Raw genomic sequence first — 57,671 nt, forward strand, 5'->3', positions numbered from 1 at the left:
GCTGGCTACATACCGAACTTTCCGTTCCAAGAAACCGGATTCTATCTCTTCCGCCACAACGTCAGCAATGTCTATTGGAGAAACCCATGGAATTAAGGAATTTCCATAATTTGTTATAATAGCACCAGCATTTTTAATTATCTCAACATACCCATACAAATTATAATAAAAAGAAGTTGGACGAATATGGATGACTGTAATTGTTTGAGGCAATTTATCCAGGATTTCTTCTACGCCATGTGCACCGAGTAAAATACCCGAACCCTTTTCTAGTTCGCCGCCAATGGTGCTGAGATTAATTACTCGCTCAACGCCGGATTCCTGAATCGCATAAGCGAAATTGTCGCCTATCTCACGATAGTATGCCATCAGGTCAAGAGACTGATCGAAATAGTTGGCGGGAGGAACCATGGTATATACCACGTCTGAGCCAGTGAAACTTGCTTTTAGGAACGCTGCATCCTGCAATGACCCGATTGCAGCTTCTGCTCCCAATGTTTGAATGTCTTTTCGTTTTTCTTCATTACTGCTGATTACAGTTACCGAATGCCCCTTCTGTAACAATTTTTCCGCGAGCGGCTTGCCAATATGTCCCAATGAACCTGTTAATGTGATTTTCATTTCTTTGCGTTTTTATGATAAGGCAAAGGTGCATGGTATTGTAGTTTGTTAAGTAGCCGAATCTACTGTCGTTGTATCCAAAACAGATAGGTGTATTGATTCCGAGACTGAATCTTCATTTATACTTGATATAAATTATCTCAGTTGTCTTTTTGAGAAAGCGAGCGGGATTTACAGATTTACATATAACTAAAATGCTATTTAGTATAGTTTTGGCTGAGTTCATGATAAGTTAATAATGCCTTAATGACAGCAACATATTGAAAGGCCTTTTTTGCACTTTAATTTAATAATCAACTCATGCAAAAAAGATTTTTACTTACTACAATCCTGATTTTATGTTGTACGTTTTGTTGTTTTTACGCCGTTAAAGCGCAAACGACACAGGCGTCAATTTCCGGTACAATTTCCGACAATCAGAATGCTGAACTTGCGGGTGCAACAGTTCAGGTGAAAAACGAATCGACGGGGTTTTCTACGGCGACTTCTACCAATGCAAAGGGGGAATATGCTTTTAAAGAATTACCATTGGGCGGTCCTTACACCGTTATCGTAAGTTATGTAGGTTTTGGTGAGCAGAAAAGAACTGGTTATGTTCTTCACCAGGGAGATGCGATCAAGGTGAAAATCGATATGATGGAAGCTGGTCAGACGCTGGAAGTGGTGCAGGTTGTGGCATCCGGTATAAAAAATAAGATCGAAAATATCGGAGCTTCTACTGCCATCTCGGCGCGTGATATCACAAGGTTGCCGGTTAACGGACGTAATTTTACTTCGCTAATGGAGCTTTCTCCGTTAAGCAGAGGTGGAAATATTTCTGGACAGCTGGGTTCGTCGACCAATTATACTATCGACGGTATGAACGCGAAAAATCCGACTTCGGCCGGATCCACGACCAGCAGAAGTGGTGCGCCTTATTCAATTTCTATTGAAGCCGTGCGTGAATTTCAGGTTGTGACCAACCAGTATGACGTTACCTACGGTCGTAGTGGTGGTGGTACTGTAAGCGCCGTGACGAAATCCGGTACGAATAAATTCAGCGGTAGCGCTTTCAATTATAGCCGCGCTAACTGGCTTTCAAGTCCTTATGACATTCGTGGAAATAAATTAAATACGACATTCTCAACGAATCAGTTTGGGTTTTCATTGGGCGGACCGATCATCAAGGATAAACTGCACTTTTTTGTAGCCTGGGATCATCAGCAGGATACACGTCCTTTTGTAATTGCCGACGTATTGACGCCAGCTGACGAAAACCGTTTCAATATTACAAGATCTACTTTGGATAAATTTGTTGACATAGCGCGTAACAAATATGGCGTTGCCAACACACCTCAGTATGGAACTTTTGACAAAAAACGTGGCTCTGATGCTGTGTTTGCACGTATTGACTGGCAGATCAACAAGAAAAACCTTCTGACGATCCGCGACAATTTTACAAGCGACAGAAACAAACTGGGTCTTCAGGATAATACGGCAATTAATATTTACGAATCTACCGCGAATGATTACAACGTTGACAACAGCCTTTTGGCTTCTCTACGTTCGTCGATCACTTCCAAGCTTACCAACGAATTAAAAGTTCAGCATTTATATACGCATCAGAAAAGCAGCCCGGGAGATCAGCTTCCTGCTGCCAACATTCCAAGAGCAATTGTGGAAGGCGTTGTGTCGACTTTAAGTGACGGAACTACAAAATCTACCAATATTCAAATGGGAGGTCACCGTTTCGCGCAGGAAGGTTTTACCAACAATGTTTTACAACTTGTCGATAATCTTTATTACAACACGGATAAAGTTGAATATACATTCGGTATCGATTTGATGTATACCAATTCAAAATCAACCTATGGAAGTGAAGTGAACGGACGTTTCCATTATACGGTGGATGCTGCTGCCGGAAAAACTGCATTGGATAAATTCAATGATTTACAGCCTTACCGTTATTATCGCGAAGTGCCTTTGATGGATGACTGGTCGGTGAAGGGAAATATTCTGAATGCCGGGATTTATGGTCAGATGAAAACCAAACTGGCGTTAGGTCTTGATATGGTTGCAGGTCTTCGTCTGGATTATGCACATTATCCAACCTCGCCGCTTAACCAGACACTTTTTGATGAATTGGCGATCCGGACAGATCACCGCTTGAAATCATTTGTAGTGCAGCCACGTCTTCAATTTACATGGGATGTGAATGAAAGACATACGGATATCGTTCGTGTCGGTGGTGGTATTTTTGCGTCTGATATTAACAATTATGTTTTGATAAACAACCTTACATTCGACGGTAAACATTTGGCTACTGTCGATGTGCGTTCTCCAAATATTCCAACGCCGAACTTTAATGAATATCGTTCGAATTTTGGCAGCATTCCGAGTCTTGATGCATTGCAAGTGCCAACAATTAACACCAACGGATCGGACGCACGTGTGCCTGTGATGTACAAAGCCAATGCGTCATACAGCCATTATTTTACGGATAAATTAAGAGTTGGCGTTGCCGGATACATGACTTTAGGACGTAATAATTATTTCTACGTTGACAGAAACATGGCCGATGAGCCATTCTTCCGACTTGCCAACGAAGATAACCGCGGAGTATATGTGCCTTTAAGCTCAATGCCTGCGAATGGTGCTGGGGACTGGTTGCAAGGACGTAAAAGTACAAAATTCGGTCGTGTTCTTGAATTGAACAGCCAGGGGGAAATTAACCAGTTTGCCTTTGTAGCCGATGCGACTTATCAGTATTTTAAAGATGGAGAGATCACGATGAGTTATACTTACAACGATACCAGGGATAATACTTCTTACAACGGTAACGTGGCTAACACCGCTACTTTGTCTTTACCTGTAAAAGATGATCCGCGGGATCTTTCCAATATGACTTACTCGGATAACCATTTTCGCCACAAAATCGTATTTTACGGATCGCTGCCTTCGTTCTATGGCGTTAATGTGGGTATCCGTTATTCAGGAATTGGCGGAACAAGATATACGCTTTTGTCGGGAGCTAACAGTAATGCTGACTTTGTTTCAGGAAGTAATGACCTTGCTTACGTTTTCGACAGAAACGATCCAAGCGTTCCGGAAAATGTGAGAACAGGATTACAGGCTATTATCGACAATCCGGATGCGAGCCAGAGTGTGAAGGATTATATCAATAAATATTCTGGTAAAATGGCGGAAAGAAATGGTGGTATCAACAATTTTTATGGAGTTTGGGATTTGCGTGTTACGAAGAAATTCAGAATTTACAGATCGCAAAGCATCGAACTTTCAGCAGATATTTTCAACGTAGCCAACTTGCTCAAGAAAAGCTGGGGAACGAACGAATCGTTGGGAAGCCAGGCATTGTATGCACTGGGTATTCCAGCTACATCAGGATCAGCAGCAGTGCCAGGTTTTGATAGAGCCAACCAGAAATTTGTATATCGTGTAAATACGGCGGGTGTGGTTACGCCATCCGGAAATCCTTATCAGTTCCAGTTAGGATTGCGTTATGCTTTTTAAGTAAAAACGAAATTAAGTAATCGATAAAAAATTAAGGTTTTGAAGAAGCGGATTATCCGTTTTTTCAAAACCTTAATTTTTTTGTGATAAACCAGTGTAAAATACCATATTTCATTTTTTCTTAACCTCCGAATGTACCGCCACCAGCAGATTTTTTATTTGCTGTAAATCGGTTTCATTTTCCGGTAAAGTGTCTGTCTGGTGTTTATAATATTTCCATATCTCCAAAACATCCTCACTATTCACTTCAAAAGGCTGGTATAAGCTGTTCAGCGATTTTAGTAGCAGCTGGCTGTCATTTTGCACCGTTACCATTTTAAAAACAAAATCCTGATTGCCTTTTAAAATTACTATACAAGGCGTTTCAGGTTTCAGGTTTTTCCAATCCTGAACATATTCTGCAATTACATCACTGCCTTCCGGAATCGGCAACATCGAATCGCCGACAGTCGGGAACATGCGGAAAGTGCCACGTTCCGGTAAGTTTGGCAGCGAAAAGCGGGGAAGGGCTGCAAGATATTGAGGATCGTTATATCCTGCCTGATATCCGGCTTTTGCTTTGATTGGCACGTATTCCGTGTTTTCCCGATTTTCTTTATCAACGGTAATTGCCAGCACACGGATCTGGCTTCCCGTCATGTAAACGTCATTTCCGGATTGAAGTTCTTTAAGTTTAAATTCACCAAGTTTCGTCAGATCCACTTTTAGCAGGGTATCCACGCTTACCTTAAAATATTCTGAAAATTTAATGAGATCCTGCGCAGAAGGATTTTTTGTCTTACCGGATTCGAGCGCCTGTAATTTATTTCTCGACAGATTAAGTACCTCTGAGATGTCCTCCTGGCTGAATTTCCTCCTTTCCCGAAGAAGCCGGATGTTGCTATGAAAAAAAAGAGTTGTAGTTGACATCGTATCTTGTTATAATTGGAAACATTAATTTGTTGCTCACAGTAACAAATATACATTTATTTTACAATGATACAATCTGCGCCTAAAAATGATATGCTGGAAAAGCTGCAAAAGGAGATTCTTTCTTTGCAGGGATTCCGGTTGCCTTCCGGTGGTCAGCGTATTGATTTTGGTTTGGGGAAAATTGAATCAGCATTTCCTAACAAAACATTCCCGGTAGGAGCGGTACATGAATTCTTAAGCGGAAGTCCTGAGGATTCAGCTGCGACCACCGGTTTTATGTCAGGGCTGATAAGTCGTCTGATGGGAGAGTCAGGCGCTTGTTTATGGATAAGCAATAAAAGAACAATTTTTCCGCCGGCGCTAAAAGCATTTGGGATTGCGCCGGACCGTGTAATTTTTATAGACCTTACCACCCAGAAAGATGTATTATGGGCGGTGGAAGAAGCGTTAAAATGTGAAGCCCTGGCAGCCGTGGTTGGAGAATTAAATGAAGTGACTTTTACACAGTCACGCAGGTTGCAACTGGCGGTGGAAAAGAGCAGGGTGACCGGTTTTTTACATCGGCATAACCCTAGAATTGTTAATACACTGGCTTGCGTTTCCCGTTGGAAAATTACGCCATTGAAAAGTGAACTGGAAGACGATATGCCTGGTGTAGGGTTTCCGCGCTGGCATGTTGAACTTCAAAAAGTCCGTAACGGCGAGCCTGGGAATTGGCAAATGGAATGGGCAGCAGGGCAGTTTCGGCATATTGAGACTGTCGCTTCTGAGTTAAAAAGACAATTGCTACAAACGGGTTGATGCAATTCTTTTGGAAATTTTTCACCATCCTGTAAGGCAGATTTCTAACTGAAGTTGAGTAAGTTGTTTCTAATTTCTTAAAAAAATTCTTGCCCCTTAAATTGCAAATTGTTATTATTGGAAACAAATATTTGTTGCTAATAGTAACAATATTCTAAAATTAGCATTTAAACCACTTGAAAACATGTCTCGACGTTATGCTACAATCTGGTTTCGCCACTTAACAACCGACTGGTTTGCCATGCAACAGCCAGCTTTAAAGGAAATCCCTTTTGTTTTAGCCTCTCCCGAACGGGGAAGGATGGTGGTGCGTGCTGCAAATATGCTTGCAGAAAGTAATGGCGTAGAAACCGGTATGGTGGTGGCCGACGCAAGAGCCGTATTTCCTGATCTTCAGGTATTGGACGATGACCCGGAACTATCCGCGAAACTATTGGCCACATTGGCAGAGTGGTCCATTCGTTATACGCCAATCGCCGGGATAGATTCTCCCAACGGAATAATTCTGGATATTTCAGGCTGTGCACATCTTTGGGGCGGAGAAAAAGCATACCTGAAAGATATTGTGATTAAACTTAAAACTTCAGGATATGATGTTCGTGCTGCCATTGCGGACACTATCGGCGCTGCCTGGGCGGTTTCCAGGTATGGACAGATTTCGCCAATCATCGGCCCTGGTGAACAGGCTGATGCGTTGCTGACACTGCCTCCTGCTGCTTTGCGTTTGGAGGCCGGAGTCATTGAGCGACTGCATAAGCTTGGTTTGTATCAGATACGCAATTTCATAGTTATGCCCCGGACAGTGCTTCGAAGGCGTTTTGGTCAGGCACTTTTAGACAGATTGGATCAGGCGCTTGGTCCGTCAAATGAAACCATAACACCGGTTCAGCCCTTGGAACCATATCAGGAAAGGTTGCCATGTCTTGAACCTATTGTTACAGCAGCCGGAATTAAAATTGCTCTGCAACGTCTGCTGGAAAAGTTGTGTCAGCGATTGTCAGGCGAAGAAAAAGGACTTCGTGCAGCAACGTTTAAGGGTTACCGTATGGACGGCAAAGTAGAACAAATTGATATTGTTACAAATGGTCCGTCATGTCATGCAACGCATTTATTTAAACTTTTTGAACTAAAAATAACCAGGATTGAACCGGCTCTGGGAATAGAATTATTTGTTCTGGAAGCCAACCAGGTGGAAGATATTGACCCCGTTCAGGAAACACTTTGGAAGGTATGCCGCGCTGATGATACCAGCTTGCTGGAATTGCTTGACAGACTGGCGGGCAGGGCAGGGATGAGTTCCATTCACAGGTATCTGCCAGATGAACATTACTGGCCGGAACGTTCAGTCAGGCAGGCTGCTTCATTAAAGGAACAATCTGAAACAAATTGGAGGACAGATCGTCTACGGCCGGTTCATTTGCTGGCAAGGCCGGAAATAATTTATGTGAGTGCACCGATACCGGATTATCCGCCAATGTTATTTCGATATAAGGGAAAAGTTCACAAAGTTAGCAAGGCGGACGGCCCCGAGCGGATTGAGCGGGAATGGTGGCTGGACGAGGGGTTACATCGGGATTATTACTGCCTGGAAGATGAATCAGGTGCCCGGTACTGGGTTTTCAGGCTTGGATATTACGACGGAAACAAACCAGAATGGTTCATTCACGGTTTTTTTGCCTGATTAAAAACAAGTGTCATGAGCTATACAGAATTACAGGTCACCACTAATTTCAGCTTCCTGCGCGGCGGCTCGCACCCGGAAGAGCTGGTTGAACAGGCAGCACTTTTAGGATATAAGGAAATTGCGATTACCGATCATAACACGCTGGCTGGAATTGTGAGAGGCCATGCCGCAGCCAAAAAGCTGGGCATCAGAATTATTCCGGCCTGCCGTCTGGATTTGCTTGACGGACCTGGACTTCTTGCTTACCCAACCACAAAGGAAGCATATTCACAGCTCTCAGGATTATTGTCGGAAGGTAATCTGCGGGCGGAAAAAGGGAAGTGTCATTTGTATAAAGCCGATGTCTACCGGTATGCAAAAGGTATAAAATTTATTGCAGTGCCGCCTGCGTCGCTGAATGAAGTTTTTGATTTTGATCCTTCATTTCAATCGTTGTTAAAAGAATACCGGCAGTTTTTAGGGAAGGATCTGTACATCGCTGCTTCGCGGTCATACCAGGGTGATGATACCAAAAAACTTTACCGAATTTCGCAGCTGGCAAAGCGGCTGGATATTCCCATGGTGGCCACCAATGATGTTTATTATCACAATCCCGGGCGGCGGGAATTACAGGATATTGTTACCTGTATCCGGGAAAAATGTACAATCCATAATGCAGGATTTAAGCTGTATCAGAATGGGGAAAGGTATTTGAAACCCATTGAAGAAATGCAGCGGCTTTTCAGAAAATATCCTGATGCTGTCCGCCGTGCCCAGGAAATTGCTGACGCATGCCGGTTTTCGCTGGATTCGCTGACCTATATTTATCCGGAAGAAATTACAGAAGAAGGACGAACGCCAATGGAGGAGCTGAAATATTTGACCTGGAAAGGAGCGGCAGAACATTTCGGAGAAAATTTACCTGAAAAAATCATTTCTTCCATACATCACGAAATGAAATTTATTGAGGAAATGGACTATGCTCCTTATTTCCTTACTGTTTATGACATTGTCCGTTTTGCAAGAGAGCAAAAAATATTGTGTCAGGGAAGAGGCTCTGCTGCTAATTCGACAGTTTGTTTTTGTCTTGGAATTACTTCTGTAAACCCTACCAAATTTGATCTTTTGTTTGAGCGATTTATTTCATCCGCACGAAATGAACCGCCCGATATTGATGTGGATTTTGAACATGAGAGGCGGGAAGAGGTTATCCAATATATCTACAACAAATATGGCAGAGACCGCGCCGCCATTGTCGCAACGGTAACCCAGCAGCATCAGCGCGGCGCGATCAGGGATGTAGGGAAGGCGATGGGGCTTTCGGTGGATGCCATTAATCGGCTTTCAAGTTCAATCTGGGAGTTTACGGATGAATGGTTTGAAGGAAAACGGATTGCGGAGCACGGGTTTAATCCTGAGGACAAACATCTTCTAAAAATATTGGATCTTACGAAGCAGTTCATGGGTTTTCCCAGGCAGCTTGGTCAGCATACCGGCGGGTTTGTAATTACCCGCGGAAAACTTTCAGATCTGTGTCCGATACTGAATGCACGTATGGAAAACCGGACCTGTATTGAATGGAATAAGGATGACATTGATGCGCTGGGCTTTTTAAAGATCGATGTGCTCGCTCTCGGTATGCTGACCTGTATCCGAAAGGCGTTTGATCTGGCTAAAAAACATTACAACATGGATCTGACGCTCGCGAATATCAAACAGGACGATCCTGTGGTTTATGAAATGATCAGCCACGCCGATACAATCGGTGTTTTTCAAATTGAAAGTCGTGCGCAGCAATCCATGCTTCCCAGGTTGAGGCCAAGCTGTTTTTATGATCTGGTGATAGAAGTGGCCATTGTGCGTCCCGGCCCAATCCAGGGAGATATGGTGCATCCATATCTGCGCCGGAGAAATGGGGAAGAAGATGTAGAATATCCTTCGCCAGAGCTTAAAGAAATTTTGCAAAGGACACTTGGAGTTCCGCTTTTCCAAGAACAAGCGATGAAAATTGCGATTGTCGCGGCAGGTTTTACCGCAGCCGAGGCAGATGAACTGCGTCGGAGTATGGCCACTTTTAAAGTGAAAGGAATGGTAACGCGTTTTGAAAAAAAGCTGGTGGATGGTATGACGGAAAGAGGTTATACCGAAGAATTTGCAAGACGTGTATTTAAGCAGCTGGAAGGTTTCGGAAGTTATGGATTTCCTGAAAGTCATGCGGCCAGTTTCGCTTTGCTTGTTTATGTTTCGTGTTGGATAAAATGTTACCTGCCCGATGTTTTCGCTGCGGCTTTATTAAACAGTATGCCCATGGGATTTTACCAGCCCGCTCAGATTGTTATTGATGCCAGAAAAAACAATGTGGAGGTACAGCCGGTTGATATTAATTATTCCAACTGGGATAATCTGCTGGATGAAAATGTTGAGGAGAAAGAATATTATCCGATCAGACTTGGATTTCGACAGATTAAAGGATTGCGGGAGGAAGATATTGTTGCTCTTGTTTCAGGAAGAGATCGACCGTATGCCAGTATACATGCGCTGCGCGATGCAGGAGTTTCCCAATCTGCGCTTGAAAGATTGGCGGATGCCGATGCGTTCCGGTCAATCGGACTGGACAGGCGGCAGGCTTTATGGGAAGTGTCGGCGCTGAATGACCGGCCAACGGGATTGTTTATCGGACAGCCTTCTGAAAGTACTTTTGAAAAGGGTGTACAACTTCCAAAAATGACGGATTCGGAGCATGTCGTTCAGGATTATGCCTCGACTTCCCTGTCTTTGAAAGCACATCCGGTAAGTTTTGTCCGTGAAAAGCTTGCCTTATTAAAAGCATTGACTACAAAAGATCTGGGAATAACAAACGAAGGCAGGATTGTGAAAGTAGCCGGATTGGTGTTGGTAAGGCAGCGGCCAGGTACGGCGGGAGGTGTCTGTTTTATCACCATCGAGGACGAAACCGGTTTTGCGAATCTGGTTATCTTTCAAAGTTTATTTGAAAAATACCGCAAAGAAATTCTTCGTTCGCGCTTGTTGATGGTGGAGGGGAAACTTCAAAAAGAAGGCGAAGTGATCCATGTTATTGTGAAAAGATGTTTCGATATGTCCGGATTGCTTCGGAAGCTGCATAAGACAGAGGAGGACCCGGCCTTGCTCACACTTTCAAGGGCAGATGAGAAAGATGAGTACGTTTCCCAAGCCATCAATAAACGAACGCAGGTAAGGAAAGATGTTCAAGCTGAAATATTTCCTTCAGGAAGAAATTTCAGGTAAAAAGGGCATGAATATTCTATTGATTTTATCAAAATCAGCTATTAATAATTTTGTTTTTTTTGAGCTAAGGATATTATAAATGTACAATATTTAATTTTCTACTGATTGCAGTTGAAGAGGTCGGCATTTATTGAATTTCAGAAATTAAAAGTTTAGACTCTTGGGAGTCTGTATGAGTTGATGGAATTTTAATTTGAGAGGTTTAACTACTTAACCATTGGCTACTTGGCAATTATGGCGGTTAGTTATTTAATTAATGAATTCATATTCCAATATTTTAACGCAAGCATATTTATATAAATTTTAATCAAATAATTAATTAAAAAATAAATGTTTGCAAATATTTTACATTATACACTTTATAATGAGGTGGTTAAATATTTTTTTAAATTAAAAAGTTTACAAAATTTAAAAGTTAATCGAATTAATATGTAAGTTTACAACCCGGAAAATATGAACTTTTATCGCTCTTGAAAGGTTGAAACAGTTAAATATCCTATTCGGAATTAAGCAAAAAGCCGCTTTGTCAGTGTATTGATTTAGCTCTAAATAAAAGTTATTGACTTGATATACACCGGGAAGGCTTACACGATTCTAACATTATAATTTATAGATAGCATTTTTTATGAGTATTTTTGATAAACGTCTACAATACAAACCATTTGAGTATCCTGAAATATTACAATTTACGGAAGCGATTAATAAAGCCTACTGGGTTCATTCAGAAGTAGATTTTACAGCAGACACACAGGACTTTCATTCGCATTTGAATGCAGCAGAAAGAAATGCTGTGAAAAATAGTTTGCTTGCGATCGCTCAGATCGAAGTGGCTGTTAAGTCGTTCTGGGGAAATCTTTTTCACCATTTGCCAAAACCTGAATTTAATGGTCTGGGAAGCACGTTTGCTGAATGTGAATTCCGCCATTCGGAAGCTTACTCGCGTTTGCTGGAAGTGCTTGGATATACCAACCAGTTTGAGTCGCTGGTGGAAATTCCGGTGATCCGTGAGCGTATCGATTATTTGTCGGAAGCTTTGGGGAATTCAAAATCGACTGACAAAAAGGAATACGCGTTCTCGCTGATCCTGTTCTCGATTTTGATCGAAAACGTAAGCTTGTTCAGTCAATTTGCGATTATTTTATCTTTTGCCCGTTTCAAGGGTTTGATGAAAAACGTAAGCAATATCATCGCCTGGACCTCCATTGATGAGCAGATTCACGCAAATGCAGGAATTTATTTGGTAAATAAAATCAAAGAAGAATTTCCTGACATGTTTGATCAGGAAACAGTGGCAGAAATCACCCGTTTGGTGCGCTCGTCAATCGATGTGGAATCCCGCATCATCGACTGGATTTTCAGCGAGGGCGAAATCGACAGTATTAATAAGGAAGATCTGATCAACTTCATGAAGTACCGTGCAGACGACAGTCTTCAGAAAATCGGTCTGCCCCGCCAGTTCAATCTTGCGATTGCGGATGTGAAATTGCTGCAATGGTTTGAAGAAGAAGTTTTTGCGAACAGTCTTGATGACTTTTTTGCAAAACGTCCGGTGGATTATACCAAACACGACAAAAGTATTTCAGCATTTGATCTGTTCTAAAAAAAATAAAAATCGATCGAAGTTTTTTAAATAAAACCAAGAAATCAACAACATATTAATCATAAAAAAGAAATGAAAGTTGCCGAATTAGACCTGCTGGAAGGTGTCACTCCCCAGTACGAAATGGAGAAACTATGGTGGAAAAACACTGAAAGCGAACAGGTTCTAAACCGTGGATATTTGTTGAAAGGCGAAACCGTGGAAGGAGCTATCGAGCGCGTTTGTGCCGCCGCAGCAAAACGCTTATACCGTCCCGAACTGAAAGAAGCTTTTCAGGAAATGGTTGAAAGAGGCTGGATGAGTTTAAGTTCTCCAATCTGGGCAAATATGGGCACAGAGCGTGGATTGCCTATTTCTTGTTTCAATGTACATGTGCCGGACAATATTGAAGGTATCACGCACAAACTTGGCGAAGTGATCATGCAAACCAAGATTGGTGGCGGAACCTCCGCTTATTTCGGTGATTTGCGCGCGCGCGGAAGTGCTGTGACGGACAATGGAAAAAGTAGTGGTGCGGTAAGTTTCATGCGTCTTTTTGACACGGCCATGGACACGATTTCTCAGGGCGGAGTGCGCCGCGGTGCATTCGCAGCTTACATGGATATTGATCATGAGGATATAGAAGAATTTTTACAGATTAAAGATATCGGTCACCCGATCCAGAATCTTTTTTCAGGTGTTTGTGTGCCTGATTACTGGATGCAGGACATGATCGATGGGGACATGGCCAAAAGAGAAATCTGGGCGAAAATTTTACAAAGCCGTCAGCAGAAAGGTCTTCCGTATATATTCTTTTCTGACAACGTAAACCTGAATAAACCGCAGGTCTACAAAGACAAAAATCTGCGTATCAACGCAAGTAATTTGTGTTCGGAAATTATGTTGCCGTCGACAGAAGATGAGTCTTTTATCTGCTGCTTGTCATCAATGAACCTTGAATTGTATGACGAATGGAAAGATACTGATGCCGTGAGATTGGCTATTTTTTTCCTGGATGCTGTTCTTCAGGAATTTATTGAAAAAACAGAAGGAAATCATTTCCTGGCTAGCGCAAACCGTTTTGCGAAACGCCACCGCGCGCTTGGTCTTGGCGTTTTGGGATGGCATTCGTACCTGCAAAAAAATATGATTCCGTTTGAAGGAATGCAGGCAAAACAGCTGACAACGCAGATATTCAAAGCAATTCAGGATAAATCAGAAAAGGCGACGCAAGAACTTGCTCTGATATACGGAGAGCCGGAATTACTAAAAGGATACGGTCGCAGAAACACAACGCTGTTGGCTATTGCGCCGACAACTTCTTCGTCTGCCATTCTTGGTCAAACATCTCCTGGCATCGAACCATTCAGCAGCAATTACTACAAGGCAGGTCTCGCAAAAGGTAATTTTATGCGTAAAAATAAATACCTGAAAGTATTACTGGAAGAGAAAGGTTTGGACAATGAGGAAACCTGGCGGACGATTATGCTGAACCACGGAAGTGTGCAGCATATGCCCGAATTATCTGCTGAGGAAAAAGACGTTTTTAAAACTTTCAAAGAAATTAGTCAGCTGGAAATTATTCAACAGGCTTCGATCCGTCAAAAATATGTGGATCAGTCTCAAAGTTTAAATTTGAATATTCCTTCCAATCTGCCGGTTAAAGAAGTTAATAAGTTACTTATTGAAGCATGGAAGCTAGGTGTGAAAACGCTTTACTACCAGAGAAGCCAAAGCGTTTCGAAAGAATTGGTGACGAGTTTGGTAAGTTGCCAGTCATGCGAATCGTAAGAGATTTTTAGCGGATTAAAACATTGGTAAGTTGATAAACACAGATTGAGCCGGCAAAACGCTGGCTCAATTTTTTTATCCATATCAATAAATTAACATAACTTCATAATGGCAACTAACGATCAAAATTCAACTGAGGAAAATCAAAATCCGTCAACTGGCAGTCAGGAAATAAAAGGCTCGAATACCGTAAAAGATCCGGATGAGTGGACAACAGGTGACGAGCCAATGACAGGCGCGCAGCAATCCTATTTGAAAACGCTTTCAGATGAAGCGGGTGAAGAATTTGATGAAACGCTAACCAAGGCAAATGCTTCAAAACGTATTGAGGAGTTGCAGCAAAAAACCGGTCGCGGACAAGAGAAATAGGCAGACAGTAGAAATTAAATAAAAGCACCAAATTGAAGACTGAGGTTACCTCAACTTCAATTTGGTGCTTTTATTTGTATGTAAATCTTCAAAAAGTCGCCTTCATTAGTATTCTTTTAAAAGGAAAAAATACCGGAGTCTTAGGGAATCTGCTTTTCAAACGCGACTTGTATTCGTTGATAAAATTCTGTTTATTTTGATCATCCAGCTTTTCCAGGTAAGGTATCAGAGCAGTACCTGAAACCCAATCAAACAGCGCATCCGAGTCATTCAGCACAAGCGGATATATTTTTTCAAAAACAGTGATATCCCTTCCTTCATTCTCAAATAATAACTCGGCATAATCGTCAATATTCAGCACCGTATCCGCCCGGTCCCAACTTTTAAAAAGAGGTTCGAAAAGTGGGTCCGAAGCCAGGTCGCTGAGCATCCTGTTTGTCAGGTTATGATTTTGCGCCGGCAATTGGATTGCGAGCTGGCCACCCGATTTAATCGAAGAAATAATTTCTGGCAACAGTGATTTATGATTTTTTACCCATTGGATTGCCGCGTTGGAAAACACCAAATCCCACTTACTTCCGGATTGTAACTGCTCTTCAATGGATCGTTTTTCGAAATGTACCTGTGCGTTTTCAAATTCCCTGGTATCGTTAAGCATTTCTTGCGAAGAGTCTACGCCCAGCACTTTTGAATCAGGCAACATATCAGCCAGTTTCCTGGTCAATTCTCCTGTTCCACATCCCAGATCTATAACTTCGAGATTTGGCTTTATTTCTATCAGAGCAGCCAAATCGAAAAATGGCAAGAAACGGTCTGATTTAAATTTATTATAGGTATTCGGATTCCAGGCCATTATCTAATTCTTACGTAGTAAATTTATTTAGTTTCGCCATTTAAACGACTTTTCATCGATAGCTCGCATCGTGCACAAAACTCCGTTCAAATGATCATACTCATGTTGTAGAAGTTCTGACAGGCCATCCTGCATTTTCCATTGTTGCGGCTGCCAGTTTTCATCCAGATAATTTATTGTCAAATATTTGTGCCGTTTGACTTTCACGAGCAAGTTGGGGAAACTCATGCAATCGTCCCACATTTCGAACATATCCTCACTCAGATCTGTAAATTCCGGATTGATAAAAATGATGGGTCTATCAATATTCATGTAAATCAATCGCTTCATGATGCCGAGTTGAGGAGCTGCAATCGCTCTTCCGAAATTGTACTTTGACCGGATCTCCTGCATTACGTTATGGAGGTCCTCAATCCAGCCTTTTACCTGCGGCAGTTCTGTTTCCAATACCGGGTCGCAGACTTCATAAAGCAGCGGATTGCCAAGTTGTAAAATATCGTTTAAGCCTTTCATAAAGCGGAAAACCTGTTTAAATTAATACTTTTTCGAAGCAGACGCTGTTTTCAATTCCGATATACTGGCCATAATTTGGGGTAATTTGGTAGCCGTTCTTTTTGTAAAATGCTATGGCTTCCGGTTGTCGCTTTCCTGTTTCCAAAACACATTTTTTATAGGACATTTCTGCTGCCCATTTTTCGAGTTCTCTCAAAACAGAAGACGCAATTCCCATTCCCCGGCCTTCGGGAGAAGTATACATTCGTTTAACTTCCATCGCATTTTGATCAAATTCCTTAATTGCTCCACACCCAACAGGTACTCCATCTTCGAAGGCAACAACGGTATGTTTGATTTTGTCAACTTTATTGAATTGGGAGTAAAAAGAATGATCTTCACCGTCGCGGATTGCAAGGTCTGCGTCAAGTTTTTTAACAAGAAAAATAAAATCTTCGTCTGTGGAATCTGTGCGTTTTAGGGTGCTCATTGCGTGATCCAGAAATTTATCTATGCCAGAAAATGAATGTTTCGGCAATTTAAGTAAATTCTGATTTGATCAACGGAAGGGCATTTTATAAAAAACCTTTCTGCCATTTTTGAGCAATAGCCAAGGCAGTTTCCAGCATATACGGTTCCCAATTTTCAACTTTCCATTCGGAATGATGCAGCGCTGATCTTGATAATAACTGTCTGGCGTGATCGAAGTTTTTTGCCGTTTCAAGAATTGAAGACAATTCCAGCTGTTGCTCAAAAAGTGTGAGGTTTTCAAGTGGAGACGGTGCTAAGGATACCGTGTCAATAGGTAGGAAATTATTGAATAGTTTTTCTGGAAAAGCATATTCTTTGTGTTTGACAATGGCGTTCATTTTAAGAAAATCCTGCTGAAAAGCCAACTGGCTTTCTGTTGAATATAGCGCCGTTCCCATCTGTTCGAGCACGACAAATTTAAGGTTTGGGCATTTAGGAATTGTTGCTTTCAGAAGGTCAAAAACTTCTTTTGGAACTGTGTCATCGTGCGTGTCCCGCCTGATTTTTTCACCCCGGGAAGTTTTCCTTTCATCCCAGCTGCCACCTGAAATATGGATCTCACGCACTTTTTCGAGTGGGTACAAAGCTAAAATATCTTGAAAATCTATATCGAAATTATGAATCTGGCAATAGAGATTATGGAGATCAAGAATGATAAAACCATTAACGCTCTCAACCAGCTTTGAAAGAAATTCGCCGTGGTTTTTAACTTCTTCTAGCGAATAAGAAAATGCCAGATTCTCCAAGCCGACAGGGCACTGACAGGCTTCCTGAATCCTCTTCAATCGGTCAATACCAATATCCAGAAAAGTTTTGGTATAAGGGATTCCAATCGGTGCTCCTTTGTGAAAATCAGACCCGGTCATAAATCCAAAATGTTCTGTGATATGATCAAACCTGAACTTCCTGGAAAAAGTGTTAAGTTTTTTCAGCCAGGCATCTTGCCCGGGAAGCCATTTGCCCGAAAATAGTGAGAAATAAACGCCATGACCTACAAGTCTGCCCTCGTTGCCAAATTCTGAAATCAGGTCCGAAAACCACTCCGGAATTTCTTCATACTTGAAAAGTGTGTCAAAAGACCACTCGATCGCTTCAACTTTTTCTTGTTCGAAAAGCGGGAGAGTTGCCGATAAAATATTGGTATCCAGATTGCAGGCAATGGATGAATAGACTTGCGGCATGGCTATCAAATGAAATCAACCCATTCCACAAGCAGGGCATGGATCCAGTTTTTTGGCTTTGGCAGCTTTTTCTTTTTCCGGACTTACGCTATCGTTGGAACAAGCGCTTATCGTAGTAGTGACTACAACCGCTACGGCAACGGCTTGAAGAACTGTTTTTGAGATTTTCATATTGGCTAATGGTTTATGTAAACAGTTTTGGCAAAATAATCACGCAAGAATATGAGGTTGCTCACTCTAAATACAAAGACTCATAATGGCATGATATGGTTGTAACCTATTAGACATTTTCACCAAATAAAAAGCCGGACTAACACAGCCCGGCTTGATATAATCTGCTTAATTTAAAACCTCCCGATTAAACGTTTTCTCAAATTCTTTAATTGACTTTCTGAGATGTTTATCAGTTAAACCGCTATATTGAAATTGTAAAACTCTGGCTTGTTCGGCAGTCAGTTTTTTAAGTTTCCAATATTTTGGGTGGCTTAATTGGATCGGAGGATGGAAGTCTTCATCTTTCGTGTCTTTAATCAAAACTTCTGTTTCAATTATAACTTTTACAAGATCTGCGGCCAACTTCCCTCTGGTAATCACTTTCGCCAAACGTCCCAAGTCGAGGACAAAAACTTTTTCATGTTTCATTATTTAATTCTTCAAATTACTTTCCGGACTGCAAAGATATTGATAGAAAAGTTTAGTCGGCAGAACTTAATGAAAACTTAATGTAATTTGTATTTTGGAAGATCAATAAAATATTATTTGTTGAAAATGAAATCAACCACTTTCGTTCTGTGTTGAAGATAGGTGCAGCCTTATCTTGTATGTCTTTTTTTAATCGGGTAAAACTCCCGACAAGTTGAGTTTAGCTTCGTAACTTTTATGTCCGATAGGGACTTAGGCAATAGAAAGTTGATCTCAATCGCACAACTGTTATGGTATTGGTAACCATGATTACGAGTCAGGGAAATTATATTTTTCTGCGATTACGTCCGAAGCTTCATGGACCAAATCTTCCGCTTCATCGTCTTGCGCTAACTGTATTTTCGTAGGAAAATTAATGATCTAAATATCTGATCATAAAATTAACGGCAATAAATCGTCTTAATTAATCAGAAGATTGCAGGATATTAAAATATACCCACCTTTAACTTGATCGTACCTTTGGAAGTGGATTCGTGCTCAGGGATGTAGGTGATATTGACTTTACTGTTATCAGGTTCACCGTGAAAGTCTCTTTTCAAAGTTCCATTAATATCGCCTGCGGGAAATCGTATGACTTCTGAATGAGTTCTCTTAAAGGTGCCTGCTTTTGGAGTTTCTTTATGATAAAAGTCCAGTTTTAGTTTGTAATCATCATTTGCATAACCTTCAACCTTGATGATCAAAGCGCTGTTGCCTGACTTATCGGGAGTTTCCCAAATGTTTTCGGAGGACCCGATGTGATGAATTAAGTGCTCTGTAAGCTGGTGAAAAGTAATAATATACCCCACCCAAAACTAATAATATAAGAGAAACTCCGACAAGAAGCCATTCTCTTCTGTTAATCCACATCATTAAAATGTATCATTTTCTTATTGATCTACAAAGTTATTCAATCGCCTTATAAATTTATGTTAGTTAACAATAAGATAATGTAAGACAGTCTGTTGCGGATTTTGTGAGTTGGTTTTAATTCTCGAATTCAGGTTAATTGATTTGAATCTGATAATTTTGGGTATGGAAAGAGCAGATATACCACTGTTAGCATTAGCGTCGTTAAAGTCGCCGAAGTTATTATCTCTATTTCAAAGCTCGCTGAGCCTCCTCTCCGCCTTTTGATGGGATCCGATGCGTTACAATTTGCCAACTACAAAATTCAAATGTTACAAGAGGGCGTTGAAGCGAACAAAACGATAACGCTTTCAACCGACTTTATATAATTTGAAATTAGTTTATACGCACTGAGCTCAGTTTTCAATTCTGAGTTCAGGGTGTTTTTTTATACATAAAAAGCCGGGTTTCGACATTTTAGTTTAATAAATTCAAAAAATCAAAAATATATTTTTTCGGCTTCTTCGGGATACAGATCAATCATCAAATCACTTTGCCAGAATTCTTTTGTTTTGACATTCATGGCCGTAAGTTTTCCGTTTTTCTTCACGCCGGTATCCATGTTCCAGAGGTTCGCTGAATGAATAGGTACGGCGCTGCCAAACTTTAATGTGGGTGTATGTCCTATAAAAATTTCGTTAAACAAGCTTAATCTGACTGGAAAGTGATCAGTGGGAAACTGCTTCTGGTCTTTGAAAATCATCGCCGTTTCCAGCAGTGTCCGGTCGTTGAAAAGATAGTTTTCATGCAATTCTTTGGCCGGGCCTTGCTGCGAGGTAAAGCCGGCATGAACGTAGAGATTCTGCTGATCGTCAACATAAAAACTCCTGAATTTACGGAAAAAATCGCGGTGTTTTTTCTTCTCCTCAGCGCTGTAAGATCCATAACTTCGTAAAGTGGATTGTCCGTCACTTGCTAGCCATAACGGATCAGCATGGCCCGTTTCCAGCCATTCCTGCAACCAGACGTCATGGTTTCCTTTCAGGAACACACAGTCAAATCGGGAATCCAGTTCGATCAAAAAGTCGATGGTTTGCCCGGACTCCGGCAAGCCGTCGACATAATCTCCAAGAAAAATAAGCCGGCTGTTTTCATCCGGCTTGATTAATTTAATGATCTGATTCAGCGCTTTTAAAGCACCGTGGATATCGCCAATAACATACGTTTCCTGCGCCATAATATGTTTAGATGTGATTTAACCAGTATTGATAAAGTAAAATATCTGTTCCAGTTGGAAAAACTTCCGGTTCAGCCGAATTTTGGAAAACATGATGATTTTTTACCCAAAAAATTTTTATTTCCAGTCCATGAATGCTCTTTGATCAAAATCCACTCAGAATGCTGTCATTTATCTTACTATTCAAATTGTTTTTTGACATAAATGTCTAATTAATAGATTCTTACAGTTCTTATAAGTTAGATTTAAAGAAATAAAATTTGCCGCAAAAGAAAACTTTATATTAAGCCTGACCCTAAAAGTGCTTTACGTTAGGAGTAACTAATAATTGATTTTGAAATATACAGATCATGACCAAACAACTTAATGTCGGTATCGTAGGATATAAATTCATGGGGCGCGCGCACAGTAATGCCTGGCTCAAAGCACCTTTATTTTTCGATCTCCCAGCCAAACCCGTTTTGAAAATTGCATGCGGCAGACAGGAAAGTTCTTTAAGAGAATTTGCGCAGAAATGGGGCTGGGAGAAAACAGAAACAGATTGGAGAAAATTGGTTAGCAGTCCCGAAATCGATATTGTTGACATTGCCCTGCCGCAAAATCTTCATTATGAAATTGCCATGGCTGCCGCAAAAGAAGGCAAACATATCTTTTGTGAAAAGCCGCTTGCGATGAACAGGAAACAAGCGGAAGAAATGGTCAAAGTTTGCGAGGACAATAAGGTCAAACATTATTTAAATCATAATTACAGAAGAACCCCGTCAGTTGCTTTTGCAAAAAAAATGATTGAGGACGGGAAAATCGGACGAATATTCCATTGGCGTTGTACATACCAGCAGGATTGGATCGTAGACCCACACTTTCCATTAACCTGGCAGCTGAGAAAGGAAACTGCCCAGGCTGGCCCTCAATGGGATTTGAACTCTCATGCAGTGGACCTTGCGCATTTCCTCGTTGGTGATATTGAAACGGTATCTTGCCTGATGACCAATTTCATAAAAGAACGCCCCTTGGCTGATGAAACAACTTCCGGAAATCTCAGTGCTGCAACTTTGGGTGATCAAATGGGAGAAGTCACAGTTGAAGATGCGGCTTTGATGATGGTGCGTTTTAAAAATGGCGCAATAGGTTCTTTCGAAGCGACACGTTTTGCAACGGGAAGGAAAAATGGTTTACGATTTGAGATTTACGGAAGTAAGGGAAGCATTCTATTTGATATGGAAAGAATGAACGAATTGCAGTATTATTCTCTGGCAGACGAAGAAGGAACGCAGGGTTTTCGGCTTATCCAGACCACGGAGTCAGTGCATCCGTATGCCGGACACTGGTGGCCAGCCGGGCATATTATAGGTTATGAGCATGCTTTTGTGCACGCAGTTGCAGATTTTGTTAATGCAGTAATTCATGATACTGTAATAGAACCGAATTTTTATGATGGATTAAAGATCATAGAAGTTCTGGAAGCCGGAATTCAGTCAGCAGATTTAAATAAACAAGTCGTGTTATGAAAAAATATATCACCAGCGTTTCCATCCTTTTTTTCCTCTTGTCGGGTTTTGTTTTAAAAGCGCAAAAAGCATCACGCACGAAGAATATTTATGCGAAGCAAAATCTGATCGCCTGGTGTATTGTTCCCTATGATGTTAAAAACAGAGGGCCGGTCGAACGTGCAGAGATGCTTAACAAATTAGGATTTACGATGCTGGCATACGATTGGAGGGAAAAACATATTCCGGAATTTGATGCAGAACTGGATGCTCTAAAAAAACATCATATCAAACTCCAGGCTTTCTGGTACCACACGGGAGCCAATCCTGAATCTGATAAAAATCTCCCTATCATTCTGGATGTACTGAAACGCCATGGTGTAAAAACACAGATATGGCTAATGGTGAGCGGTATTAAAGATCTGGATAAAATGTCGCAACAGGAAAAGCTCCTTGCCATAGCGAAGCCGGTTAATTATGTTGCAGAAAAAGCTGCCGAAATTGGCTGCACAGTCGGGCTATATAATCATGGTGGCTGGTATGGGATGCCGGAAAATCAGCTGGAAGTGATCCGGTATCTGAAAAAACCAAACATTGGAATCGTTTATAATTTCCATCATGCTGAGGAAGATATTGAGCGCTTCCCAAAATTCTTTCCTGAGATACTGCCACATTTATTTGCAGTTAACTTAATGGGTCTGAAAAAAGGCAATCCGGTAAAAGTGGTGCCGATAGGCGAGGGTGACGCTGAGTCAGAGATGATAAAAATCGTCAGAGAAAATGCTTATAACGGCCCTATTGGCATCATAAACGAGGATACAGCACCGGATGCGGAGGTCGGGCTTACAATGAATATGCATGGTTTAAAGAAAATCCTGAAAGAACAGTCAGATCAGGCAGCACTAAATACTTATAAGTAATTTCGGGAGTGCACTCATTTTAATATTGTTGCATTGCTATAATTTGCCAAAATAATCTGGTCGTAAAGTGACTGTTAAATGTCGTAATCGTACAGTAATAGACCCGGGTCGCGGGCATACCTTTGTTATAGATAATTAATAACATTAACCCTTAAAGACATTCAGATGGAAGCGAAGAAAACACCGGCAATCACAGTTGAAGCTTTGATTAATGCGCCAACAAAAAAAGTCTGGGAATTCTGGACTGAACCCCAGCATATCACAAAATGGACTTTTGCATCCGATGACTGGCATGCTCCCTATGCCGAAAATGATCTTCGGATTGACGGAAAGTTCAAGACCACTATGGCTGCAAAAGATGGCAGCATGAGCTTTGATTTTGAGGGCGTTTACACAGATGTTCAAACTTATAAATTAATTCAATACGTCCTTGGTGACGGCAGAGAAGTAAGTATCTCTTTCGACAGCGAGGATAATGTCACAACAGTTACCGAAACTTTTGATCCGGAAAGTGAAAATTCAATCGAACTACAAAGAGACGGATGGCAGGCTATTCTTGACAATTTTAAAAACTATGTTGAAACAGCCGTATAATATTTACGTACATTTAATTTCAAAACACAACGGGTTATTGGTTATTCCAGTGACCTGTTTTTTTACCCCAATACCGGAATTTTAAATTTTTGGTTAAAACCACATGGTTAAGTATTTCCATGTAAAAGGTTCTATCAATTGATTGTTTTACTTGTTGTTTAAAAAGAGCGATCTCCGAAGATGCTGATATGCGATAGCACTAAAATATTATCTCAATACAACTCTTTTAACCTCTGTTTTTTGACCTGAATCTTTTGTTGGAATTACATAAACATAATAGGTGCCGCGAGGGAGTGTTGCAACATCAAACTGCGTTTTTCTACTTGCAATGGCGCTTGCAGTATCACCTGAGTTAGATATTGATCTGACTAAGGTAGATTTTTCGTTATAAAGTAAAATCTCCTTCGGTAGTTCCGTTTCCGCGGTTTCGCTTTCGAAATCAATACTGATAATATTAGTTGCCGGATTTGGATAAATAATTGCGCCGGTATTTGTGCATTTCCAGCTGTATTCCAGTTTCTCTGAAAGCGGAGTTGTTCCACATGCATTTGTGATGTTGCCCTGGATGAAGTGACTGGTGCCACACATGCCGCCATTTACTTTTACATCATTTTCAAATCCTGATTTTACAAGTGTTCCATCAAGCAGCCAATTGTAAGTTGAGTGAATTATTTCTGTCGTATTTACTGCGACAATACCATAAGTATCTATCGCAGTAAGGCTTGTAGTAACACTTGGGATACCTACATAAATTACTTTTGAAAATATTAACGGTTTGCCACATACGTCAATGGCGGCAGTAATAGTCGTTTCACCCGATTCTGTTCCAATCCGTTTCGCTAAGCCTGTTGTTTCATTAATTGTAAGCACAGATTCGTTGCTGCTTGTCCACCTGGCCGGAACACCCAGCAGGTTCATTCTGTACGTAGAAGTGGCAGAACATAATGTAGAATCTCCCAGTACTTCAAAAGCGTATTCCGATGTCAATAATGCCTTTCCGTTCGCGGCAATCCAGTCTTTTATTTCACCTTGTGAAAAGTCAGAAAATGCCAGTGCTTTGTCTAGACCGCTGCACATAATGGTTTTACTGGTTGTCGAACATCCGGATTTTGCATCCGTTGGGTGTGATGCGTTAAAATTATGTCCAATTTCATGCGCCACAGTAAGATATTCATTCGAAGTCCCGTACGTAAGTGAATAGGCCATGTTAGGCGTTTTTCCAATAACACCTTTGTGTGCAATACCTAACGTAAAGGCTTCCAGAAACTTAGATGTGAACAAATGCGCAACGTCCCTTTTTACATCTGTCTTGTTTTTATTCCAGTAGTTGGTAAATTCCATTAACAATTTCGAAGGATCCGTAGAAGTATAAGGATCGTTTGCGGTGGTGTAAACGTGCTGATAATTAACCATAAGACGGATATTAAAAGTACTCATGTAGATACCTGCCACAATATTCATATCGTTCAGGATACGCGCGTTCGTATTTTTACCATTGTTTTTGAAGTACTCAAAATCAGCATCCGTCGCCACTTCAAGAATACGGCACTCAGAATTGAAGGTTTCAGAAGTTCTGGCAGCGGCCTGTGCTTTGCTTACTGCCTGACTAATCGGCTCTTCCAGTCCACATTTTCCATCAATATCCTGAACATCAGCTACATTAAATACGACATAACGGTTGTCGGTATCTTGTGTATTTGTAATATCTGACAACGGTTCGATTGCGTAGAAACCCTCTTTACCGTCGCTTACGATGCCTTTTATTTGATCGTTGTCAATATATAAACGAACAAACTGGGATGGATCATTATTGGCGTAGCCTGAATAAGTATTACAAACTGCAACAGAATTATCAGTAACCTCTCCGTTTTTAGTGCTCATAACAGACTTATAATCAGCTGTTCTGATTTCAGTTTGTTGTAGCGTAAGATCCAGTGTGAGGTTATTCGATACAGCAAGTTTTAATTTCGCTTGCAGGGGATTTCTTTTGACAAAACTATTCAGCGCAGAAGGTTCCAGTTGTATTACGTTTAAAACTTTAACCAGCCCGTCCAGTTTCTGGATCTCAGTATTGGTAAGTTTTGCAGGAACATTTAATTGAGATGCAATTTGTGCGTGTGCAACCTGGCTAAGGAAGCAAAAAACAAGTAAAAGATTTTTCATAATTTGAGTAAAACTGATAGAAATAAAGGGAATTCAGAATTCAATAACGTTCTGGAAACTTTTTAAAATTGGGTTTACGTAAGCTGGCTTTTTACTGATTAAAGTAATTCTACGAAGAAGTTTGATTTTTGAACTTTTAGGTGTTTTTGCCTTGCCTGAAACTAAGTAATAGAAGAAAATCGGATATGCAACCAAATTTTTATACAATTTTCATCAAAATATATACAATTCTACCTACTTGTAGAATTCCTTACTTCAAGCTCTGCAAGTGATTTATTTGATGGCTGTAAACTTAGTAGTCGAAGGAAAATTAGGGTATAACTTGTTGATTTTAAGTTATTAAAATTCAATTAGTCTATCTGACTACAATTTATAATATGTAACCGATAGTGATAATAATTTAACTTCTCATTTAGTAGAGTAGTTTGCTCAAATATTTCTTGACATAATTTACCTGACTACGCATAATTTGGAAGTGAATTTTCAGAATTTAATTATTCCAAGATGTTGTGAAATGCCACAGGAGTATTGTCAACGTTCACTTTAATTATATTTTATAATTTCATTGCAACCACAACGCTAAATTTTATACGTTTCAAATATTACTTATTAATTAGTGAATCCCATAAACGGATGATGTCATTTCGATATTGGTTTCGATAATTGTTGAAATGTCAACAATAAAATTTAACTAATTTTATGATATATAGTTGATATACAGCACATTAAGGTGTGGTACGAATTTCGTAAGGAATATAAAGGATAATTTAAAACATAGGTATTAAGGGGTGGGGTGACCATTGTTAAAACAATTAATGTGACCCACGATTTTCGTTCAATAAATGGCATGTTCGAAATTCCCCAGATGAAAGCTTTGTCTATCCAGGCAGCGGCCAACCTGAAAAAATATCTAAAATAGACAGACTTTTCTGTTTCAAAATCAATTGATTTAAATGACTATAAATCCGGAATTAGTTGCTGAAATTTAGCTGGTTCCGGTTCAACCTTCAATAAATATATTATGAAAACGAAATCTATACTTTTTGTTACCGGAGCATTTGTCACCCATCATTGCTGGGACGAGTGGAAGGATTATTTTGAAAGCAAAGGATATAAAACGCTTGCACCGGCCTGGCCATTCAAGGATGCTGACGCGGAAACCTTGCGAAACCGACAACCGTATGATACCGACCTTGCCAGACTAACGTTATCGGAAGTAGTGGATCATTATGCGGAAATCGCACGTAGTATGCCAGAAAAGCCAATCATTATCGGACATTCGCTCGGCGGGCTGATGACGCAGATACTGGTAAGCAGGGATCTGGCAGCTGTGGCTGTGGCAATACATCCGGTGCCACCATTGGGCGTTTTTCCTTATGAATTTTCGTTTTTGAAAGCAGGCTGGAAATCTCTTGGTTTATTTACGTCAACCGACAAAACATATATGATGTCTTTCAAAGACTGGCAATATGCTTTTGTAAACGAAATGCCACTTGAAGAACAACAATTTGCGTATGAGAAATTTACTGCACCTGAGTCGAAAACTGTTGCAAGGGGCGGCTTAACAAGCGCTGCGAAAGTTGATTTTAAGAAAAAACATGTTCCGTTGCTGATCACCTCCGGCAGTCTGGATAATATTATTCCCGCACATTTGAATTTTCGGAATTTCAAGGCTTATAAAAGTAATGGCTCGGTACTGGAATATAAGGAATTTCTAGGACGAAATCATCACGTGCTTGCGCAGCCTGGATGGGAGGGGGATGCGGATTATATTTTGAATTGGATTGCCAAATATTGAAATAAGGCATTTAGGAAAACAAGTTTATTTGCATGGAAATGATCCAACGTATATCAATATCCGATTTTGTTCAGTACTTATTCATTTATGGGTTAATTTTCTTATCTTGAATTGATAATCAATTCCTTATTGATTTTAGATCAAGAGAATTTATGAATAATTCGGAAGGGCAAGAAGCTGATCCAAACTTTCTGTATCAAAATGCCGGTGGTAAAAAGGCAGATACAGAAATAGCGTTCTTGTCGTCTGTCAGTCACGCTGAAATAAGGTGGCGAGATGAAGAAAATGAGCTTCTACTGTCGGTGAATCATGCAATCGCGTCGATTCGTGATAAGCGTGATTTTGTACAAATGATCCAGCGGGAATTGAAATCGTATCTCCTTTTTTCAGATATCGCAATTTCTATTTTTAATTTAGAAACGGGCACGTACCGGGTGTTCTTAGAATATTGCGAAAAAACAATTTTGCATCCCGATTTTAACGAAATCGCTTTTGATGAATATCCAATTGCCGATGGCTTGCATAATCAAATCCTGGACTCGAACGCGCCGGTCGCTTTTTATATAGAAGAAATCCGTGATCCGGAGATGATTCATATAGAGTTCCTGTACCAGGCCGGAATCAAAAGAGTTGTAGGTATGAGAATGGAGCAAAATAACCAGATTATTGGAGCGATAGTTTTCCTATCCGAAAATCACTCGCCTTTTTCACAGCGGCAAAAAAACTTCATTCAGCGGCTTTCTTACCACATGACAACTGCGGTTTCAAATATCCGGGGCAATGAGAAAATTGAACAGCAGTTGGCCGAAATTAAAAAGTATAAGGAACTGCTGGAAGAGGAAAAATTATATTTACAGGAAGAAGTGGCTACTGGATATTCTTACCATGACATAGTGGGAGAGGGTGCGGAAATGAGAAAAGTTTTTCAGCTCCTTACGCAGGTTTCTTTCGCAAACAGTACTGTTCTTTTGCTCGGAGAAACTGGTACAGGGAAGGAGTTGATTGCAAGGGCAATTCACAGCGCATCGTCTAGGAAAGATAAGCTGATGGTTAAGGTGAATTGTGCTGCTTTGCCGGCCAGTCTCATTGAAAGTGAGCTTTTTGGACATGAGCGGGGAAGCTTTACAGGCGCGACGGAGCGAAGGCTGGGAAAATTCGAACTGGCGAACAAAGGCACATTATTTCTGGATGAAATCGGAGAAATGCCGCTCGATCTTCAGGTCAGGTTATTGCGTGCTTTACAGGAAAAAGAAATAGAAAGGGTAGGTGGCAGTACGACCATTCGGGTGGATGTGCGGGTAATAGCTGCTACCAATCGTGATCTTCAAAAAGAGGTATCCGAAGGACGGTTCCGCCATGATCTGTTTTACCGGCTCAATGTTTTCCCAATAACCCTACCTCCACTGCGAAAACATAAGGAGGATATTCCATCTCTGGCGGTGCATTTTTTGCATAAATATGCCAGGAACAATGGGAAGAAAATCAGCAATATATCAAATAAGGTAATGAAGGAGTTACTTGCTTACAATTGGCCTGGCAATGTCAGAGAGTTAGAACATTTAATGGAGCGTAGTGTATTAATGACAACTGGTGACACGATCAGGGAAATGTATCTACCGAAGATAGGAAACGTGCAGACAATTATTGTTGATGGAATAAACCTGAAAACGCATGAACAAAATGAGCGGGATCACATTATTGAAGTGTTAAACAGCTGCAATGGGAAAATTTACGGTGCCGGCGGTGCGGCCGAAATTTTGAACATCAAAGTGGGAACCCTCAATTCTAAAATAAAAAAACTCGGTATCAAAAAAGGGCAAATTGTTTTTGTTGCTTCTGAGTTAAATAATAATCAAACCGAAGGCGATGACCTATTCAATTAAAATTATCGATGACTTACTTGAACCATTCAGGATGGTGATTGGGGCAGATTTTAACAGATATAGAAATCATGTTTACCGCGTTTATCTGAACTGTCTGCTTATTGACAACGCTGAAATCAATCAGGGGAAATATGCTATCGCAGCCGTTTTTCATGATATCGGAATTTGGACAGACCACACGATAGATTATCTTAATCCGTCAATTGTGCAAGCCGGAATTTATTTAAAGAAGATAAAACGAGTAGAGTTGTTGGAAGAGATTTCCTTGATGATATACTGGCATCACAAAATCAGCGGTTATGAGGGAAAGAATCAACGTGTGGTTGAAAATTTCAGGAAAGCCGATTGGATTGATGTTTCTCTTGGCATTTTAACTTTCGGATTTGATAAAAAGATAATTTCGCAAAACCGAAAGAATTTACCTAATCTTGGGTTCCATTTTTTTCTTTTGAAGAAAACAACGAAGAACTTTTTCAAACATCCGCTGAATCCCCTTCCAATGTTCACAAAATAAACTATTTGATTTGACGAGAATATTTAATTCTTCGCAATAGTGATCTTTTTTAACCCTGGAATTTAAGCACCAACCGCACGGAGTATATCAACAGGCTGAGCTAGGACAAACCGAGATAAGATTTTAACAGACTTTTAAAATCTTCAAAATTGTCAGGCTTGGTAATAAATGCAGCCGCACCCAAATTTTTCGCTTCCTCGGCAACACTTCTGCTGGATGACGTTGAAAAAACAATAACCGGAATATCTCTTAAAAATTCATCTTTTTTAATTGTAGTCAGAAATTCCTGTCCGCTGATTATCGGCATATTGAGGTCCAGAAAAATGAGGTCGGGAATAAGAGTTTTTGATGATAATTTAGCCAGAGCCTCACTTGCTTTATCGAATGCAAGACATTCAACCGATGAAGTTACTGACTGTAATGCTGCCTGAAATATTTCCAGATCATCCTCGTCGTCATCGATCAGTAAGATATTTTGATACAACATACGAATTAGAAAATGTTTATAGCTCTAATTTACAGTAAAGAAATTGTAAATCAAGGGTAGTATTATGGAAGTATTAATCTGACTTTCGAGACTTTGAAAATGTGAGTGTTTATTCGGATATTTAGATTAAACTGAGACAACAGGATTGATAAGATATTTATCCTATCAAAAATATTATGTCTTTAATGGAGCCGGAATTGAGGAAAGAATATATTCATATTTTGTAAAAATAACTCGATGAAATTTTTCAGTGTTTTATTAATGGCAGCTCTTATGCTCACCGGGAGCAGTAGCAGAAGACTAATTCCCGGCGAAGGTTTTGTTCAGGTTAAGGGCGGGCGTATATGGTACAAAATCGTGGGATCCGGAAAGGGTGTTCCACTTTTGCTGATCCATGGCGGGCCGGGCAGTAGAAGCTGCGACGGTATTCCGACATATTCGACATTAGGTAACGACAGGCCCATTATTTTCTATGATCAGCTTGGATCAGGGCATTCCGACAGGCCGACGGACACAACGCTTTGGCAGCTTCCAAGATTTGTGGATGAAATTACGGCATTGAGAAAGGAACTTGATTTAAAAGACATTAATGTCCTTGGAAGTTCATGGGGAGGTTCAGTGGCTGTTGAATATATGCTTTCTCAGAAACCAGAAGGAGTAAAATCGGTAATATTTGCCGGCCCGTTAATCAGTACCTCGCGCTGGATGCGTGACGCGAAAGTGCTGTTATCACAGCTGTCTCAACCTGTTCAGGATACCATTGAAAAATATGAAAGCCTGAAACTATATGATCATAAATCCTATATCGCAGCCACGGACTCTTTCAATATTCAATATCTAAGCAGAAAACCAGGTGAGCGAGTTCGCGTAGCAGACTGCGATAAGTCGGCGAAATCCAACAAGGAAGTTTATCGTTATATGTGGGGCCCGACAGAATTCAATGCGACTGGAACGCTCAAATCTTTTGAAAGAGCCGAGCGTTTGCATGAAATTAAGGAGCCAGTTCTTTTCATAGCAGGCCGCTTTGATGAAGGGCGGCCTGAAACGATGTATGAATTTCAAAAGGAAATTCCCGGATCAAAGGTTGTGATCATAGAAAACTCAGGCCACAACAAAGTGCGGGACAATCCTGAGGCATATCTTAAAGCGATCAGGCAATTTCTGAATCAGGTCAAATAATAATCGCCGGATATTGAACGGAATTCAATAGCGTCAGTCCGTTTTCAGACTTTTCACGGGATTTCTCAGTGCCGCTTTTATACTTTGAAAACTGATCGTAGCGAAGGCAACAATTACCGAAATACTTGCTGACGCTGGAAAAATCCACCATTGGATATCGGTTTGATAAGCGAATTTTTGCAGCCACATTTTCATTGCATACCAGGCTATCGGAGAAGCAAAAACGAAAGAGAGCAATACAAGTTTCAGGAAATCTTTTGACAAAAGTCTGACTATATTTCCTGTCGAAGCTCCTAAAACTTTGCGGACGCCGATTTCTCTGGTTCGCTGCGTTGTGCTGTAAGACGCCAGGCCCAACAAACCAAGACAGGAAATAAAAATTGCCAGTAACGCAAAGTTGAAAAATAACTTCTCAAAACGATCTTCGCGCCGATATTGACGATCAAAAAACTCATCAAGAAAATAGTAGTTGAAAGGTTGGTCGGGTAAGTATGACTTCCATATTTTCTCGATTGATGCAACCGTGTTCTGAATATTATTTGCATTCACCTTCACTGAAAGAAATGGAGTTTCAGAGGGGTCAATACGTATCGTCAGCGGTTTGATCGTCTCATGCAATGAAGCAAAATGGAAATCTTTTGCGATACCAATGATCGTTCCTTCTCGTCCCCACTGTTTAAATTTTTTACCAACAGCTTCCGATGGATTTTGGTAGCCAAAAAGCTTCGCAGCCTTCTCGTTAATAATCATTGCGCTTGTTGAATCTGTGGCTTGATCTTTTGAAAAACTTCTTCCCGCAACCATTTTAAGTTTATATTGAGGGAAGTATTCAAAATCAACCATATACAATCCTAAATGCGCCACCTGAAAAGCGCCGCTCTTATTTTCTATTTCGGAATAAGCTCCATCGTACCCGTCTCCCGGAATGCTGGAAGATGCCGCGATCGATTCAACGCCTGATAATCCTAAAACCGATTCCCGGAAGGCTGCGCTGTTTTGATTTACGTCTGTCCGGATTACCAGCAGCTGATCTTTACTAAAACCAAGATCACGCGTTCGTAAAAATTTCATTTGGGTATACACCACGAGTGTAGCGATAATCAAAATAATTGATATTGAAAATTGAACGGTCACAAGTCTTTTTCTCAAAAGAATTCCTTTAAAACTGTTCGTGAAACGGCCTTTAAGAACATGAACGGGATCAAAGGACGATAGGACAAACGCCGGATAAATTCCTGCGCCTGCACCAATAGCAATGGCAGCAAAAAACAAAAAGATCAAAAATGATGTATTTTTAAAAATACCATCGCTGATCGATTTTCCTGCCAGATTATTAAACGCGGGAATCAGGATTGATGCAAATATGACGGCAAGAAAGAAAGCGGCCACACTTATAAGTATCGATTCAGAAATGAACTGTCTTGCCAGTAAATTTTTGCTTGCTCCGAATGACTTCCGGATACCCACTTCTTTCGCTCTTTCGGCGGAACGGGCAGTTGAAAGATTGACAAAGTTGATACAAGCGATCAGCATGATAAAAACTGCGATGGCCGAAAAAATATAATTGTTTGAGGCGCTGCCCTTTTCATGGTCGCCACGTGTGGAATTAAGGTAAATTTCAAGCAGCGGTTCAAGCGTTAGTATATACCTGACTTTTGCTTCACGAAACATTTTTCCAGCGTGGGTTTCAAGAAAAGGAGCGAATTTTTTTTTCAAGTGATTTCGCAGAAGTGCCTGGTTTCAGCAATAAATAGGTAATGGCACCAAAGTCACTCCATCCCTGGTCCAGGTCTTTGTTCAATTTTTGTGTAAAAGTTGACATGGAGATGAACATATCTCCCTTGATATGGGAATTGGCCGGAATATCTTTCATGACGCCGGTAACTTTCGCACTCAAATTGTCGCGAGATAAAGTCAGAATCTGCCCGATCGGGTCCTTTTCTCCAAAATATTTCTTCGCTGTTTTTTCAGTTAACACAATACTTAGCTGTTCCTTCAGTGCGGTTGCTGGGTTTCCCTGGATAAGTTTAAAATCAAAAACATTAAACAAACTGGAATCTGCGAAGAAAGCCTTCTCGTCTTTAAACAGCAGGTTACCTTTCCGGATATGAAGATTGGCAGCATTTATTCTTGTAAAAGCCTCAACTTCGGGGAAATCATCTTTCAGAGATGGCGCCGCGGACCAGGTACTTACATCTACTTTTAAAGTTTCGGAGGGAGTTTTTATGTCAGTCACTAGTCTGAAAATCCGATCAGCTTTGTTATGAAAAGTATCATAACTCAACTCGAAAGAAACATAAAGTGCGATGAGAAAACATGCGCACATGCCCACGGCCAGGCCTAAAATATTGATCAGAGAGAATATCTTATGCTTCGAAAGATTTCGAAAGGCAATTTTTAAGTGATTTTTTATCATGGCGAACGCTGTAAAATGTTTCTACTAAGTTTGAAGGACTATTCTTATCCAGTTTTAAAAGCATATTACCTCGTCCATATAACTGCGATATGAAGAATATTTGTCTGATTATCAGCTGGCTTAAAAAATAGCGGATCCCTGCCGGTTGCCTGTTCTGGATTGATAGTAGAAATTAAGTTACTTTCAAAAAGCCATGATAGTAGATGATCTTTATTTGAGCCATTTCCCCCGTTTCTAAAATCGACTTTAAACTCAGGAAGCGGCAGAAACTTTAATAAAATTAAATTAAAATGTTTGTATCTGTCACATATTTGAGAAATATGTCATATGTTTGCGTTGAAATTTATTAAAATGAAAGACACGAAGCAGAAAATCATTGACGCCGCAATTACGATTTTTAATGAGGATTTTTCGGCGCCGTTGGAAATTGTGGCAGATGGTGCGGAGGTTACCAGACGAACGCTGCATCGTTATTTCTCAGACAGGCAAGATCTTGTAAAGGCTTGCCAAAGTGTAATGCAGGAAAGTTGCAGAAAAGCGATGGAAGCGGTATATGCTAATTTTGAGAACCCATTGGAGCGGTTTGAAAATATGCTTTATGCAGCGATTGATTGTGGTGTGAAATTTTCTTTTCTTCATCGCTTGCATAATAACGAGCATCATAGTCATTCGCAACATAACAAGGATTGTAAGGACTACGACCGGACTTTCAACAAATTTAAAAGCACTTTGGACGAACTGAAAAATGCAAAGTTGTTAGATGAGTCTTTGACTATGGAGTGGATTGAGATGCTGATGACGGGAATTGTTACAGCAGCAATCAATTCGGAAAAGGCTGGAAGTGTGGCAAAAATTAATATTAAAAAATTTGCCTGGCATTCGCTTAGCAAGGGTATTCTAGCCTAAAATTTTTTGAATGGCTATGTCTCAGAAATGAGAAAAATATACATAAATTAAGACAAAATAATTTGATATGGGAAATAATAATTTTGATGTAATCATTGTCGGCGGAAGTTTTGCCGGTCTGTCGGCAGCTATGGCTTTGGGACGAGCCATTCGTAAAGTCTTAATAATTGATGCTGGGAAACCGTGCAATGCCCAAACACCGCATTCTCATAATTTTTTAACGCAGGATGGAAAGACTCCGGCTGAGATTTCCGCTTTGGTAAAAGATCAGGTTCTGGCTTATCCGACAGTTAGTTTAGAAAACGACTTAGTAACTGAGATATCAGGAGAAAACAACAATTTTAAGGTTCAGACTGCGCGTGGAATTCTATATTCTGCCAGAAAAATTCTTTTGGCCACCGGTGTGAAAGACATCATGCCATCCATTCCCGGATTTGCAGAATCCTGGGGAATATCAGTCATTCATTGTCCATATTGTCACGGGTATGAATACCGTAACCAAAACACCGGCATACTGCTTAACCATGAAATGGCTTTTGAATTTGTCAAGCTGATTGATAACTGGACGCAAAAACTGACGCTTTTCACAAACGGGGTTCCAATTTTTGATAAAGCGATTTTTCAAAAAATGAAAAATCTTGATTTTAAGATCGTTGAAACAGAAATACGCGAACTTGTTCACGATTCAGGATTTTTGAAAAGGGTAGTATTCTCCGATGGCAGCTATCAGGAGTTAGATGCGTTATATGCTAAAATTCCTTTCACCCAGCATACCGATATTCCAATCAAACTGGATTGCGCTTTCGACGATATGGGATACGTCAAGGTGGATGAATTCAAAAGGACATCAGTGAACGGGGTCTATGCCGCAGGAGATATTACGTGGGCATTTCGCTCAGTGGCTTCGGCGACTGCGGCAGGAACGATGGCCGGAGCTTCTATCAACAAGGACCTTATTGAAGAGAAATTTCAATATATTCTGGGAGTGTAATTCTATGCTGAGGAAAAGTCAAAATTACATTTAGCATCATAGGATTTATTAGTCTATTTCTCTGAGACAAAGAACAGGAAGATATCATTTTGTTATTATCAATGCTACGAAATTTCAGTTCTAACCTTTTTGACAAAGCTTACATCAACGCCTACCATTGCTGCAATTTTTTCATCATCAAAGGTTGTTTCGGAAAGAAGTGACTTCGTGAAATCGAGGCTCTTTAAATATATTCCCTGTTGCAAACCCTCTTCTTTCCCCTCAGCCTTTCCTTCTTTTTTCGCTCTCTCTAAAACAAATTCCCTGATTCCCATAGTATTTTTGTTTTCAGTTAATTCTTCAATCACTTGCTCAAATTTAACTTTATAATCCTTGTTTTCAAAACGAACATAAAGTTGTAAAAATAACAACAGCCCGTCAATTTTTTTCTTTGGAATATTGCGCGTGTACAAGTTTCTGAGAAGTCTGAATTTCAGGTTAAATAATTGCTCGTCGTTCAATCTTTTACTTTTCAAACCGAGAAGAACTGTTAATATTGCGATCGAAAAAGGGTTGTCGTCATCTTCAAGCTGCTTTTCGTCCTGGTCAAGCACTTTGCAGGTATTGAATTTAAAAGAATTCACTGTGCCCATAAAGTTGGTTTCATAACTATTAATATGATAGGATTTATTCGCGTCTGTAAATACTGCTATCGCAGTAATCGGAACGCGATAACGATCCAGAATACGATAATAGTAAGTAAACATCCGGAGCGAAAAATCTTTGTCTTTTTGTCCTTGTACTTCGATATGGGCTAAAATCCATTTGGTTTCTCCCTTCTTCGTCAGGACTTTAACCAGCTTGTCAACGTGTTTCGGTGCTATACTTTCCTCAGTTGAAAACAGATCGGAAAGTTCTTTATCCAGATAAGTGAATCCTTTCTTTATATCAAAAACCTCATCGGCATTGGGAAAGAAAAATCTCAGAAAGTCGTCGAAAATATTTTCGAGTAATCCTTTCCATAAAGCGTCGTCAGTACGTCTGATGTGTAATTTTGTCATAATAAAAAAGAGAAGCCAGCTTTTACAGTTGGCTTCTCTAAGACGTAACAATTTAGTTTAGGTTTCAATAGTTAACCAATAACTTTTGTCAGATTAGTATAACAGGTCTGAATCGTATCAAAGGATGGAGCCAGGTCATATTCGACAAAGAAATATTTCATTCCTGAAATTTTCGCAGCATCAAATATTCGTTTAAATTCTACGACTCCATTTCCAACTTCTGTGATCGTCTGAAGATCTTTTTTGATATCTTTCACATGCCATAACGGGAAACGGCCCGGATGTTCTTTGAACAATGCAACAGGATCCTTTCCGGCTTTGGTTGCCCATGCAAGGTCCAGCTCCATTTTTACGAGGTCTTTATCTGTCTGTGAAAGAACCAGTTCATATGCCGTTTTCCCTCCCTCTACTGGATCAAATTCTGTTGCATGATTATGATACGCAAACTCTATTCCAGCTTTTTTAGCGGCCTCTCCCGTTTTTTGGAACATTTCGATTGAATTTTTCACTTCATCCATTGTTCCGACCGGCGTACTGGCACAAACCAGAAAACTTAGCTGAGCTTCTGCCGCATCATCCACCAACTGCTGATAATTGTCTCGAAGATTCATCATCACAGGAATTGTGATAGGTTTTCCATCTGAACCAACTGGCATTTTTCGCCCCGGAGGCATTTTAAACGGCGCTCCAAGTGCATGATGTGCACGCCATTTCAAGCCAAGATCTTCCGCCAGTTTTTTGAATTCCTTTGGCTTATACCCATAATATCCCCCTCGTGTGCTGAATGCAGTTTCTATTTCCTTATATCCGATGGAAGCAATTTTTTCAAGTGTAGCTTTCGGGTCATTGTTCATTTTCTCGAAAACCGTGAACAATTGAATGCCAACGGGTTTTTCAGCTGCAAATAACTCAGCTATTCCCGATGCTTCTGATAAATATGGTAAGGCAAGACTTCCTGCCGCTAACGCGCCCGCTTTTTTTAGAAAACCTCTTCTGTTATCGTACATAAAAAAAGAAAATTAGTAGGTTAAAATCTTTTTAGACTATTGCTGAAATTTAATCTTGGAAAAAGACATTAAAGGCTGAATTGCCTTTGCTTCATCGTTTTTAAACACAATATATATGTCATGTTTTCCAGTGGTATCTTTCAATTTGATCTTTACCGGCGGCCGTGCAAATGGATTGCGTCGCTTGGCAGGTTCGCCTGGTTTCGCATTTTTCTTTTCACTTTCCATTTCAGCCATTACTTTGGCAATATCTACTTCCGGCGCTATTTCAACCTTTTCTGTTCCGACTACCGGCCCTGTTGGCGAGTCCAGTCTTACCTCGACAGTTCCTCCGACGCTTCCTTCTCTTCTTTGCGCCGACGCATCAAGTTCAAGTTGATCAATACCCGAAAGATCGATGTTCTCCAATGCCAGATAACTGTCATTGAACGTTACCATACTAAAACCTAAACCTGCAACACCCAGTGCTTTTAATTCCGTGCCTTTGGTAATAGGTGCCTCAGCTGCAAATACTTCCGGATTTCTCAAGACTATCATTTCCTCGGAGGTTTGTGCCGGAATTGTTTTTGCGCCGCCCACGGCCCGATCGGTAAAAGCAGCGCGAATAATCACAGAGCCTTTTCCATTATCACCCTTTGGAATTTCTGGTTTATAATCACCTTTAATAGGTAGCGTGCTTAGCGTTTTGTCAGTACTGTTCAAAATATATTTGACGATTACTTCCGCATCGGCAACCGGTAGGGCAGGGTGTGCTGCCATTGCAACTTCTCCCCATACACCCGAACCGCCTTCCAAAACTTTTTTGACAAGTTTTTCAAGCGCACCCGACTGACCTTTGTATTTATTAGAAACATCAGCGAAAGATGGCCCAACAGATTTTGTATTTGGCTGATGACAAACTTTACAGTCACTTTTGCTCATCAAAACCTGGGCAACTGCAAACTGCGTGGATGCGTCCACACTGCGCTGACTTTGAATAACTTCTGCATAATCGAAACCCTCTGACGTATAGTCAATACTGACAGCGACCTGGTCTGGTTTAATTTTTCCGTCTGATAAACTTCCATCTTCTTTGTCGCTCACATTTACTGCATAGGCAATAGGTTTATCAGCGAAGAAAAAGGTCTTATTCCCAGCAAGATCCACTGAAACTTGTGGCGGCTCGTTGCCTGCCACGATTTTCAATGATTGCGTATTGCTTGCTCCTTTTGCATCCGTTACCGTCAAACTGGCTGTATAAACACCCGACTTGGCAAACGAAACTGTTGGACTGGCTGTTGCAAAAGTCTGTGGTGCAACACCAGCTCCTGTGATTTTCCAACTGTATTTTAATGCATCTCCATCAAAATCTTTTGTTCCTTCAGAAGATAATTTCGCTGAAAATGGAACCGTTCCGCCTTTTTTATCCGTCGAAACCTGAACAATTGGCTTGCGGTTGCCACCGTTATATTCAATTCTTACCAAACGGGAATTATCACTTTTTCTGAACCAGTTGCTGCCATATTCCAGAATATACAAATCGCCGTCCGGGCCAAATTTAATGTCTATAGGCTGTACCGGATGGTAACCCGGAAGAACGCGTTCCATGGAATCATAATCTCCGTTTTCCTTCATGGATATCGCCATGATCCAGCCGCGTGAAAAGTCTGCCGCGATCCATTTATTTTCATAGTACGCAGGCCAAGGACGTTTCGGATTTACAAAATCTGATTTGTGATATACCGGTCCACCCGTTGCACTTCTTGAACCAGAGCCAACCAATGGGAATTTTTCAGAAACACCATAAGGATAATAAATAAAGTTTGGAGCCGTTGAAGGAAGTTCTTTTAATCCGGTATTGTTCGGTGAAGAATTGATCAGATTGTTCGGATCTTTTTTCTCCAAAGGTTTATTCGCTGCATAATCATAAACCGGAAAAGCCTGGTTATCGGCAACAAACCATGGCCAGCCGAAATTACCCGGTTTTCGCGCCTGATTTAATTCGTCATAACCTCTCGGTCCGATATCCGAATCTTCATTTGCATCAGGCCCCACCTCACCCCAGTATACATAACCGGTTTTGCTGTCAACAGCAATTCTCCAGGCGTTTCTGTGACCCATAGAATAAATTTCAGGACGGGTTTTTGCAGTTCCTTTTGGAAAAAGATTTGCTTCGGGAATTGTATACGTGCCGTCTGGCTCAGGATGAATTTTTAGAATTTTCCCTCTCAGATCGTTTGTATTTCCCGCGTGTCCCTGATCATCCCAACTGCTTCTTCCCTCACGCTCATCCGTCTGCGCAGCTTTCTGATTGCCGGTATTGTTACCAACGGTCAGATAAAGATTCCCAGACTTGTCCCAGGTCATACCGCCACCCGTATGGCAGCAAACTTCGCGTTGGGTTTCAACTTCTAAAACCGTCTTTTTCGAACTCTCAACCAACTGGTCTTCTTTGATTTCCCACCGTGTAAGAATGTGTTTTTTCTCTGTCGGGTGTGCGTAATAGAGATAGATCCAGTGATTTTTTTCATAATTTGGGTCCATCGTAAATCCCATCAAACCTTCCTCAGCTTCTTTAACCACACCATCTGCGCCCGTATACTTCGTATTGACGGGAATCATAGCAATCAGATCTGTTGATTTGGTTGCTGCATTATACTTTTTCAGCGCACCTTTTCTTTCAATAATGTAAGCAGATCCATCTTTTAATACTTCAAAAACCATGGGTTCATCCAGATTTTCGGCAACCACAACGGGTGTAAATCGACTTTCATCTGGTTTTGGCGGACTGTCTTGGACAGTGAAAGAAGCCAGGAATGCGAGCCCGGCGACTTTTAAACTTAATTTTGTAAAACGAAGAATTCGGGGATACATCGCGGATAGATTAATCATATAGTAAGGTTAAAAATAACACTCATGAAATATACTAATATTTTAAGAAATTTTAGTTAAAAGTAAAGAGGTGTCTGATGCTTGATCCGGCACTCTTCTTTCTATGTATTAATATTAAATTCAAAATATATTGATAGCCAGCAACTTATTGGGGATAAAAATCTGCACGGTATTATCGTGCCTTTTTCAACAGTAGAGAAATGTATCCTTGGTTTTGTGTTAAAAAGAATCAGATCCTGTGCACTTCGTCTTGCATAAAAATGGAAATAACTTTATCTTAAAAAATATCATGACAAATTCTTGGCTATATTTGCAGCCTCTGAATAGACGTACGAGCGAAACTATTTTTATAGAAATTGAAAAGCACTAAAAAACAATGGATAGCAATGAGTTTGCTGACGCTGATGCTTGTAAAAGCATGGGTACTTCCGTTGTTATATCTGGACTTTGAAATTCGCCGAGATTATATTGTTGCCAATTTATGCGTGAACCGTGATAAGCCAATGATGCATTGCAATGGTAAATGTTACCTTGCCAAACGTATCGCCGATGCCAAAGAAAAAGATGCCAGACAAGCTGAAAATGATTATTTGTCACATCTTATTTATCAGGTAATGGACAGCAGGGAAGTGTTATTTTCAGCAGCTCCTGTGACATTTGAAACCAGTACATCCATTCACTATCAGTACAATTCTCCATTTTCAGCGCGTAATCCGATTGCCGATATTTTTCATCCGCCGCTGGTTTAACTGATTTATTTTAGAGGTATTTACAAAATTGTGTTTGCTCAAAGGGCAGATTGTCAGCACTTTTTGGTTCATTCTGAACTGAGAGCTCAACCATTGTATTTACTGCTTTTCAAATTTTCAGTTTAAACCTTATGTTATGAAAGTTGAATTTTCATTCATCTATATATTCCTGTTTACAGCATTTCTCCTTTCTTCTTGCAGTTCTGATGAGGCTGAACCGGAAACGAATTCCGAGGGGAAAGGGGACATCGTTTTTTATTTTGACAATACCGTTGGTAACGAGCTTCTTGCGCTCAACAATACTACATATAAAAATTCAAGTGGAGAAAGTTTTCGGGTTACTGGTCTGAGCTACTATGTTTCCAATTTTAAACTTCAGAAGAAAGCTGGTGGCGAATACGTTATTCCACAGGATTCCAGCTATTTTTTGATTATCGCCTCAGACAAAAACTCGTATGAGGTGCGGTTGGAGAATATTCCGGTCGGTGATTATTCCGGGGTATCATTTTTATTGGGCGTGGATAGTGCCAGGACGGTTTCTGCTTCAGGGAATCGCAAAGGTGTTTTAGATATCGCTGCAGGTCAGCCAGGCGCTGCTATGTATACGAATGCTAATGACGGATATACATTTCTGAAATTTGAAGGTACCTCTGCATCCGCACCCAGTGGCAAGTTCGAATATCAGATTAAAGGTTTTGGAGGCGCAGCCACAAAAACCGCAAATAATATTAAAACAATAAATATTCCATTTACGGGTACGGTGGCCAGTGTAACAACGTCAAAATCGCCGCAGGCACATCTTCTGATAAATATTTTGAAAATATTTGACGGGAATACAAAGGTAAGCATTGCAGGTTTGCCGCAAGCTACGACGCCGGCATTGACTGTACCGTTAGCCAATAACCTAATGACGATGTTCACATTGGATCATATTCATCCGACTTCCAGTGCTCATTGATTATAACTGTCAAAATCTGTGAAATCAATTAGAAAATTAATACTTCAAAAAGTTTTGGTAATGCCTGCTTTGGTATTATTGACAGGTGCGGCGTGGCTTACGGTGCTGGTTGGTGCTTGTAAATCGGAGGATAGTGTCGAGCCCGAAGATAATGCTCCAACGCTATTGGTATGGAAAAAGCCTGCTAATTTTCCGGATCCGGTTTATGACCTATCAAAAAATCCATTAACCGTTGAGGGCGTTGAACTTGGGAAATTTTTGTTTTATGATGGAATGCTTTCCCGGACCAATGTTATTGGCTGTGGAACCTGTCACCAGCAACAATCAGCGTTCACACATCATGGTCACGAATTGAGCCACGGTGTTGATGATCAGCTCGGTAAGCGAAATACGCCTTCGATTCAGAACATGGCCTGGAACCCACTTTTCTTTTGGGACGGCGGCGTTCGTGATATGGATTTTGTTCCTTTCAACCCGATTGAAAATCCTGTTGAAATGGGAGAAACAGTAAATCATGTTTTAGAAAAACTAAGGTTAACACCGGATAAATCAGCCAAAATTCCAGTCGATTATCCAAATATGTTCAAAGCCGCGTTTGGCACGCCTGAGATTACGACTGAACGCATGATGAAAGCCCTTTCCCAGTTTATGACTACGCTGGTTTCTGCAGAGTCGAGGTATGACAAATTCGCGATGGGCGACGTAACGGCACTTTCTGTGGAGGAGAAGGAAGGATTAATACTTTTTCGGAAAAATTGCAGCTCCTGCCACGAGGGCGAATTGTTTACCAATTTCAGTTTTCGAAACAACGGCTTGGCGCCTTTGAAAAACGAAGATCTGGGACGGTTTGATGTTACCCGCAGAGAATCAGACCGAAATACCTTTAAGGTTCCGAGTCTGCGAAATGTGAGTTTTACTGCGCCTTATATGCACGACGGCCGCTACAAAACGCTGGGTGAAGTACTTGAACACTATACCGACAAGGTGACGAATTTGCCAACGCTGGACTCTGCATTTATTCAGAAAAGTGGAAAAACAGGTCTAAACCTGACAGATATCGAAAAGGAAAGTATCATTGCGTTTTTGAGAACGCTTAGCGACGATAATTTTATAAAAAATAATGCTTTTTCCGATCCGGGAATTGGTAACGCCTTTTAACATATTAACAATGAAAACATTTCGATTTTTTCTTTTAACACTTTTATTGCCAGCCGCTTCACAAGCCTGTGATATCTGCGGTTGTGCAAATAGTGGATCGTATTTTGGTCTTATGCCGCAGTCGAATAAATCGGTGATCGGGATTCGGTATAATTACCTCAGTTTCACAACCCATCCAAATAGCCAGGTTTTGAGAACTGAGGAGAAATTTAATGTCACGGAACTTTACGCAAGGTTTTTCCCAATTAAGCGGGTACAGGTTATGGCTTTTTTGCCATATCGAATGGATCAGCAGGTTACAACTTCTGGTACCAAAAAACAAAATGGACTGGGTGATATGACGCTTCTGGCAAATTACAATATTCTGAACACGCTTATGGATACCGAAAGCAGCTCAAAATTCAGCCATACTTTGCTTGTTGGTGGCGGTATAAAGCTGCCAACCGGACGATTCAAGTATGATGAAAATGATGTCTTACAGGTTGCAAATGCCAATTTTCAGCCTGGCACAGGAAGTACAGATTTCATCGTTAACGCATTTTATACTGTAAATCTTAATCAATGGGGTTTGGGTGTAAATGTTTCCAGAAAATTTAATACCACCAATTCCCAAGACTACAAGTTTGGTAACCAGCTTTTTGGAACGATGGATCTTTACCGTTCTTTCAAAGTTGGAAAAATAACCCTGACGCCAACCTTCGGATTATATGCTGAGCAGTCGGGCAGAGGCAGGAAAAATGAGCTTCTTTTAGATGAAACCGGAGGAAAACAATTGAACGGAACGGTTGGTGTGCATTTGTTTTCAAACCGCTGGACATTGGGTGTCAACGGTCAAAAACCGATAAGCCAGAGAAGCAACTCAGGACATGTGGTTGCCAAGGAGAGAGTGTTGGTGCAGTTAGGATTTCTTTTCTGATTTGACTAAAATTAATGTGTCCGATTCTGCTGTTTTATATAATGAATCGATCTGTTGAGCCGTTTTTGAATATAACCGGCTGATCAATCAAAATAAAATCCAGGTATTGATTTCGTGAAAAAAATATGAAAAAATTAATTTATTTATCCTCGATGCTCTTCATCGGCGCATGTCTTATCGTTGCATGTCAGTACTCAGGTCCAGAAGTTGGTCCTCCATTGATTATTCCCGAAGGCCGTATGGTTCTTAAGTTTGACAATATTGCCGGGAACGAAGATCTCGTGTTAGATAATAAAACCTATTCAAACAGCTTTGGAGAAGACTTGACGATATCAAAATTTAATTATTTCGTTTCAAATTTTAAACTCCTGGAAGAAGGCGGAGATAGCTACACAATACCACAGGATTCAAGCTATTTTAGGATTGTCGAAGCAGATCCTAAAACTCAAACGGTTATCTTGAATGGAATTCCACAGGGAAAATATACTGGAATTGAATATATCATCGGCGTTGACAGTTTGCGAAGTGTTTCAGGTATCGAAAAAAGGGGAGGGGCATTGGATCCTTCGGGCGATATGGCAGGTGACGGCATGTATTGGGCGTGGACGTCGGGTTATATTTTTGTAAAACTTGAAGGAACTTCATCAAAATCCAGCTCCTCAAACGGCAAGTTTTACTATCATATAGGGTTCTATGGAGGGTTTGATAGTGAGAATAAAACTGTCAATAACATCAAAAACGTAAAGATAAATTTTGCAGGAGAAAAGGCGGTTGTGACCGGTGACAGTGTTCCTGAGGTACGTTTAACAGCTGATGTACTGAAAGTTTTCAATGGTCCGGATCCGGTAAGCGTGGAAAAAAATCCAGGTATCATGTTTGATTTTACACTGTCATCCGGTGTGGCGAATAATTATAAATCTATGTTTGGTTTTGGGGAAATAAAGCAGAACAGTCTGGCTAAATAGGAATATATGGATCATGGATTTTTTAAGGTTTTGAAAAGGACAGGCTTGCTTCCGGGCATGCTGATTTTGCTGATGCAAGTCGGTATTTCCTGTTCCTCTGGCTCCGGAGGAAACACGGAAGACCCAGGTCCCGATCCTGAACCGACAAATTCTACTTCATTGCGGTGGGTGAAACCTGCACATTTCCCTGATCCTGTATATGATCTGACAAAAAATCCGCTAACCGTTGAAGGTGTTCTGCTTGGTAAATTTTTGTTTTATGACGGAATTCTGTCGCGCACAAATGTCATTGGCTGCGGTACCTGTCACCAGCAATCATCCGCATTTACGCACCATGGACATGAACTGAGCCACGGCGTGGATGACCAGCTCGGGACACGTAATGCTCCTTCCGTTCAGAATATGGCCTGGAATACTTCTTTTTTCTGGGATGGAAATGTCCACGTTCTCGACTCGGTGCCGCTGAATCCAATTCAGAATAAAGTTGAGATGGATGAAACCATGGATAATATCCTGGCCAAACTCAGAGCGACGCCGAATACGAGTACCAAGGTGCAGGTCGATTATCCAAAATTGTTCAAAGCTGCTTATGGAACAAATGAAATTACCTCTGCACGGGTTAGAAAAGCATTGTCACAGTTTATGATGACGATGGTTTCTGCCAACTCAAAATATGATTATTTCGTTCTCGGAGATGCGGCTGCGTTGACAACAGAGGAGAAAACCGGTATGACACTTTTTAAACAAAAGTGTTCGTCGTGCCATGCTGGAGAGCTTTTTACTGATGTCAGTTATCGCAATAATGGGTTACCGCCGATCAAAATTGATGACCAGGGGAGATACGCCGTTACTAAAAATGAATCTGACCGTTATAAATTCAAGGTGCCAAGTTTGAGAAATATTGCGCTGACAGCGCCGTATATGCATGACGGAAGATTTGCCACACTGGAACAGGTACTTAATCATTACAGCGACAACATGCAGTCATCCGCGACACTCGATGATATTTTCAAATCTCCAACAGGGAAAACAGGTATCAGTTTGACCTCTGCTGAGAAGCAAAGTATCATTCTTTTTTTAAGGACTTTGAGCGACGATCAATTCGTGCGAAGTGCAGAATTAGCCGACCCAGGTGTCGGAAATGCTTTTTAAATTATTCTAATGCGTTCGTTTTTAGCATATATCTTACTGTTTTCAGTCATGCTGCCCACGATTAGTCCGTGGGGGACGATCGCGTATTTTCATTTAAACAGGGAGTATATCGCAAAGGTGCTTTGTGAAAATCGCCAGCGCCCGGAGTTGAAATGTAATGGTCAATGTTATCTGGCAAAAAAACTGAAACAACAGGAAGACAATAAGGACAAGGAAACCACAAATCGTGTTCAAAATCTTCCGGTTTTGCAGCTCTTTACGCAAGCTGTTGTCTCATTTAAATTCAGTACCGACAACTATTATTTTTTAGATAATCCTTTGTTTTTCTATCAATTAGCAGTTTATATTTCTCCCGATTCCCGTTTATTAAGACCGCCACAAGTTTAAATAATTGATCACAAATTTAGTGTTTTAGTACATCTTTTCCTGTCAGGGCTACTGTGCTGGAGACGATGTGACCGGACATTTTTTGTCCGTATTCAACTTATTTTTTCAATTATTTCACAAAGCGTTTTAATAAACAATTTACTATGAAACGAATTCTCATTTTCGCTTTTGCAACATTCCTTTTCTCTTCTTGCGATGATAATGATGATACAACAGATGTACAACCTGTTGAAAATGCAAAAACAACCATCACTTTCGACGCACGTGTGGGCAACGCAGATTTTGCTTTGAACAAAGATTTTACAATCGGGAGCAGAACATATAATTTTTCAAAGTTGCGTTACTGGGTTAGCAACGTGACACTTATTGATGCCAAAGGCACTGAATATCTGATCCCGGATTCGTACTATTTGATGGAGGAAGTGGGGGATCTGAATCTTTCAGGTACAATTTCCGACAGCCTGACTTATCCCGCGCGCAAAAGAGAGTCGATTGATGTAGAGGATATTCCGGCGGGAGAATATAAGAGCATCAAATTCTCGATTGGAATAGATGCCAAACACAATGATAATCTGAGTTTGCAGGCAGGCGAGTTGTCCATTGCCAATGGGATGAGCAACATTGCCTGGATGTGGCATACGAGCTATATTTTTTCGTCGGTTGCGGGATCTGTAAAAGAAGGCACGACAAGCGCAAGTTTTCTTGCTGAAACGGGATTGAATGCAAATTATAAGACGGTTTCAATTGATTTTGCCGCACCTGTTAATTTTTCCACGGCGAAAGGCCTTGTCTTAAATCTGGATATCACAAAGGTTATCGACGGAATTGATCTGATCAAAACGCCAAAAGTAAATGCCGCGCAAGCTGCGGTGATGTCCGCTTTGGCTACGAATTATGGAACGAAAGCATTGACTTTTGGCAGTCTTTCTAACTAAGAAGAGTGAAATTTTTGAAAAAAAATCTCTTATATACTGTCGGATTGAGTCTCGTTTTAACTGCTTGCGGTAAAGAAGAGTCAGTTGATCCGGAGCCGCTGAACTTTCAGTTCGTGGTTCCGGACAACTTTCCACAGCCCGTCTGGGACACAGAAAATCCCATGACCAGAAATGGTATCGAGTTGGGTAGAATGCTTTTCTATGATGTGCGGTTGTCAGGAAACAATAAAATTTCCTGTGCGAGTTGTCATGATCAGAAGCTGGCGTTCAGTGACGGTAAAGCGCTGAGCAGCAACGGTGTTTCGGGTACTGTACTTCATCGTCACACACCTGCATTGATCAACCTTGCCTGGGCAAATAATGGTCTTTTCTGGGATGGAGGCTCAACAAACCTGGAATCGCAGGCATTTGGACCACTGACAGCGGCAGATGAAATGCAACAGGATTTGTTCGAACTTGTCGACGAACTTAACAACGTGCCTGAATATGTAAAACAGTTTGACCTGGTTTTTGAGGATAAAATCAGCTCTCAGAATATAGTGAAAGCGCTGGCACAATTTCAAAGAACACTGGTATCCTCAAATTCCAGGTACGACAAGTTCAGGAGAAATGAGCCGGGAGGAGATTTGTCGCCGACAGAATTGCACGGATTGGAGCTGGTACGGCAAAAATGTCAAAGCTGTCATGCGGGCGAATTATTTACGGATAATAGTTTTCATAACAACGGAATCGATGCTGATTTCGATAATGATCAATATGAGGGACTTTTTCAGGGAAGGTTCAGGGTTAGTTATAATCCGGCTGATCTGGGAAGTTTCAAAACACCCACACTTCGTAACGTCGCGCTCACGGCACCGTATATGCACGACGGAAGATTTACAAATCTTGAAGATGTGATTGATCATTATTCTCAAAAGATATTGGTTTCACCAACGCTGGATAAACAGATACCAAACAATGGATTTCAGTTTAGTGTCGTGGAAAAGGAAGCGATAATGGCATTTTTAAAAACACTCACAGATGAGGAATTTGTAACAAACAGTGAATTTAGCTCGCCGCGATGATGGTTTTAACTCAACAAATACACAAACATAAAATCAATTATTCAATTATATAGGTTATGAAAAAGTACATTTTAACAGCTCTGACGATCACCTTTTTATATGGTTGTAACAGTGCGAACGATAAGAAAAATGAACATCAAGAGCATACGCATCACGATTCTGACATTCCGGTAAGCGACCAAACTCAGGAAATGCTTGCCATTCACGATAGCATCATGCCGCACATGGATAAGCTGATGGATTACAAAAAGCAGATCAGTGTGGACATGAAAAAAACAGACAGTCTGATGGCGATAAAATCCAGTGACGCTTTAAAAGCGAGAAAAGAAGAAGCTCAAAAACTGCATGCCGAACTTGACAGCGCGGATAAGGCGATGATGGGATGGATGCACGGGCTCAAATTGGACACATTGAAATTGCTTGATAAAACGCAGGCCGAAGCTTACGTGGCGGATCAGAAAACGAAGATCGAAAATGTAAAAGTCCTTATGACAAAAAGTTTGAAGGACGCCAGCGACTTTATTGACAATAACTAAAAAGTGATATGAAAGCAAATTTGATTCTGCTTATTATTATCACGATAGTAATAGCGACAAGTTGTGAAACTAAAAAGTTGCCGTATCTGGGTGAGCCTGATGTTGTAAAAAAAGTGGTTGACGGGAAAGAGACAGAGGAAACAATTTACCCGGTAATTCCTGATTTTTCTTTCACCAATCAGGACGGGCAAACGGTTACCCAATCGGACTTCGCAAATCAGGTATATGTGGCGGACTTCTTTTTTGTAACCTGTCCGACCATTTGTCCGATCATGAAAAAGAATATGCTAACGGTTTATAAAGAATTTAAAGATAACCCGGACGTTAAAATTCTTTCCCATACAATTGATCCTGAACATGATACACCTGATGTTTTAAAAAAATACGCTACGGATCTGGGTGTTACCGGATCGATGTGGCAGTTTGTAACCGGCGACCGGGAGAAAATTTATGACATCGGACAGAAACATTATATGGTCAGTGCGATGGAAGATTCCAGTCAGGCGGGCGGTTATATTCATAGCGGGGCCTTTGTTTTAATTGATAAAGACCGGCATATCCGAGGGATGTATGACGGGACAACCGAAGAGGGTACAAAAAAGTTAAAGGAAGATTTGAAAATACTCTTGAAAGAATAAATGAAAAGTGGCTGAGTGAAACATCAGCCATTTTTTTTGTTTTCTGATTGATACAATAAATACAAAAACTATATAACTAATTATTTTTATGATTTGCCCAGCGATTTGAACATTTTCAAGAACTATAATAAAGGCGGTATTGTTGGCTAATGATGACGCGGAGAGAAAACCGTAACATAAAAATAACAGTAAGGAAACATTCATGGCCGGTTTTGCCTGATACAAGTTCTTTTAAGCTGTTGTAAACCATTTTGTTCACACCGATTATTTCTACAAAGATGTACGATATTTGTACGATAGGGCATATAACGCTGGATAAAGTAGTAACGACCAAGTCTGTTAAACACATGCCGGGCGGTACTTCGTTTTATTTTTCAAAGGCGATTCAACAATTCGATATTAATTATGTGTTGGTGACTGCGTTGGCGCAAAGTGAGATGAATGTCGTTGAAGGGCTTCGCAGCAATGGTATTAGTGTCCATACGTTACCGAGCGAGCATTCGGTATATTTTGAAAATATTTATAGTGAAAACCAGGATTACCGCGAACAGAATGTTTTGCAGAAAGCAGCTCCTTTTGGTATTTCAGTAATGCCGGCCGTGGATGCAAAAATATTTCATTTAGGTCCTCTATTATCCGACGATATTTCTGTCGATCTTATCCGTTTTCTCTCATTAAAAGGTTTGGTTTCTCTTGACGTTCAGGGACTTTTGCGTTCCGTTGTAAATAAAAAAGTAATTTATCACGACTGGGCGGATAAGAAGGAAGCATTACCTTACGTCTCGATTTTGAAGGCAAACGAGCATGAGATGGAAGTGGTGACGGGCTGGTCAGATGTGCAGCAGGGTGCGCGTTACCTGGCAGATCTTGGTGTTCAGGAGGTAATTATTACATTGGGAAGCAAAGGCTCATTAATTTTCAAAGATGGAATTTTCCATGAAATTCCTGCCTACAAGCCGTCCGCAGTTATTGATGCGACGGGCTGTGGAGATACTTATATGGCAGGTTATCTTACCAAAAAAGTACAGGGAGGTAACATTCAGGAATCCGGCGAATATGGAGCCGCGATGGCAACACTGAAAATCGGATCGTCGGGGCCATTCTCCGGCGACGCAGCAACTGTTGAGGAAATTCTTAAAAATGGCGTTGCAGATAAATATAATGTATTGCAGGTTGGCTTGTAATGTTCAACTTCATAAAAAACAAAAAAACCGGCTTTTGCCGGTTTTTTTGTTTTAGGATTAATCTTCTAATGCAATTTCATCTGTTTCTCTGCTGAAAAGATGTTCTGCCATTTTCTTATCATGGCCGTAAATATCCTTTCTGAAATTTAAAGCTCCGTTCTGATCCACCCAGACAGTGAAATAGCCTATGAAAACCGGAATCTCTGCCTTGCCTCGGAGGCGGACGTATTTTTCTTTACCAAGATTCATTGCAGCCGTAATTTTCTCTTCCGTCCAGGTACTGTCTTTTCTTAACAAAAATTCAGCCAGTTTTTTTGGTTCTGAAAGGCGAATGCAACCATGACTAAATGCTCTGCTCGATTCTCCAAAGAGGTTTTTGGATGGCGTGTCGTGCAAATAAATGTTATAACTATTCGGGAATAAAAATTTTACCAGCCCCAATGAATTTCTTGGACCAGGTTTTTGACGAACAGCATTTCCGTTCCATTCCATGTTGTGTCTGGCCAGATAATTCCGGTTCTTTTTAATTCCGGGTAAAATTTCATTCTTCAAAATACTCGGAGGGACATTCCAGTAAGGACTAAATACGACCTGGTTAAGCGTTCCTGAAAAAATCACTGTGCTATGCGCCTCGGAGCCCACAACAACATTCATATTAAATGCCAATTTGCCATCCTCGTACACGTGGAGCTTATACTCAGGAATATTTACAAGTAAATAATCGGTCGTCGGCGTTGCCGGAACCCACCGAATGCGCTCCATATTGATCAAAATCTGCTGAATTCGTTCCTGAACAGGAACATTCAGTTCTCTGAAAAAGGAAGCTCCGATTTGTCCATCCTGTTTTAGTCCAAAACGCGACTGGAAACTTTTAACTGCCTGGGTCAGCGTGGTGTCTATCAAGTCTGTGCTGTCAGCCTCTGGCAGATCGCCCAGAGCAAAAAGCCTGCTTTTTATTTCCGGGATAACATCATACCGATTTCCTTCTTTATATTTTTTCTTACCCGCCGGCAATGAATCCCAGGTTAGTTCTTTTCTGATTTTATAATAACTCAGCAGATTTTCTTTCAGTAAATTATACTGCTTATTGACCGGTTCGTAAGCCGAAAGGTTTTGTGCTTTATTTTTTAACAGAGAATCAAGAAATGCTTCTGTATTTATTTTCTTTCGTGGAATAAACCAATTCAGCTCCTGCGTATTAATGCGGTGATCGCCCGAGTAAGCCTTGCTTGCATAACGGAAAAATTGTTCCGTCAGAAGAAGCTCTGTGTTCAATACCTCAGCGTCGCCCGGATTTATTTTTTTCAATAATTTGAGCAAATCAATCTTTGAAACCAATGCAGGATTGTATAAAGAACTATCTCCTGAATAATGGATATAGTCATTTTGCAAACCGATAAATGTTGGGACGAAGTCGGCCAATCCATCCGGAAAAAACCAGGCAAACTGGTAATTTCTGTGGTTGTAAAAGCTCAGAATCTGATTGGCGATGCTGTCATTTTCTGACTTTTTCAGGAATTGATTCAATGCAACGCTGTCGACGAATAATTCGGTAAAAGAATTTTTTATAGTGATCGTAGTATCACGAACAGCAATTTCCGGCAGCTTTTTCTCCTTCTTCGCGCAAGAGGTGAGGAAAGCGCAAAACAACAATACAATCCAGATGTAATTCTTAGTGTGTGTTCGGGTGTATTTCGAAATCATATTTACTTTGAAGTGAAGAGATTACTGAGAAGAAATTAGGTGATGGTACCTTAAACTACTAAATTTTTCCAACAAAGTCAGATAATCCGTTGAAGTTTAACCAGGGCAAAGAAAGTTTTCTGCTCTCTGGTTACCATAATATCCAGCGCTTTTCCGTCACCTTTTTTCATCAGTTGATAAACCTCATTGATATTCATTTCTTTAACGGAAGTGCCATCTATAAACATAATTTGATCACCCTTTTTCAAGCCTGCTTTTTCACCGGGAGAGTTTTCTTTGACATGATCTATAAAGTAAGCATCCAGTTTTTCGCCAGCAGCCAGAATATCGAGTCCACTCATATTATATTCGAAACCTTCTTTTATACGACTTTTAATCGGTTTGAAAAGCACATATTTTTCAGGATAATTGAAAGTAATTTTGAAACGCCGAAGCATATCGCAGCCAATACTTCCTTGCCGGTTGTTCCGGTCTTCTAATTTTATTCCATAAGTTATACTATCAGGAAACGAGGTTAACACATTCGCCAGCTCATTTGATCCCAGTTTGATCGCGTCAATCCGGCCTAAACTTCCGCGTACCGCACCGTTCAGACCCAGCCCTTCGCGAGGTTCAATGACTGACTCCGGCAAAGTAATTTTGTTTTGAGCGGTATGGTCGATCAACAGCGCATTTCCTGCTCCGGTATCCAACATCAGGCGCAAATCCCGAAAATCTTTGCCTGAAATTTTAGCATCTGTCGAGATGTATGGTTTTGCATTTTCAACGAGGATCGGAAGTTTGTCGCCGTTTTTTGTGCTGTATTTATACCTGGTGGGTAGCGTCAGGAGCAGTTCTTTTCTGGCAAAATCAAGCGTGACAACAAAACTGTTGAAGATCTCATATCCAATAATGCCATGAATCGGTATCCCGGCATAACCTGAAAGGCTCGTAATCGGCTCGTCGAGGACAAGCATATTGTGCTGGTTCACCTGCATGTGCTGCATGGATAACGAGTTCCCGATCGCTGTATGTCCGCTGATCATATTTCCGTCACCAAGGCCTTCAATCATCATCTTTCGTTTCAGATCAAGCTTGCTTTTGTCCAGTGCGGTCGGATCTGTAACAATTGTATTAGCAACTCCGGTATCAAGAATAAAATTCAACGTGTCCGACCCATTAATCTGTATTGGAATAATGATCAGATTCGACCTGAATTTAAAGGGAATCCGGTCATATTTGCGATTTCCCGTCAAAAAAAAGCCGCTTGCGGTCTCTTTTGAAGGCTTCTTTTCGGCATTTACGCAAGCCGGAAAATGTATATAAAATATGGTTAATACGAATATTAGCCATTTTATCTTTTTCATTTTTGTCAGAGGACTAAATTTTACTATCCTTAAATCAATAATTTTAATGTTATTATTTTGTTAAATAAATGACTAAAACCATGAAATTTCTATTGTAAATGTAACAGGATATATTTAGAAAAGGTTTAAAAATTGGGATGACCGGCATAATTAACTTGTTGAATTGTAGATTGATCCGGTCGATTTGAAATCGCTCATTTGTCCTTTTGTCATTCGAATAAAAAAAAGTGCAGTTCAGATAATATTGAACGGTAATACTTTGCTCGATTTCTACTTTTATATTCATTCTTAATTTGTTCAACCTCAGAAACCTGATTAACAATTCTATTTCAAGCGTTTTCTTAATGACCTAAATCGTGCTTTATATGCACTTCGTTCAACGTTTACTTTTGCAGTCGAAACTACCGCTGACACAGAAGCAGTTCTGGTGGTATGCCCTTGGGTATTGGAGTATCTTCGCCTTCATCACCTTCGGGCAACTCAGTATGTTGTGGATTCTGAGGGAGGGTCTGACCATGCAATATCACGAAACCTTTATCTGGCTGCTCGACGGATTGTTCTGGTGGTCGACGACGCCACTGATACTCTACGCTTCATTAAAAATTCCCATCGCTTTTAAAGAGCGCATAACATTATTGATCAGACAGGTTTTTCTTCATTTTCTCATCGTTGCGTTTTTGAATATTTTTTTAAATACCTTCCATTATCTGGTTACCAATCCAATTATGTTCTGGGCTGTCGGCAAATCTGTTCCGGCGGAGAAATATTTATTTTCGCTCTTTATGGCCTTTACCGCGAGTTTCAGTCAATACATGTTACTTGTCATAGGTTTTAACAAGGTGTCATATATTTACCGTTACCAGGCATTGAAGCAGGAGCATTTTAAAGCGGAGCTTACCAATGAACAGTTGCGCGGACAGCTGGCAACAGCGCAATTGCAGTCGCTGAAAATGCAGTTAAATCCGCATTTTTTGTTTAATACGCTGCATGCGGTCGTGAGTCTGATGATAAAAAATGATATCAGAAAAGCTACTCAGATGATCACTACACTGAGCGATCTTTTACGTGCAGTGCTGGTAAACCAGCAAGCGGATTTCATTCCTTTGCAGGAAGAGTTAAAGTTAACGCAGCATTACCTGGCCATTCAGCAGATTCGTTTTCAGGATCGTCTGAAAGTGGAATATGACATCGATCCGGCTACCGGATTATGTTCCGTTCCCCAGTTAATTTTGCAGCCGATCGTGGAAAATTCATTCACGCACGGAATTTCGGAACTGACAACAAATGCTGTGATCCGGATTACCAGCAGGATCGAAGGTACGTTTCTTATTCTGGAAGTAATTGACAACGGGGTGGGAAACAAGCAACGAAAAGTCACGTCAGGAACCGGTCTTGGATTAAAAAATACAATGCTCAGATTGAGGCAGGCTTATGGCGAAAAGGCTAACCTCGATTTTACGCATCCGCCGGATGGCGGAACCATTGTAACCTTGTCATTTCAAAGTCAAATTAAAAATAAAATTCAGGAAAAAGATGACGTATTGCTGCCTTATCATAGATGATGAAATACTGGCAAGAGACGTAATCCGCACATTTTTATCGGCGGATTCTACCATTCTTGTTGTGGATGAGGCTGCAAATGGGACACAGGCGGTGATCAAAATTTTGCAGCACAAGCCGGATATTATTTTTCTTGATATTCAGATGCCGGAGCTTGACGGTTTCGAAGTTTTAAAAGGAATATGGCCTCACCATCAGCCGTTTGTAGTGTTCACCACCGCGTACGACCAATATGCCTTGCGTGCCTTTGAAGTCAACGCAATTGATTATTTACTAAAACCTTTTGATGAAATCCGGTTTCATCAATCGTTAGGGCGATTGAAAGAGCGGCTGAGCCAGCAGTCGCAGCCCAGGATAGATGAGCTGGTTACCAAATTGTTGAACGAGCAAAAAGAGAATAAAGAAGGAAATTATTTGCAGCGAATTTTGGTCAAAGAAGCTGGGCGTATGTATCTGGTCAAAGTGGAAGACATTACGCATTTTGGTGCCGACGGAAATTATATTTCCCTGCACACATTGACGAAAACCTACACGATTTATGAAAGTCTGACAAGCCTCGAAAACCGCCTTGATCCTTCGCTGATGATCCGTGTCAGCCGGTCAAATATTATCAATATCAATTTCATTTCCGAAATGGAAACTTATTTTAACGGTGAATATATTGTTCACCTGGCCGGCGGAAACAAGGTGAAATGGACGAGAGGTTACCGCGATACTATCAAAGCTTTTCTGGCTAAGATGGGTTAGAAAGTATCACTTGGTTTACTTAGTAAAGCTTGATTGACCAATACCGTTAAGTCACAAAAATTGTATCACGGAAACGAAGCGGCAAAATTTGTGACGTGCATTTTTCAAGATTACATTTTTCTCGATTATAACAAGTTGATTTAGCCATGTTAAGTATTTCTTTATTATTTCAGTCATCCAGGTTTGTAGCATTAAGTGTATTTCTTGCCGGCTTTTGGGCCTGTCAGAGTCCGACACAACCCTCTTGCTTAAAACAAGACCCTTGCAGGAAACTGACGACAAAAAATCGGAAGTGGGAATATGATGAGTTAAGTCAGAAACTGATTTTTTCTTATCAAGTTTCTAATAATTCAGACCTTTCCGATAGAAATATCGATTTGTTTAAGGCAAAAAATTTTACGGGATGTGTTAGCGGCACGATCTGATGAATAATATATTAAAACGCCTGGAAAATAACTTTGTCCTCGCTTGACAAGCTGACTTTCTGAACAGCCCCGGTTCCTTGAAACGTATAGGATATTCCGATAATCTTGACTTCATTCTCAGGCAAAGGAAATTCTATCGCCAGTTTTTCATCAACAAAATATTGAATTTTTGAACCGTTACTTTTGCAGGAAACTTTGACCCATTTTGAAAAATCTACCCCAAACGCGGATAAATCATCTTTTTTTCCGGAAACAAAATGATCGACGCTTAAAAGATTTAATTCAGATACGCAGCCTTTTATGGAAAGTGGAATTACAATTGGGATACTATCAGTAAAAAGCGTGATTCTGGTTAACTGGCACACAGCAGCACCGTCCCGAAATTCATTTTTAATTTCACTGCTGAAAGAGAAGTTTTTTAATGCTACGGGTTCGAAGTTGCCGACATTCGCGTAAGTCACAACGGGTGGTTTCGGTTGCATTGGAATATTTTTCTGGCTGATAACCGGAATTGGCAACCTTAATATTCCATCGGTAACGAATTCCGAATCTTTAAGATAAACCGGAATATCTTTTCCGTCAATCGTGCCCAGCCAACCGTTGGTCGGAACTAAAAGCTTATGCTCTCTGATAACCTGATCTCCAACTAGAAGT

50 protein-coding genes (2 of these 50 running past the window's edge) are annotated in these 57,671 nt (G+C 40.6%); 30 read left to right on the top strand and 20 right to left on the bottom strand.

Annotated elements, in window-relative coordinates; translation table 11 throughout:
* Window positions 1-621, bottom strand: partial view of an NAD(P)H-binding protein gene (locus tag L0657_RS05785; RefSeq protein ID WP_235149468.1) — the 5' portion only. It extends 270 nt beyond the left edge of the window; only the first 621 of its 891 coding nucleotides appear in the window; its start codon is at window positions 619-621; the stop codon falls past the left edge of the window.
* A gap of 300 nt (window positions 622-921) precedes the next feature.
* On the opposite strand from L0657_RS05785, the gene L0657_RS05790 reads away from it, so the two are divergent.
* The gene (locus L0657_RS05790) at window positions 922-4,131 is read left to right on the top strand and encodes a TonB-dependent receptor (RefSeq protein WP_235149469.1); all 3,210 of its coding nucleotides are present in this window, start codon (window positions 922-924) and stop codon (window positions 4,129-4,131) included.
* 111 nt (window positions 4,132-4,242) lie between these two features.
* On the opposite strand, the gene L0657_RS05795 is transcribed toward L0657_RS05790, so the two are convergent.
* A complete protein-coding gene (locus L0657_RS05795; protein WP_235149470.1) occupies window positions 4,243-5,040 on the bottom strand; it encodes a LexA family transcriptional regulator in 798 nt (265 codons plus the stop codon).
* A gap of 66 nt (window positions 5,041-5,106) precedes the next feature.
* Here L0657_RS05795 and L0657_RS05800 point away from each other — a divergent pair, with 66 nt between their 5' ends.
* The 6 genes from L0657_RS05800 (at window position 5,107) to L0657_RS05825 (ending at window position 14,513) form a co-directional block, all read left to right on the top strand.
* Window positions 5,107-5,844, top strand: a complete 738-nt coding sequence (locus tag L0657_RS05800) for an ImuA family protein (RefSeq protein ID WP_235149471.1) — start codon at window positions 5,107-5,109, stop codon at window positions 5,842-5,844.
* Between the two features lie 184 nt (window positions 5,845-6,028).
* Window positions 6,029-7,525 (top strand): DNA polymerase Y family protein, encoded by a 1,497-nt coding sequence (locus L0657_RS05805; RefSeq protein WP_235149472.1) that lies wholly within the window; start codon window positions 6,029-6,031, stop codon window positions 7,523-7,525.
* 15 nt (window positions 7,526-7,540) lie between these two features.
* Window positions 7,541-10,774, top strand: coding sequence for an error-prone DNA polymerase (locus L0657_RS05810; RefSeq protein ID WP_235149473.1), 3,234 nt, complete (start codon window positions 7,541-7,543; stop codon window positions 10,772-10,774).
* Window positions 10,775-11,399: 625 nt separating this feature from the next.
* Window positions 11,400-12,374: a ribonucleotide-diphosphate reductase subunit beta gene (locus tag L0657_RS05815; protein WP_090332246.1), complete on the top strand. Its 975-nt coding sequence runs from the start codon at window positions 11,400-11,402 to the stop codon at window positions 12,372-12,374.
* Between the two features lie 72 nt (window positions 12,375-12,446).
* Window positions 12,447-14,144, top strand: a complete 1,698-nt coding sequence (locus L0657_RS05820; RefSeq protein ID WP_235149474.1) for a ribonucleoside-diphosphate reductase subunit alpha — start codon at window positions 12,447-12,449, stop codon at window positions 14,142-14,144.
* Window positions 14,145-14,252: 108 nt separating this feature from the next.
* Window positions 14,253-14,513, top strand: a complete 261-nt coding sequence (locus tag L0657_RS05825) for a DUF3072 domain-containing protein (RefSeq protein ID WP_235149475.1) — start codon at window positions 14,253-14,255, stop codon at window positions 14,511-14,513.
* Window positions 14,514-14,601: 88 nt separating this feature from the next.
* On the opposite strand, the gene L0657_RS05830 is transcribed toward L0657_RS05825, so the two are convergent.
* The 8 genes from L0657_RS05830 to L0657_RS05865 all read right to left on the bottom strand — a co-directional run bounded on the left by L0657_RS05830 (window position 14,602) and on the right by L0657_RS05865 (window position 20,337).
* Window positions 14,602-15,366: a methyltransferase domain-containing protein gene (locus tag L0657_RS05830; protein ID WP_235149476.1), complete on the bottom strand. Its 765-nt coding sequence runs from the start codon at window positions 15,364-15,366 to the stop codon at window positions 14,602-14,604.
* 27 nt (window positions 15,367-15,393) lie between these two features.
* A complete protein-coding gene (locus L0657_RS05835) occupies window positions 15,394-15,879 on the bottom strand; it encodes a peptide deformylase (protein WP_235149477.1) in 486 nt (161 codons plus the stop codon).
* A 16-nt stretch (window positions 15,880-15,895) separates the two neighbouring features.
* On the bottom strand, window positions 15,896-16,348 hold the full coding sequence (locus tag L0657_RS05840; RefSeq protein WP_235149478.1) for a GNAT family N-acetyltransferase: 453 nt from the start codon (window positions 16,346-16,348) through the stop codon (window positions 15,896-15,898).
* 85 nt (window positions 16,349-16,433) lie between these two features.
* Window positions 16,434-17,570 carry a DUF692 family multinuclear iron-containing protein gene (locus tag L0657_RS05845; RefSeq protein ID WP_235149479.1) on the bottom strand — a complete coding sequence of 379 codons (1,137 nt, stop codon included), beginning with the start codon at window positions 17,568-17,570 and terminating at the stop codon, window positions 16,434-16,436.
* A 15-nt stretch (window positions 17,571-17,585) separates the two neighbouring features.
* Complete coding sequence (locus tag L0657_RS05850; RefSeq protein ID WP_235149480.1) at window positions 17,586-17,741, bottom strand: hypothetical protein; 156 nt, start codon at window positions 17,739-17,741, stop codon at window positions 17,586-17,588.
* A gap of 168 nt (window positions 17,742-17,909) precedes the next feature.
* Window positions 17,910-18,212: a hypothetical protein gene (locus tag L0657_RS05855; RefSeq protein WP_235149481.1), complete on the bottom strand. Its 303-nt coding sequence runs from the start codon at window positions 18,210-18,212 to the stop codon at window positions 17,910-17,912.
* A 485-nt stretch (window positions 18,213-18,697) separates the two neighbouring features.
* A complete protein-coding gene (locus L0657_RS05860) occupies window positions 18,698-19,060 on the bottom strand; it encodes a hypothetical protein (protein WP_235149482.1) in 363 nt (120 codons plus the stop codon).
* A gap of 539 nt (window positions 19,061-19,599) precedes the next feature.
* The gene (locus tag L0657_RS05865) at window positions 19,600-20,337 is read right to left on the bottom strand and encodes a metallophosphoesterase (protein WP_235149483.1); all 738 of its coding nucleotides are present in this window, start codon (window positions 20,335-20,337) and stop codon (window positions 19,600-19,602) included.
* Between the two features lie 350 nt (window positions 20,338-20,687).
* Here L0657_RS05865 and L0657_RS05870 point away from each other — a divergent pair, with 350 nt between their 5' ends.
* From L0657_RS05870 to L0657_RS05880, 3 genes are all read left to right on the top strand, one after another.
* A complete protein-coding gene (locus L0657_RS05870; RefSeq protein WP_235149484.1) occupies window positions 20,688-21,845 on the top strand; it encodes a Gfo/Idh/MocA family protein in 1,158 nt (385 codons plus the stop codon).
* Window positions 21,842-22,744, top strand: coding sequence for a sugar phosphate isomerase/epimerase (locus tag L0657_RS05875; protein ID WP_235149485.1), 903 nt, complete (start codon window positions 21,842-21,844; stop codon window positions 22,742-22,744). Before L0657_RS05870 ends, L0657_RS05875 begins: the two co-directional genes overlap by 4 nt.
* Before the next feature lie 165 nt (window positions 22,745-22,909).
* Window positions 22,910-23,338: an SRPBCC family protein gene (locus L0657_RS05880; protein ID WP_235149486.1), complete on the top strand. Its 429-nt coding sequence runs from the start codon at window positions 22,910-22,912 to the stop codon at window positions 23,336-23,338.
* Between the two features lie 207 nt (window positions 23,339-23,545).
* Here L0657_RS05880 and L0657_RS05885 read toward each other — a convergent pair whose 3' ends face one another.
* The gene (locus L0657_RS05885) at window positions 23,546-25,501 is read right to left on the bottom strand and encodes a M12 family metallo-peptidase (protein ID WP_235149487.1); all 1,956 of its coding nucleotides are present in this window, start codon (window positions 25,499-25,501) and stop codon (window positions 23,546-23,548) included.
* 1,021 nt (window positions 25,502-26,522) lie between these two features.
* Between L0657_RS05885 and L0657_RS05890 the strand changes: the two genes are divergently transcribed.
* The 3 genes from L0657_RS05890 (at window position 26,523) to L0657_RS05900 (ending at window position 29,696) form a co-directional block, all read left to right on the top strand.
* Entirely contained in the window at window positions 26,523-27,299 is a 777-nt protein-coding gene (locus L0657_RS05890; RefSeq protein WP_235149488.1) for an alpha/beta hydrolase, read from the top strand.
* 152 nt (window positions 27,300-27,451) lie between these two features.
* Window positions 27,452-29,182 (top strand): sigma 54-interacting transcriptional regulator, encoded by a 1,731-nt coding sequence (locus L0657_RS05895; RefSeq protein WP_235149489.1) that lies wholly within the window; start codon window positions 27,452-27,454, stop codon window positions 29,180-29,182.
* On the top strand, window positions 29,166-29,696 hold the full coding sequence (locus L0657_RS05900) for an HD domain-containing protein (RefSeq protein WP_235149490.1): 531 nt from the start codon (window positions 29,166-29,168) through the stop codon (window positions 29,694-29,696). Before L0657_RS05895 ends, L0657_RS05900 begins: the two co-directional genes overlap by 17 nt.
* A gap of 100 nt (window positions 29,697-29,796) precedes the next feature.
* Here the strand turns inward: L0657_RS05900 and L0657_RS05905 are convergent, their stop codons facing one another.
* Window positions 29,797-30,183: a response regulator gene (locus tag L0657_RS05905; RefSeq protein ID WP_235149491.1), complete on the bottom strand. Its 387-nt coding sequence runs from the start codon at window positions 30,181-30,183 to the stop codon at window positions 29,797-29,799.
* 237 nt (window positions 30,184-30,420) lie between these two features.
* Here L0657_RS05905 and L0657_RS05910 point away from each other — a divergent pair, with 237 nt between their 5' ends.
* Window positions 30,421-31,362: a proline iminopeptidase-family hydrolase gene (locus tag L0657_RS05910; RefSeq protein WP_235149492.1), complete on the top strand. Its 942-nt coding sequence runs from the start codon at window positions 30,421-30,423 to the stop codon at window positions 31,360-31,362.
* A gap of 33 nt (window positions 31,363-31,395) precedes the next feature.
* On the opposite strand, the gene L0657_RS05915 is transcribed toward L0657_RS05910, so the two are convergent.
* Together L0657_RS05915 and L0657_RS05920 are read right to left on the bottom strand one after the other, a co-directional pair.
* Window positions 31,396-33,078 (bottom strand): FtsX-like permease family protein, encoded by a 1,683-nt coding sequence (locus L0657_RS05915; protein WP_235149493.1) that lies wholly within the window; start codon window positions 33,076-33,078, stop codon window positions 31,396-31,398.
* On the bottom strand, window positions 33,050-33,778 hold the full coding sequence (locus L0657_RS05920; RefSeq protein WP_235149494.1) for an ABC transporter permease: 729 nt from the start codon (window positions 33,776-33,778) through the stop codon (window positions 33,050-33,052). Before L0657_RS05920 ends, L0657_RS05915 begins: the two co-directional genes overlap by 29 nt.
* A gap of 351 nt (window positions 33,779-34,129) precedes the next feature.
* Here L0657_RS05920 and L0657_RS05925 point away from each other — a divergent pair, with 351 nt between their 5' ends.
* Together L0657_RS05925 and L0657_RS05930 are read left to right on the top strand one after the other, a co-directional pair.
* Entirely contained in the window at window positions 34,130-34,684 is a 555-nt protein-coding gene (locus tag L0657_RS05925) for a TetR/AcrR family transcriptional regulator (RefSeq protein ID WP_235149495.1), read from the top strand.
* A gap of 67 nt (window positions 34,685-34,751) precedes the next feature.
* Entirely contained in the window at window positions 34,752-35,675 is a 924-nt protein-coding gene (locus tag L0657_RS05930) for an NAD(P)/FAD-dependent oxidoreductase (protein WP_235149496.1), read from the top strand.
* Window positions 35,676-35,779: 104 nt separating this feature from the next.
* Here L0657_RS05930 and L0657_RS05935 read toward each other — a convergent pair whose 3' ends face one another.
* The 3 genes from L0657_RS05935 to L0657_RS05945 form a co-directional block, all read right to left on the bottom strand.
* Window positions 35,780-36,715 carry a hypothetical protein gene (locus L0657_RS05935; RefSeq protein ID WP_235149497.1) on the bottom strand — a complete coding sequence of 312 codons (936 nt, stop codon included), beginning with the start codon at window positions 36,713-36,715 and terminating at the stop codon, window positions 35,780-35,782.
* 71 nt (window positions 36,716-36,786) lie between these two features.
* Window positions 36,787-37,722 carry a sugar phosphate isomerase/epimerase gene (locus L0657_RS05940; protein ID WP_235149498.1) on the bottom strand — a complete coding sequence of 312 codons (936 nt, stop codon included), beginning with the start codon at window positions 37,720-37,722 and terminating at the stop codon, window positions 36,787-36,789.
* A 36-nt stretch (window positions 37,723-37,758) separates the two neighbouring features.
* The gene (locus L0657_RS05945; protein ID WP_235149499.1) at window positions 37,759-40,593 is read right to left on the bottom strand and encodes a PQQ-dependent sugar dehydrogenase; all 2,835 of its coding nucleotides are present in this window, start codon (window positions 40,591-40,593) and stop codon (window positions 37,759-37,761) included.
* 356 nt (window positions 40,594-40,949) lie between these two features.
* Between L0657_RS05945 and L0657_RS05950 the strand changes: the two genes are divergently transcribed.
* From L0657_RS05950 to L0657_RS06005, 12 genes are all read left to right on the top strand, one after another.
* Window positions 40,950-41,342, top strand: a complete 393-nt coding sequence (locus L0657_RS05950) for a hypothetical protein (RefSeq protein WP_235149500.1) — start codon at window positions 40,950-40,952, stop codon at window positions 41,340-41,342.
* A 136-nt stretch (window positions 41,343-41,478) separates the two neighbouring features.
* Window positions 41,479-42,300 (top strand): MbnP family protein, encoded by an 822-nt coding sequence (locus L0657_RS05955; RefSeq protein WP_235149501.1) that lies wholly within the window; start codon window positions 41,479-41,481, stop codon window positions 42,298-42,300.
* An 18-nt stretch (window positions 42,301-42,318) separates the two neighbouring features.
* On the top strand, window positions 42,319-43,458 hold the full coding sequence (locus tag L0657_RS05960) for a cytochrome-c peroxidase (protein WP_235149502.1): 1,140 nt from the start codon (window positions 42,319-42,321) through the stop codon (window positions 43,456-43,458).
* 10 nt (window positions 43,459-43,468) lie between these two features.
* Window positions 43,469-44,374 carry a hypothetical protein gene (locus L0657_RS05965; RefSeq protein WP_235149503.1) on the top strand — a complete coding sequence of 302 codons (906 nt, stop codon included), beginning with the start codon at window positions 43,469-43,471 and terminating at the stop codon, window positions 44,372-44,374.
* A gap of 125 nt (window positions 44,375-44,499) precedes the next feature.
* The gene (locus L0657_RS05970) at window positions 44,500-45,339 is read left to right on the top strand and encodes an MbnP family protein (protein ID WP_235149504.1); all 840 of its coding nucleotides are present in this window, start codon (window positions 44,500-44,502) and stop codon (window positions 45,337-45,339) included.
* A 6-nt stretch (window positions 45,340-45,345) separates the two neighbouring features.
* The gene (locus L0657_RS05975) at window positions 45,346-46,491 is read left to right on the top strand and encodes a cytochrome-c peroxidase (protein WP_235149505.1); all 1,146 of its coding nucleotides are present in this window, start codon (window positions 45,346-45,348) and stop codon (window positions 46,489-46,491) included.
* Window positions 46,492-46,539: 48 nt separating this feature from the next.
* Window positions 46,540-46,878 (top strand): hypothetical protein, encoded by a 339-nt coding sequence (locus L0657_RS05980; RefSeq protein ID WP_310588261.1) that lies wholly within the window; start codon window positions 46,540-46,542, stop codon window positions 46,876-46,878.
* A gap of 143 nt (window positions 46,879-47,021) precedes the next feature.
* Window positions 47,022-47,813 (top strand): MbnP family protein, encoded by a 792-nt coding sequence (locus tag L0657_RS05985; protein ID WP_235149507.1) that lies wholly within the window; start codon window positions 47,022-47,024, stop codon window positions 47,811-47,813.
* A gap of 5 nt (window positions 47,814-47,818) precedes the next feature.
* Window positions 47,819-48,877: a cytochrome-c peroxidase gene (locus L0657_RS05990; protein ID WP_235149508.1), complete on the top strand. Its 1,059-nt coding sequence runs from the start codon at window positions 47,819-47,821 to the stop codon at window positions 48,875-48,877.
* A gap of 56 nt (window positions 48,878-48,933) precedes the next feature.
* The gene (locus L0657_RS05995) at window positions 48,934-49,413 is read left to right on the top strand and encodes a hypothetical protein (RefSeq protein ID WP_235149509.1); all 480 of its coding nucleotides are present in this window, start codon (window positions 48,934-48,936) and stop codon (window positions 49,411-49,413) included.
* 8 nt (window positions 49,414-49,421) lie between these two features.
* Complete coding sequence (locus L0657_RS06000; protein ID WP_235149510.1) at window positions 49,422-50,051, top strand: SCO family protein; 630 nt, start codon at window positions 49,422-49,424, stop codon at window positions 50,049-50,051.
* A 278-nt stretch (window positions 50,052-50,329) separates the two neighbouring features.
* Window positions 50,330-51,235: a PfkB family carbohydrate kinase gene (locus tag L0657_RS06005; RefSeq protein ID WP_235149511.1), complete on the top strand. Its 906-nt coding sequence runs from the start codon at window positions 50,330-50,332 to the stop codon at window positions 51,233-51,235.
* 57 nt (window positions 51,236-51,292) lie between these two features.
* On the opposite strand, the gene L0657_RS06010 is transcribed toward L0657_RS06005, so the two are convergent.
* Complete coding sequence (locus tag L0657_RS06010) at window positions 51,293-52,939, bottom strand: murein L,D-transpeptidase (protein WP_235149512.1); 1,647 nt, start codon at window positions 52,937-52,939, stop codon at window positions 51,293-51,295.
* Between the two features lie 77 nt (window positions 52,940-53,016).
* On the bottom strand, window positions 53,017-54,285 hold the full coding sequence (locus tag L0657_RS06015) for an aspartyl protease family protein (RefSeq protein ID WP_235149513.1): 1,269 nt from the start codon (window positions 54,283-54,285) through the stop codon (window positions 53,017-53,019).
* Between the two features lie 365 nt (window positions 54,286-54,650).
* Here L0657_RS06015 and L0657_RS06020 point away from each other — a divergent pair, with 365 nt between their 5' ends.
* Entirely contained in the window at window positions 54,651-55,847 is a 1,197-nt protein-coding gene (locus tag L0657_RS06020; RefSeq protein WP_235149514.1) for a sensor histidine kinase, read from the top strand.
* Window positions 55,819-56,592 (top strand): LytTR family DNA-binding domain-containing protein, encoded by a 774-nt coding sequence (locus L0657_RS06025; RefSeq protein ID WP_235149515.1) that lies wholly within the window; start codon window positions 55,819-55,821, stop codon window positions 56,590-56,592. The genes L0657_RS06020 and L0657_RS06025 overlap by 29 nt, the downstream gene beginning before the upstream one ends.
* 436 nt (window positions 56,593-57,028) lie before the next feature.
* Here the strand turns inward: L0657_RS06025 and L0657_RS06030 are convergent, their stop codons facing one another.
* Window positions 57,029-57,671, bottom strand: partial view of a hypothetical protein gene (locus L0657_RS06030; protein WP_235149516.1) — the 3' portion only. The gene runs 623 nt beyond the window's last position; the window shows 643 of its 1,266 coding nt (coding positions 624-1,266); the start codon falls outside the window, past its right edge — the gene reads right to left on this strand; it ends in the stop codon at window positions 57,029-57,031.

This window comes from Dyadobacter sp. CY345, from assembly GCF_021502725.1.
Taxonomy (GTDB): Bacteria; Bacteroidota; Bacteroidia; order Cytophagales; family Spirosomataceae; genus Dyadobacter.

Excerpts from the sequence above, each read along its gene's own strand:
- L0657_RS05790 (WP_235149469.1), top strand. The coding sequence starts at position 922 with ATGCAAAAAAGATTTTTACTTACTACAATCCTGATTTTATGTTGTACG.
- L0657_RS05795 (WP_235149470.1), bottom strand. The coding sequence starts at position 5,040 with ATGTCAACTACAACTCTTTTTTTTCATAGCAACATCCGGCTTCTTCGG.
- L0657_RS05800 (WP_235149471.1), top strand. The coding sequence starts at position 5,107 with ATGATACAATCTGCGCCTAAAAATGATATGCTGGAAAAGCTGCAAAAG.
- L0657_RS05805 (WP_235149472.1), top strand. The coding sequence starts at position 6,029 with ATGTCTCGACGTTATGCTACAATCTGGTTTCGCCACTTAACAACCGAC.
- L0657_RS05810 (WP_235149473.1), top strand. The coding sequence starts at position 7,541 with ATGAGCTATACAGAATTACAGGTCACCACTAATTTCAGCTTCCTGCGC.
- L0657_RS05815 (WP_090332246.1), top strand. The coding sequence starts at position 11,400 with ATGAGTATTTTTGATAAACGTCTACAATACAAACCATTTGAGTATCCT.
- L0657_RS05820 (WP_235149474.1), top strand. The coding sequence starts at position 12,447 with ATGAAAGTTGCCGAATTAGACCTGCTGGAAGGTGTCACTCCCCAGTAC.
- L0657_RS05825 (WP_235149475.1), top strand. The coding sequence starts at position 14,253 with ATGGCAACTAACGATCAAAATTCAACTGAGGAAAATCAAAATCCGTCA.
- L0657_RS05830 (WP_235149476.1), bottom strand. The coding sequence starts at position 15,366 with ATGGCCTGGAATCCGAATACCTATAATAAATTTAAATCAGACCGTTTC.
- L0657_RS05835 (WP_235149477.1), bottom strand. The coding sequence starts at position 15,879 with ATGAAAGGCTTAAACGATATTTTACAACTTGGCAATCCGCTGCTTTAT.
- L0657_RS05840 (WP_235149478.1), bottom strand. The coding sequence starts at position 16,348 with ATGAGCACCCTAAAACGCACAGATTCCACAGACGAAGATTTTATTTTT.
- L0657_RS05845 (WP_235149479.1), bottom strand. The coding sequence starts at position 17,570 with ATGCCGCAAGTCTATTCATCCATTGCCTGCAATCTGGATACCAATATT.
- L0657_RS05850 (WP_235149480.1), bottom strand. The coding sequence starts at position 17,741 with ATGAAAATCTCAAAAACAGTTCTTCAAGCCGTTGCCGTAGCGGTTGTA.
- L0657_RS05855 (WP_235149481.1), bottom strand. The coding sequence starts at position 18,212 with ATGAAACATGAAAAAGTTTTTGTCCTCGACTTGGGACGTTTGGCGAAA.
- L0657_RS05865 (WP_235149483.1), bottom strand. The coding sequence starts at position 20,337 with ATGGCGCAGGAAACGTATGTTATTGGCGATATCCACGGTGCTTTAAAA.
- L0657_RS05870 (WP_235149484.1), top strand. The coding sequence starts at position 20,688 with ATGACCAAACAACTTAATGTCGGTATCGTAGGATATAAATTCATGGGG.
- L0657_RS05875 (WP_235149485.1), top strand. The coding sequence starts at position 21,842 with ATGAAAAAATATATCACCAGCGTTTCCATCCTTTTTTTCCTCTTGTCG.
- L0657_RS05880 (WP_235149486.1), top strand. The coding sequence starts at position 22,910 with ATGGAAGCGAAGAAAACACCGGCAATCACAGTTGAAGCTTTGATTAAT.
- L0657_RS05885 (WP_235149487.1), bottom strand. The coding sequence starts at position 25,501 with ATGAAAAATCTTTTACTTGTTTTTTGCTTCCTTAGCCAGGTTGCACAC.
- L0657_RS05890 (WP_235149488.1), top strand. The coding sequence starts at position 26,523 with ATGAAAACGAAATCTATACTTTTTGTTACCGGAGCATTTGTCACCCAT.
- L0657_RS05895 (WP_235149489.1), top strand. The coding sequence starts at position 27,452 with ATGAATAATTCGGAAGGGCAAGAAGCTGATCCAAACTTTCTGTATCAA.
- L0657_RS05900 (WP_235149490.1), top strand. The coding sequence starts at position 29,166 with ATGACCTATTCAATTAAAATTATCGATGACTTACTTGAACCATTCAGG.
- L0657_RS05905 (WP_235149491.1), bottom strand. The coding sequence starts at position 30,183 with ATGTTGTATCAAAATATCTTACTGATCGATGACGACGAGGATGATCTG.
- L0657_RS05910 (WP_235149492.1), top strand. The coding sequence starts at position 30,421 with ATGAAATTTTTCAGTGTTTTATTAATGGCAGCTCTTATGCTCACCGGG.
- L0657_RS05920 (WP_235149494.1), bottom strand. The coding sequence starts at position 33,778 with ATGATAAAAAATCACTTAAAAATTGCCTTTCGAAATCTTTCGAAGCAT.
- L0657_RS05925 (WP_235149495.1), top strand. The coding sequence starts at position 34,130 with ATGAAAGACACGAAGCAGAAAATCATTGACGCCGCAATTACGATTTTT.
- L0657_RS05930 (WP_235149496.1), top strand. The coding sequence starts at position 34,752 with ATGGGAAATAATAATTTTGATGTAATCATTGTCGGCGGAAGTTTTGCC.
- L0657_RS05935 (WP_235149497.1), bottom strand. The coding sequence starts at position 36,715 with ATGACAAAATTACACATCAGACGTACTGACGACGCTTTATGGAAAGGA.
- L0657_RS05940 (WP_235149498.1), bottom strand. The coding sequence starts at position 37,722 with ATGTACGATAACAGAAGAGGTTTTCTAAAAAAAGCGGGCGCGTTAGCG.
- L0657_RS05945 (WP_235149499.1), bottom strand. The coding sequence starts at position 40,593 with ATGATTAATCTATCCGCGATGTATCCCCGAATTCTTCGTTTTACAAAA.
- L0657_RS05955 (WP_235149501.1), top strand. The coding sequence starts at position 41,479 with ATGAAAGTTGAATTTTCATTCATCTATATATTCCTGTTTACAGCATTT.
- L0657_RS05965 (WP_235149503.1), top strand. The coding sequence starts at position 43,469 with ATGAAAACATTTCGATTTTTTCTTTTAACACTTTTATTGCCAGCCGCT.
- L0657_RS05970 (WP_235149504.1), top strand. The coding sequence starts at position 44,500 with ATGAAAAAATTAATTTATTTATCCTCGATGCTCTTCATCGGCGCATGT.
- L0657_RS05975 (WP_235149505.1), top strand. The coding sequence starts at position 45,346 with ATGGATCATGGATTTTTTAAGGTTTTGAAAAGGACAGGCTTGCTTCCG.
- L0657_RS05980 (WP_310588261.1), top strand. The coding sequence starts at position 46,540 with ATGCTGCCCACGATTAGTCCGTGGGGGACGATCGCGTATTTTCATTTA.
- L0657_RS05985 (WP_235149507.1), top strand. The coding sequence starts at position 47,022 with ATGAAACGAATTCTCATTTTCGCTTTTGCAACATTCCTTTTCTCTTCT.
- L0657_RS05995 (WP_235149509.1), top strand. The coding sequence starts at position 48,934 with ATGAAAAAGTACATTTTAACAGCTCTGACGATCACCTTTTTATATGGT.
- L0657_RS06000 (WP_235149510.1), top strand. The coding sequence starts at position 49,422 with ATGAAAGCAAATTTGATTCTGCTTATTATTATCACGATAGTAATAGCG.
- L0657_RS06005 (WP_235149511.1), top strand. The coding sequence starts at position 50,330 with ATGTACGATATTTGTACGATAGGGCATATAACGCTGGATAAAGTAGTA.
- L0657_RS06010 (WP_235149512.1), bottom strand. The coding sequence starts at position 52,939 with ATGATTTCGAAATACACCCGAACACACACTAAGAATTACATCTGGATT.
- L0657_RS06015 (WP_235149513.1), bottom strand. The coding sequence starts at position 54,285 with ATGAAAAAGATAAAATGGCTAATATTCGTATTAACCATATTTTATATA.
- L0657_RS06020 (WP_235149514.1), top strand. The coding sequence starts at position 54,651 with ATGCACTTCGTTCAACGTTTACTTTTGCAGTCGAAACTACCGCTGACA.
- L0657_RS06025 (WP_235149515.1), top strand. The coding sequence starts at position 55,819 with ATGACGTATTGCTGCCTTATCATAGATGATGAAATACTGGCAAGAGAC.